54 protein-coding genes, 1 tRNA gene, 1 pseudogene and 1 riboswitch (2 of these 57 running past the window's edge) are annotated in these 56,274 nt (G+C 63.7%); of the genes and pseudogenes, 31 read left to right on the top strand and 25 right to left on the bottom strand.

Features of this window, described 5'->3' with window-relative positions:
- The 3 genes in view from cobM to ACVILI_RS22955 are tightly spaced (each overlapping or abutting the next) and all read right to left on the bottom strand, a layout consistent with a single transcriptional unit that may run on beyond the window.
- On the bottom strand, nt 1–255 hold the start of the coding sequence (cobM, locus tag ACVILI_RS22965; RefSeq protein WP_038647521.1) for a precorrin-4 C(11)-methyltransferase. 510 nt of this gene lie to the left of the window's left edge; only the first 255 of its 765 coding nucleotides appear in the window; its start codon is at nt 253–255; the stop codon falls past the left edge of the window.
- The gene (locus ACVILI_RS22960; RefSeq protein ID WP_019858957.1) at nt 252–638 is read right to left on the bottom strand and encodes a cobalamin biosynthesis protein; all 387 of its coding nucleotides are present in this window, start codon (nt 636–638) and stop codon (nt 252–254) included. The genes cobM and ACVILI_RS22960 overlap by 4 nt, the downstream gene beginning before the upstream one ends.
- Nucleotides 635–1,870, bottom strand: coding sequence for a bifunctional cobalt-precorrin-7 (C(5))-methyltransferase/cobalt-precorrin-6B (C(15))-methyltransferase (locus ACVILI_RS22955; RefSeq protein ID WP_038647519.1), 1,236 nt, complete (start codon nt 1,868–1,870; stop codon nt 635–637). The genes ACVILI_RS22960 and ACVILI_RS22955 overlap by 4 nt, the downstream gene beginning before the upstream one ends.
- 1 nt (nt 1,871) lies before the next feature.
- On the opposite strand from ACVILI_RS22955, the gene ACVILI_RS22950 reads away from it, so the two are divergent.
- Nucleotides 1,872–2,633 (top strand): cobalt-precorrin-6A reductase, encoded by a 762-nt coding sequence (locus ACVILI_RS22950; RefSeq protein WP_038652893.1) that lies wholly within the window; start codon nt 1,872–1,874, stop codon nt 2,631–2,633.
- Here the strand turns inward: ACVILI_RS22950 and ACVILI_RS22945 are convergent.
- The 8 genes and pseudogenes from ACVILI_RS22945 to ACVILI_RS22910 form a co-directional block, all read right to left on the bottom strand.
- A complete protein-coding gene (locus ACVILI_RS22945; protein WP_038647518.1) occupies nt 2,597–3,361 on the bottom strand; it encodes a precorrin-3B C(17)-methyltransferase in 765 nt (254 codons plus the stop codon). The genes ACVILI_RS22950 and ACVILI_RS22945 overlap by 37 nt on opposite strands.
- Nucleotides 3,358–4,116, bottom strand: coding sequence for a precorrin-2 C(20)-methyltransferase (locus ACVILI_RS22940; protein WP_038647516.1), 759 nt, complete (start codon nt 4,114–4,116; stop codon nt 3,358–3,360). Before ACVILI_RS22940 ends, ACVILI_RS22945 begins: the two co-directional genes overlap by 4 nt.
- A complete protein-coding gene (locus ACVILI_RS22935) occupies nt 4,113–4,745 on the bottom strand; it encodes a precorrin-8X methylmutase (protein ID WP_038647514.1) in 633 nt (210 codons plus the stop codon). The genes ACVILI_RS22940 and ACVILI_RS22935 overlap by 4 nt, the downstream gene beginning before the upstream one ends.
- A gap of 2 nt (nt 4,746–4,747) precedes the next feature.
- Nucleotides 4,748–6,106: a precorrin-3B synthase gene (gene cobG / locus ACVILI_RS22930; protein ID WP_038647512.1), complete on the bottom strand. Its 1,359-nt coding sequence runs from the start codon at nt 6,104–6,106 to the stop codon at nt 4,748–4,750.
- A pseudogene (gene cobN / locus ACVILI_RS22925) lies at nt 6,103–9,625 on the bottom strand (cobaltochelatase subunit CobN). Before cobN ends, cobG begins: the two are co-directional and overlap by 4 nt.
- Before the next feature lie 18 nt (nt 9,626–9,643).
- A complete protein-coding gene (cobW, locus tag ACVILI_RS22920) occupies nt 9,644–10,681 on the bottom strand; it encodes a cobalamin biosynthesis protein CobW (protein WP_038647508.1) in 1,038 nt (345 codons plus the stop codon).
- Nucleotides 10,682–10,683: 2 nt separating this feature from the next.
- Nucleotides 10,684–11,112 carry a DUF1636 family protein gene (locus ACVILI_RS22915; RefSeq protein WP_038647506.1) on the bottom strand — a complete coding sequence of 143 codons (429 nt, stop codon included), beginning with the start codon at nt 11,110–11,112 and terminating at the stop codon, nt 10,684–10,686.
- 39 nt (nt 11,113–11,151) lie between these two features.
- A riboswitch (cobalamin riboswitch) is annotated at nt 11,152–11,356 on the bottom strand.
- 29 nt (nt 11,357–11,385) lie between these two features.
- Nucleotides 11,386–12,585, bottom strand: coding sequence for a winged helix-turn-helix domain-containing protein (locus tag ACVILI_RS22910; protein ID WP_038647504.1), 1,200 nt, complete (start codon nt 12,583–12,585; stop codon nt 11,386–11,388).
- A 332-nt stretch (nt 12,586–12,917) separates the two neighbouring features.
- Between ACVILI_RS22910 and ACVILI_RS22905 the strand changes: the two genes are divergently transcribed.
- The 17 genes from ACVILI_RS22905 to ACVILI_RS22825 all read left to right on the top strand — a co-directional run bounded on the left by ACVILI_RS22905 (nt 12,918) and on the right by ACVILI_RS22825 (nt 31,296).
- On the top strand, nt 12,918–13,283 hold the full coding sequence (locus ACVILI_RS22905) for an NADH-quinone oxidoreductase subunit A (protein WP_010910112.1): 366 nt from the start codon (nt 12,918–12,920) through the stop codon (nt 13,281–13,283).
- Nucleotides 13,274–13,855 carry a NuoB/complex I 20 kDa subunit family protein gene (locus tag ACVILI_RS22900; RefSeq protein ID WP_015317338.1) on the top strand — a complete coding sequence of 194 codons (582 nt, stop codon included), beginning with the start codon at nt 13,274–13,276 and terminating at the stop codon, nt 13,853–13,855. Before ACVILI_RS22905 ends, ACVILI_RS22900 begins: the two co-directional genes overlap by 10 nt.
- Nucleotides 13,856–13,859: 4 nt before the next feature.
- Nucleotides 13,860–14,465, top strand: a complete 606-nt coding sequence (locus ACVILI_RS22895) for an NADH-quinone oxidoreductase subunit C (RefSeq protein ID WP_019858942.1) — start codon at nt 13,860–13,862, stop codon at nt 14,463–14,465.
- 9 nt (nt 14,466–14,474) lie between these two features.
- On the top strand, nt 14,475–15,665 hold the full coding sequence (locus ACVILI_RS22890) for an NADH-quinone oxidoreductase subunit D (protein ID WP_019858941.1): 1,191 nt from the start codon (nt 14,475–14,477) through the stop codon (nt 15,663–15,665).
- Entirely contained in the window at nt 15,666–16,940 is a 1,275-nt protein-coding gene (locus ACVILI_RS22885) for an NADH-quinone oxidoreductase subunit E (RefSeq protein WP_038647500.1), read from the top strand.
- Nucleotides 16,941–16,950: 10 nt separating this feature from the next.
- Entirely contained in the window at nt 16,951–18,255 is a 1,305-nt protein-coding gene (nuoF, locus tag ACVILI_RS22880) for an NADH-quinone oxidoreductase subunit NuoF (RefSeq protein ID WP_019858939.1), read from the top strand.
- 61 nt (nt 18,256–18,316) lie between these two features.
- Nucleotides 18,317–19,012 carry an NADH-ubiquinone dehydrogenase gene (locus ACVILI_RS22875; protein WP_038647499.1) on the top strand — a complete coding sequence of 232 codons (696 nt, stop codon included), beginning with the start codon at nt 18,317–18,319 and terminating at the stop codon, nt 19,010–19,012.
- Nucleotides 19,013–19,085: 73 nt separating this feature from the next.
- Nucleotides 19,086–21,167, top strand: coding sequence for an NADH-quinone oxidoreductase subunit NuoG (gene nuoG, locus ACVILI_RS22870; protein WP_038647497.1), 2,082 nt, complete (start codon nt 19,086–19,088; stop codon nt 21,165–21,167).
- A 2-nt stretch (nt 21,168–21,169) separates the two neighbouring features.
- Nucleotides 21,170–22,213 carry an NADH-quinone oxidoreductase subunit NuoH gene (nuoH, locus tag ACVILI_RS22865; RefSeq protein WP_038647495.1) on the top strand — a complete coding sequence of 348 codons (1,044 nt, stop codon included), beginning with the start codon at nt 21,170–21,172 and terminating at the stop codon, nt 22,211–22,213.
- The gene (nuoI, locus tag ACVILI_RS22860; protein ID WP_027046992.1) at nt 22,213–22,704 is read left to right on the top strand and encodes an NADH-quinone oxidoreductase subunit NuoI; all 492 of its coding nucleotides are present in this window, start codon (nt 22,213–22,215) and stop codon (nt 22,702–22,704) included. Before nuoH ends, nuoI begins: the two co-directional genes overlap by 1 nt.
- Nucleotides 22,705–22,830: 126 nt before the next feature.
- Nucleotides 22,831–23,451 (top strand): NADH-quinone oxidoreductase subunit J, encoded by a 621-nt coding sequence (locus tag ACVILI_RS22855; RefSeq protein WP_019858932.1) that lies wholly within the window; start codon nt 22,831–22,833, stop codon nt 23,449–23,451.
- Between the two features lies 1 nt (nt 23,452).
- Complete coding sequence (nuoK, locus tag ACVILI_RS22850; RefSeq protein WP_019858930.1) at nt 23,453–23,761, top strand: NADH-quinone oxidoreductase subunit NuoK; 309 nt, start codon at nt 23,453–23,455, stop codon at nt 23,759–23,761.
- 10 nt (nt 23,762–23,771) lie between these two features.
- Nucleotides 23,772–25,745: an NADH-quinone oxidoreductase subunit L gene (gene nuoL, locus ACVILI_RS22845; protein ID WP_038647492.1), complete on the top strand. Its 1,974-nt coding sequence runs from the start codon at nt 23,772–23,774 to the stop codon at nt 25,743–25,745.
- A complete protein-coding gene (locus tag ACVILI_RS22840; protein WP_038647490.1) occupies nt 25,745–27,250 on the top strand; it encodes an NADH-quinone oxidoreductase subunit M in 1,506 nt (501 codons plus the stop codon). Before nuoL ends, ACVILI_RS22840 begins: the two co-directional genes overlap by 1 nt.
- A 19-nt stretch (nt 27,251–27,269) precedes the next feature.
- Entirely contained in the window at nt 27,270–28,706 is a 1,437-nt protein-coding gene (gene nuoN / locus ACVILI_RS22835) for an NADH-quinone oxidoreductase subunit NuoN (RefSeq protein WP_038647488.1), read from the top strand.
- A 4-nt stretch (nt 28,707–28,710) separates the two neighbouring features.
- Nucleotides 28,711–29,532, top strand: coding sequence for a biotin--[acetyl-CoA-carboxylase] ligase (locus ACVILI_RS22830; RefSeq protein WP_240564654.1), 822 nt, complete (start codon nt 28,711–28,713; stop codon nt 29,530–29,532).
- A 93-nt stretch (nt 29,533–29,625) separates the two neighbouring features.
- Nucleotides 29,626–31,296 (top strand): ribonuclease J, encoded by a 1,671-nt coding sequence (locus ACVILI_RS22825; RefSeq protein WP_240564637.1) that lies wholly within the window; start codon nt 29,626–29,628, stop codon nt 31,294–31,296.
- Between the two features lie 21 nt (nt 31,297–31,317).
- Here ACVILI_RS22825 and ACVILI_RS22820 read toward each other — a convergent pair whose 3' ends face one another.
- Nucleotides 31,318–32,112, bottom strand: coding sequence for an MBL fold metallo-hydrolase (locus ACVILI_RS22820; RefSeq protein WP_457102621.1), 795 nt, complete (start codon nt 32,110–32,112; stop codon nt 31,318–31,320).
- A gap of 228 nt (nt 32,113–32,340) precedes the next feature.
- Here ACVILI_RS22820 and mce point away from each other — a divergent pair, with 228 nt between their 5' ends.
- From mce to ACVILI_RS22790, 6 genes are all read left to right on the top strand, one after another.
- Complete coding sequence (gene mce / locus ACVILI_RS22815; RefSeq protein WP_019858923.1) at nt 32,341–32,745, top strand: methylmalonyl-CoA epimerase; 405 nt, start codon at nt 32,341–32,343, stop codon at nt 32,743–32,745.
- Nucleotides 32,742–33,026 carry a DUF1467 family protein gene (locus ACVILI_RS22810; RefSeq protein ID WP_010910093.1) on the top strand — a complete coding sequence of 95 codons (285 nt, stop codon included), beginning with the start codon at nt 32,742–32,744 and terminating at the stop codon, nt 33,024–33,026. The genes mce and ACVILI_RS22810 overlap by 4 nt, the downstream gene beginning before the upstream one ends.
- 654 nt (nt 33,027–33,680) lie before the next feature.
- A complete protein-coding gene (gene proS / locus ACVILI_RS22805; protein ID WP_038647480.1) occupies nt 33,681–35,009 on the top strand; it encodes a proline--tRNA ligase in 1,329 nt (442 codons plus the stop codon).
- Entirely contained in the window at nt 35,006–36,292 is a 1,287-nt protein-coding gene (locus ACVILI_RS22800) for a lipoprotein-releasing ABC transporter permease subunit (protein WP_019858920.1), read from the top strand. The genes proS and ACVILI_RS22800 overlap by 4 nt, the downstream gene beginning before the upstream one ends.
- On the top strand, nt 36,244–36,972 hold the full coding sequence (locus ACVILI_RS22795) for an ABC transporter ATP-binding protein (RefSeq protein ID WP_196232823.1): 729 nt from the start codon (nt 36,244–36,246) through the stop codon (nt 36,970–36,972). The genes ACVILI_RS22800 and ACVILI_RS22795 overlap by 49 nt, the downstream gene beginning before the upstream one ends.
- A 463-nt stretch (nt 36,973–37,435) precedes the next feature.
- Nucleotides 37,436–38,686 (top strand): site-2 protease family protein, encoded by a 1,251-nt coding sequence (locus ACVILI_RS22790; RefSeq protein WP_240564638.1) that lies wholly within the window; start codon nt 37,436–37,438, stop codon nt 38,684–38,686.
- A gap of 11 nt (nt 38,687–38,697) precedes the next feature.
- On the opposite strand, the gene lipB is transcribed toward ACVILI_RS22790, so the two are convergent.
- Nucleotides 38,698–39,441 (bottom strand): lipoyl(octanoyl) transferase LipB, encoded by a 744-nt coding sequence (gene lipB, locus ACVILI_RS22785; RefSeq protein ID WP_038647476.1) that lies wholly within the window; start codon nt 39,439–39,441, stop codon nt 38,698–38,700.
- A gap of 235 nt (nt 39,442–39,676) precedes the next feature.
- On the opposite strand from lipB, the gene ACVILI_RS22780 reads away from it, so the two are divergent.
- Nucleotides 39,677–39,761: transfer RNA gene (locus tag ACVILI_RS22780), tRNA-Leu, on the top strand.
- 86 nt (nt 39,762–39,847) lie between these two features.
- Here the strand turns inward: ACVILI_RS22780 and ACVILI_RS22775 are convergent.
- From ACVILI_RS22775 to ACVILI_RS22750, 6 genes are all read right to left on the bottom strand, one after another.
- Entirely contained in the window at nt 39,848–41,173 is a 1,326-nt protein-coding gene (locus ACVILI_RS22775; RefSeq protein WP_038647474.1) for a sensor histidine kinase, read from the bottom strand.
- Nucleotides 41,170–41,937, bottom strand: coding sequence for a response regulator (locus ACVILI_RS22770; protein ID WP_019858780.1), 768 nt, complete (start codon nt 41,935–41,937; stop codon nt 41,170–41,172). The genes ACVILI_RS22775 and ACVILI_RS22770 overlap by 4 nt, the downstream gene beginning before the upstream one ends.
- 17 nt (nt 41,938–41,954) lie before the next feature.
- On the bottom strand, nt 41,955–42,626 hold the full coding sequence (locus ACVILI_RS22765; protein ID WP_457102620.1) for a MipA/OmpV family protein: 672 nt from the start codon (nt 42,624–42,626) through the stop codon (nt 41,955–41,957).
- A gap of 57 nt (nt 42,627–42,683) precedes the next feature.
- Nucleotides 42,684–44,312, bottom strand: a complete 1,629-nt coding sequence (locus tag ACVILI_RS22760) for an IS1634 family transposase (RefSeq protein WP_038655116.1) — start codon at nt 44,310–44,312, stop codon at nt 42,684–42,686.
- A gap of 140 nt (nt 44,313–44,452) precedes the next feature.
- Entirely contained in the window at nt 44,453–44,713 is a 261-nt protein-coding gene (locus ACVILI_RS22755) for a hypothetical protein (RefSeq protein ID WP_457102619.1), read from the bottom strand.
- Nucleotides 44,714–44,867: 154 nt separating this feature from the next.
- Complete coding sequence (locus tag ACVILI_RS22750) at nt 44,868–45,830, bottom strand: AraC family transcriptional regulator (protein WP_038647470.1); 963 nt, start codon at nt 45,828–45,830, stop codon at nt 44,868–44,870.
- A 212-nt stretch (nt 45,831–46,042) separates the two neighbouring features.
- On the opposite strand from ACVILI_RS22750, the gene ACVILI_RS22745 reads away from it, so the two are divergent.
- The 4 genes from ACVILI_RS22745 to ACVILI_RS22730 all read left to right on the top strand — a co-directional run bounded on the left by ACVILI_RS22745 (nt 46,043) and on the right by ACVILI_RS22730 (nt 48,566).
- Nucleotides 46,043–46,813: an alpha/beta fold hydrolase gene (locus tag ACVILI_RS22745; protein WP_019858777.1), complete on the top strand. Its 771-nt coding sequence runs from the start codon at nt 46,043–46,045 to the stop codon at nt 46,811–46,813.
- Between the two features lie 148 nt (nt 46,814–46,961).
- Nucleotides 46,962–47,822 carry an alpha/beta fold hydrolase gene (locus tag ACVILI_RS22740; RefSeq protein ID WP_038647468.1) on the top strand — a complete coding sequence of 287 codons (861 nt, stop codon included), beginning with the start codon at nt 46,962–46,964 and terminating at the stop codon, nt 47,820–47,822.
- Between the two features lie 68 nt (nt 47,823–47,890).
- Entirely contained in the window at nt 47,891–48,385 is a 495-nt protein-coding gene (locus ACVILI_RS22735) for a DUF302 domain-containing protein (RefSeq protein WP_038647466.1), read from the top strand.
- The gene (locus ACVILI_RS22730; RefSeq protein WP_441935795.1) at nt 48,306–48,566 is read left to right on the top strand and encodes a glycine cleavage T C-terminal barrel domain-containing protein; all 261 of its coding nucleotides are present in this window, start codon (nt 48,306–48,308) and stop codon (nt 48,564–48,566) included. Before ACVILI_RS22735 ends, ACVILI_RS22730 begins: the two co-directional genes overlap by 80 nt.
- A gap of 29 nt (nt 48,567–48,595) precedes the next feature.
- On the opposite strand, the gene sucD is transcribed toward ACVILI_RS22730, so the two are convergent.
- The 5 genes from sucD to ACVILI_RS22705 form a co-directional block, all read right to left on the bottom strand.
- A complete protein-coding gene (gene sucD, locus ACVILI_RS22725) occupies nt 48,596–49,495 on the bottom strand; it encodes a succinate--CoA ligase subunit alpha (RefSeq protein WP_019858772.1) in 900 nt (299 codons plus the stop codon).
- A gap of 14 nt (nt 49,496–49,509) precedes the next feature.
- On the bottom strand, nt 49,510–50,694 hold the full coding sequence (locus ACVILI_RS22720; protein ID WP_038647464.1) for a malate--CoA ligase subunit beta: 1,185 nt from the start codon (nt 50,692–50,694) through the stop codon (nt 49,510–49,512).
- 18 nt (nt 50,695–50,712) lie between these two features.
- A complete protein-coding gene (locus ACVILI_RS22715; RefSeq protein WP_038647462.1) occupies nt 50,713–51,669 on the bottom strand; it encodes an HpcH/HpaI aldolase/citrate lyase family protein in 957 nt (318 codons plus the stop codon).
- A gap of 13 nt (nt 51,670–51,682) precedes the next feature.
- Complete coding sequence (locus ACVILI_RS22710) at nt 51,683–52,873, bottom strand: aminotransferase class V-fold PLP-dependent enzyme (protein ID WP_240564639.1); 1,191 nt, start codon at nt 52,871–52,873, stop codon at nt 51,683–51,685.
- 123 nt (nt 52,874–52,996) lie between these two features.
- The gene (locus ACVILI_RS22705) at nt 52,997–53,617 is read right to left on the bottom strand and encodes a response regulator transcription factor (protein ID WP_019858768.1); all 621 of its coding nucleotides are present in this window, start codon (nt 53,615–53,617) and stop codon (nt 52,997–52,999) included.
- 424 nt (nt 53,618–54,041) lie between these two features.
- On the opposite strand from ACVILI_RS22705, the gene mgtE reads away from it, so the two are divergent.
- Nucleotides 54,042–55,454: a magnesium transporter gene (gene mgtE / locus ACVILI_RS22700; protein WP_240564640.1), complete on the top strand. Its 1,413-nt coding sequence runs from the start codon at nt 54,042–54,044 to the stop codon at nt 55,452–55,454.
- A gap of 133 nt (nt 55,455–55,587) precedes the next feature.
- Nucleotides 55,588–55,974, top strand: a complete 387-nt coding sequence (locus ACVILI_RS22695) for a MerR family transcriptional regulator (RefSeq protein WP_006203215.1) — start codon at nt 55,588–55,590, stop codon at nt 55,972–55,974.
- Nucleotides 55,975–55,980: 6 nt separating this feature from the next.
- On the opposite strand, the gene ACVILI_RS22690 is transcribed toward ACVILI_RS22695, so the two are convergent.
- Nucleotides 55,981–56,274: the 3' portion of a methyltransferase family protein gene (locus ACVILI_RS22690; RefSeq protein ID WP_019858766.1), read on the bottom strand. Its footprint extends 183 nt past the window's final position; only the last 294 of its 477 coding nucleotides appear in the window; its start codon lies off the right edge, out of view; it ends in the stop codon at nt 55,981–55,983.

Genomic DNA, 56,274 nt, shown 5'->3' with positions numbered 1-56,274 from the left:
CGACAGGTCGCCGGAATGCAGGCGGGCGACGTCGTGGCCTGCCTTGTGGGCCTCGACATAGGCCGCCTCGATCTCGTCGAGCGACATCGGCGCGGTGTCGATCAGCTTTGTTCCCGGCGCGCAATGCTGCAGCAATTCTGGCGCGACGATCGAGCCGGCATGCAGGCAGACCGGGCAGCTTGCCAGCAGCCTGGCGCCGCGCAGCGTGATGAGGTCGGCGGCACCCGGACCGGCGCCGATGAAATGAACGGTCATGGCGCGTCTCCGCTGATGGCGATGGCGCAGGTGACCGGGCCAAGCATGATGCGATGGCCAAGCAGTTTTGCGCCGGCGCCGGCCACGGCAAGGGCGGATGCCTCGGAAACCGAGGGCGTGCCGGCGACTTCTTGCGACAGGTCGGAGTGGCTCAGCGTTTCCTCCGAGACGCCCCGAAGAGCCGCGTCATCGACGATGATGACCGGAAGGTTCAACGCGCGGCCGGCGGCGGCAATAGCTGCTTCATCCTTCTTAAGTGCGGCGGTGGCCAGTGCGGAAAGCGCCGTCATGGCCAGCCCATGCGCTTCCAGAGCGGTTTCAATCGCGGCAAGCACGTCTTCAACGCCAACGCCTTTTCGGCTGCCGATGCCCGCTACCATCATGGCTTCACCCAACTCCATTGGGTGACCGGCATGGCCGGCCGCCAGGCCTGCATCGAGCCGACCGGCGAGGCACGCGATATGTTTATCCGGATGAGGTCACCACCAAGCTTTGTGTGCTGCGCGAGAAGCAGGGCTTCCATCTCCAGCGTGACTGCATTGGCGACGAGCCGGCCGCCGGAACGCAGCGCCTTGGTGGCAGCGTTCAACACGCCGGTATCGCTGCCGCCGCCGCCGATGAAGATCGCGTCCGGCGTGTCCAGCCTGGCCAGCGCCTTGGGTGCGCTGCCTTCCACCACGACAAGGCCGGGAACGCCACAGGCGGCGGCGTTGCGGTGGATGCGGGCGGCGCGGCCCGGATCGGCTTCGATGGCGATCGTGCGCATCAAGGGGTGGGCGAGCATCCATTCGATGCCGATGGAGCCCGAGCCGGCGCCGATGTCCCACAGCAATTCGCCGCGCCTCGGCGCCAGTGACGACAGGGTGACGGCGCGGATTTCGCGTTTGGTGATCTGGCCGTCATGGTCGAACAGATGATCGGCAAGACCAACCGTGAGTGGCAGGATGCGGGCTTGCGGATCCGAATCAATTTCTATGGCCAGCACATTGAGCGGATTGATGTTTTCGAGGTCGAAGGCATCGGCACGAGTTGAGCGCTGGTTCTCCCTTGGACCGCCCAGAGCTTCCAGAACCGTCAAGCGCGAGGCGCCGAAATCGAGCTCGGTGAGCAAGCGGGCAATCGCAGCTGGCATTTCGGCATCCGACGTCAGCGCCAGGATGCGTGCTTCGGGCTGCAGCAGTGGCCGGATCAGGTCGAGCGGCCGGCCATGCAGCGAGACGATCTCGATATGCTGCAGCGCCCAGCCAAGGCGGGCGGCGGCCAGCGAAACGGCCGACGGCGCGGGGATGACATGCATCTCCCGGGGCTTGACCTTGCGGGCGAGGGTGGCGCCGACGCCGTGAAAAAAAGGATCACCGGAGGCGAGCACACAGACGTTCCTGCCGGCAAGCGCCAGCACATCGGCCATGCCGGCATCGAAAGGAACCGGCCAGGGCCGCGGCTCGCCCTTGGTGAAGGACGCGACCAGCGCCAGATGCCGCTTGCCGCCGAAGATGATCTCGGCCTTGGCAATCCGCTGCTTGGCCTCGTCGCCGAGACCCGCTAAACCGTCCTCGCCGATGCCGATCACCGTCAGCCATTTCGGCCTGGCGCGGCGCGAACTTTCAGCAGGCATGATGACCCACCGCATTCTGATCCTCGGCGGCACCACGGAAGCCCGGCAACTGGCCGGCAAACTGGCGGTACGCGCTTCGGTCACGCTGTCTCTGGCCGGCCGCACCGAAAGCCCGGTCGCGCAAGGCGTGCCCGTGCGAAGCGGAGGCTTTGGCGGCGCCGAGGGGCTGGCGGCCTATCTCAGGGAGGCCGGCACCGACCTGATGATCGACGCCACGCATCCTTACGCGGCGCGAATCTCCGCCAATGCCGCGCAAGCGGCGCGGCTGACCGGCGTGCCGATCCTTGCTTTGCGCCGTCCGGGCTGGGAGCCGGTCGATGGCGACCGCTGGACTGAGGTCGATACAACAAGCGACGCCGCGCAAACGGCTGGTCCGGCGCCGCGGCGCGTCTTCCTGGCGCTTGGCCGGCAAGAGGTTGCCGCTTTCGAAGCAGCCCCCCAGCATCACTACCTCATTCGCAGCGTCGATCCCGTCGAGCCGAAGCTGGCCGTGCCGGATGTGAGCTATCTGCTGGCTCGCGGACCGTTTGGCGAGGCGGAAGAACGCGCGCTGCTCGAAGAGCACCGCATCGAAGTCGTCGTGTCCAAGAACAGCGGCGGCGCCGCCACTTACGGCAAGATTGCCGCGGCGCGGGCGCTTGGCATCGACGTGGTCATGGTCCGCAGGCCTGATCTGCCGGACGTGCCTTCGGCTGAAACCGTCGATGAGCTCGCCGCAATGGTCGATCATTTTGTCGAGCCTGCTGCAGAACGAGGCGTGTAGACCAGCGCCGGTTTGTCGCCGCGCTTTATGATGCGGGTTTCCGGCGAGCCGATGATGATGCAGGTCGCCATGTCGGCCTTTTGCGCGTCGACGTCAGCCAGCAGATAAACTTCGATGCGCTCGTCCGGACGGCCGGCGGCGCGGCCGAAAATGACAGGCGTGGTGCCGGGCAGGATCGCGGTCAGGCATTCGAAGGCGCGGCCGAGCTGCCAGGGGCGCGCCTTGCTGATCGGGTTGTAGAGCGCAATGACGAAGCCAGCGCCGGCAGCTGCCAGAAGGCGCAGTTCGATCAGCTCCCAGGGTTTCAGATTGTCGGAAAGCGAGATGGCGCAGAAATCATGGCCGAGCGGCGCGCCGATGCGGGCGGCAACGGCAAGCATGGCCGTGATGCCGGGCACGACGGCGACATCGACCGCGCGCCATTCGGCCGGCCCGGCCTCGATCGCCTCGCAGACGGCGGCCGCCATGGCGAAGACTCCGGGATCGCCGCCGGAAACCACGGCGACGTCATGGCCCTCGGCGGCCTTGATCAAGGCATCCTTGGAGCGGGCGAGTTCCTCGCGGTTGTCGGACGCGACACGGGTCTGGTCGGGGCGCAGATGCAGCCGGTCGAGATAGGGTTTGTAGCCATAGAAGAATTTCGCCTCGGCCACGGCACGGCTGGCTTCCGGGGTGACCTGGTCGGTATTGCCAGGCCCGAGGCCGATGACAGTGAGACGGCCGCTCATGCCTGCGCTCCCAGCGCGCCGGGCCGGCCTGACCAGCCGGCGACCAGTACAATGGCGAAGTAGGGGGCCTTGTCGTCCTGTTTGTCGGCGAGCTTCATCGAGACGCTGCCGGCCATGGTGCAGCGCTCGACATAGACGGCGCGCGTCAGCTTGCCGGCGGCCTCCAGCGCCCGCCTGATCTTGGGCAGATTGCGGCCGACCTTCATGATGACGGCGGCATCGGTGTCGGCCAGCCGGCGCGTCAGTTCGAACTCGCTCATCGTGCCGGGCAGCACGGTCAGCACATCGTCGCCCTGGACGATCGGCACACCGGTCTGCGACCAGCAGCCGGACATTGCGGTGACGCCGGGGATGACCTCGGTCGGGAAACGATGGGCGAGGCGCACATGCAGATGCATGTAGGAGCCGTAGAACAGCGGGTCGCCCTCGGACAGGACGGCAACCATCCTGCCGGCTTCGAGATGTTCGGCGACCTTTTGCGCCGACTCCTCGTAGAAACCGGTAATCTGCGAGCGGTAGTCGTCGTGATCCTTGTCGATCTCCGTGGTGACCGGATAGAGCAGCGGCAATTCCAGCATGTCCGGCCGAAAGCGCGCCTCGACGATGGCGCGCGCGTTGCTGTTGTTGCCGCGCTTGGCGAAATAGGCGACGACATCGGCCTCGGCCAAGGCCCGCGCGGCCTTCAGAGTCAACAGTTCGGGGTCGCCGGGACCTGTGCCCACGCCGACAAGGCGGCCTTTTGCAAGCGCGTTCACAGGCCCGGCCTCGCCAGGGAATTGAGCGCGGCGGCGGTCATGGCGCTGCCGCCGAGCCTGCCGCGCACGATGGCATAGGGCACGCCATAGGAATTCTCGGCCAGCGCATCCTTCGATTCGGCCGCACCGACGAAGCCGACCGGCATGCCGATGATGGCCGCCGGCTTCGGTGCGCCGTCGCGCAATTTTTCCAGGAGGTAGAAGAGTGCGGTCGGCGCATTGCCGATGGCGACGACCGAACCGGCCATGCGTTCGCCCCACAGGTCGATGGCGGCGGCCGAGCGGGTGTTGCCGATCTCCCTGGCGATGTCGTGCGTGCGCGAGTCGCGCAGCGTGCAGATCACCTCGTTGCCGGCCGGTAGCCTGGCGCGGGTGACGCCATGGGAGACCATCTCCGCGTCGCAGAAGATCGGCGCGCCGGCGGCAAGAGCCTTGCGCGCGGCGGAGACGAAGTCGGGCGAAAAGACGAAATGGCTTGATGCTTCGACCTGGCCGCAGGCATGGATCATGCGGGTCGCCACATCGGCCTCGGCGTCGGAAAAGCGCGACAGGTCGGCCTCGGCACGGATAATGGCGAAGGAGCGCTCGTAGATCGCTGTGCCGTCGTGGATGTAGTCGTAGGCGGCCATGCTCATTTCCGTTTTTTAGTTTGGGCCTGTCGGTAAGTCTCGGCGATTGCCGCCGGCCCGAGCCTTGTCAGGCAGGCGGCGGCGGTCTCGCCCTGGAATCGTGCGCTGCGGATCAGCGCAGCGACGCGACTGAAGCCGCGCGCGGCGTCATAGCCCGGCCTGTAGCCGGCAGGAAGAGCCTTTGCCGTCGCGTTCACGACAAGTCCGGCTCCATTTTCGCCGCCGACGATTGTGAGCGCCGCCGGGCCGGGATGCGCGCAGCCCTTGGCGCAGCCGGAAATGTGCAGGGTGAAGTCAAGGATGTCGGCGTTTTCCGTGGCGATCGTCTCGGCGATGTCGCGGGTGGCGATGCGGCCGGAGGCGCAAGCCGGCGTGCCGGGGCAGGCGGCGATGAGGGTGCGCGGGTCGGCGGCGGAGGTGACGAAGCCGAGGGTGGCGGCGATAGTCTGGAGGGGTTGGTTGGTGTCCGTCGGCTGGCCAAGGAAGAGCAGAGCGCGGCCTGGGGCGAGGCGGATTTCGGTGGTGCCGAGGGTCACGGCGCTTTGCGCAAGGTCGATGATTTTATCCGCCGGCATGCTGCCGTAGGGGAGGGCAATGCCGAGGGTGAAAGTGTCGCCGGCTAAGGGAAAAGGGCCGATAGGTTTGCGCGAGGCGCCCCCCTCTGTCCTGCCGGACGCCTCGCGCAAACCTGTCAAGGATAGCCAACCTGCTAGAGACACCAACTGCCGCTCCGACAAGTCCCGCGCATGCGCCTCACGGCCTTTTTCAGCGACCATCCTGAGTGCAGCCACGGCTATGTCTCTGGCGGCATCCGCATCGACCGTTGCCAGCACCTTCGCGTTTTGGCCATCGCCGGCAACCGATACGCTCCAAACGATGCCGTTGTCGGCCCGTACCGCCTTCAGCCGCACATCGGTCGTCACCGCATCCATCGTCAGTTGCCCGCCGCCATCCACCACGACAGACACCTTCGGCCCGAGCCTTGGCGTCAGCCCGGCCTCGTCAACCGCCACCCTGACCCGCTCAGCCAGTGGTCGTGGATCGGCAACCTCCTGCGGATCGATGCCCGCCAGCGGCCCCGTCTCGATCGGCACGCCGGTGCGCACCGCAATGCCCAGCGCGTCGACCTCCGCCGTCAGCAGCGCAGCGCTATCCGCCGTCAACCCGCGAATCTGCAGGCTGCCGCGCGCTGTCACTTCCATGATGCCGTTGCCATGCCGCAGGGCGGATTCGGCCAGACCGATCAACAGCTTCGGCGAAAACGCTCCAGCAACCGGGTTGAGCCGCACCAGCAGTCCATCGCCGGTCTGCATCGGCGCCGACAGGGCCGGGCAGGCGCCGCGACGTGAGAAGGCGTTCATGCCGCCACTCCCAGCGCCTCGGCCTCTGCAATCAGCGCGGCGAGATCGTCGTCGATGGAATTGCGCAAGGGATGCCAGAGGCCGCGCCGGCGCGCCGACAGGAAACGCTCGGCAATGACTTTCGCCGCCGCCGGGTTTTCCCGAAGGATAAAGGCGCGAACATCCGCGTTGCCGACATAGGCGTCGTGCACGGCCTCGATCAGCGCGCCCGATATGGCATGCGTGGTTTCGGCGAAGCCGACCAGCCGGTCGACCGTCTCGGCGAATTCAGAGGCGCCGCGTGGGCCGTGCCGCATCTGGCCTGAGATGAAGCGGGCATTGACAGCGCGGGCGCGCACCACGCGCGATACGGCCTCACTGATCGAGCGCGGCTTCGGCATTTGCGGGTCCGTCGTATCGAGCACGATGACGTCGGCATTCCGGCCAAGCGCCGCAAGCGCGGCTGAAAAGCCGCCGATGAAGGCGACGTCGGCGGAGCCTTCGAGAATGTCGCGGCCGGGGTCGTCGCCGGTGTGGACCAGAAGATCGGCCTCGGCGATGCGGGTTTCGAAGGCGCCGGGCGCGGAGACGCCTTCGCCGCCTTCGCCGCCATAGGCGTGCGAGGTGGCGTCGAGATAGGCACGGCCGATCTCTTCACGCGCGCCCCAGTCGCCGCTCGACAGGAGATTCTCGACGCCGGCGCCATAGGTGCCGGGTGAGGTGCCGAAAATGCGCGGGCTGATCTTGCCATCGGCGCGGGTCCGGGCCGCGAGCGGGTTTTCCGAATCTTCTTCATCGCGGGCGGCAACGGCGTTGGCGGCGGCGTCGATCAACGCGATCTGGGTCGGGAACATGTCGCGGAACAGGCCCGATATGCGCCAGGTGACGTCGACGCGCGGGCGGCCGAGCGTCGCCGGCGGCAGCACTTCGATGCCGGTGATGCGGCCGGTGGCGGCATCCCATTGCGGCCGGCAGCCCATCAGCGCCAGGCCTTGCGCGATCTCCTCGCCGCCGGTGCGCAATGAGGCCGAGCCCCAGAGATCGATGACCAGCGAACGCGGCCAGTCGCCATGCGATTGCAGATAGCCGCGCACGACTCCTTCCGCCGCCGCCTTGCCCAGATCATAGGCGGTCGGCGTCGGCATGGTGCGTGGATCCGACGTGAACAAATTGCGGCCGGTGGGCAGCACGTCGGAACGTCCGCGCGCCGGCGCGCCGGCCGGGCCGGCCTTGACGTGGCGGCCATCGAGCGCGGCAAGCAGCGCCGACCTTTCAGCCTCGGCACTTTGGCGGCGCATAGCGTCGGGCTCGTCGTCAGCCGCGCGGCCATAGATATGCAGGCCATCCTTGATGGCGAAATCCTTGAGGTCACAGAGCCAGGCATCGATGCGGCGCAGCGCTTCGTCGGGCGCGTCGGTCCTGGCGACACCGGCTTCGGCGGCGAGGCCAGTTTTCTGCGCGGTGTCGACGATCAGTTTTGCCAGGCGGTCGCGGCGGCGGCGGTCGAGGCCGTCGGCCTGGGCGTATTCATCGACTAGGCGCTCGAGTTTGTGCTGATCTTCGTCAAGTCCCGCACCGGCCAGCGGCGGTGGCAGATGACCGAGGGTGACGGCGGCGATGCGCCGCTTGGCTTGTGCTGCCTCGCCGGGATTGGAGACGATGAAGGGATAGATGACGGGCATGGCGCCGGTGACGATCTCGGGGAAGCAGGCCTTCGACAGCGCGACAGTCTTGCCCGGCAGCCATTCCAGCGTGCCGTGGGCGCCGACATGGATCAGGGCGTGGACGCCGAGAGATTTGCGCAGCCAGAGGCCGAAGGCGAGCAGGGCGTGGCGTGGCGGGAGTGTCGGGTCGTGGTAGTCGGCGCGGCGGTCGGCCGAGCGGCCGCGGTCGGGGGCGAGGGCGACGGTGATGTTGCCGAAGGTCGTGGCGCGGAAGGGGAAGTGCAGCGAGGTCGGCGCTTGAACACCCCCCTCTGTCCTGCCGGACATCTCCCCCGCAGGGGGGGAGATTACGCTGTCATCTCTGCCCTCGCCAATCTCCGACGTTGCAAGAGTGGCCTTAGCGCTGAAACTGCCAATCTCCCCCCTTGCGGGGGAGATATCCGGCAGGACAGAGGGGGGTGCCTCGCGCAAACCTGTCTTGTCTTCCGCTTTCCCCCACGCCGCCTCAACAGCAGTCATTGCCTCGACAGGCAGGTCTCGTGAAAGGTCGAGATACTCATCCAATCCCAACCCACCATCGCCCCGCTCCAGCAAATCCAGCAATTCCCGAGGCGATTGCGGGATCCCTTCAACCCCGTAGCCCTGTTCCTTCAGGTCATGCAGCATCGCCAGCACGCTCGACGGCACGTCGAGGCCGACGGCATAGCCGGTACGGCCAGGCGCGCTGGGATAGTCCCGGGATCAGGATGGCGAGCTTGCGCGTCGCGCGGGGCGTCTCCTGCAGGCGAATGAAGGCTGCCACGCGGTCAGCGACCTGCGCGACGCGATCCGGTTCCGACCGGTTGGCGAAGGCGCGGTGGCCAAGCGCGGGATCGACATCGCTTTCACCCTTGAAGGAAATCGCGCCGGCGAGGATGCGGCCGTCCAGTTCTGGCAGCACGACATGCATGGCGAGGTCGGCGGGCGCCAGGCCACGCTGGTTATTCTCCCAGATGTCGCGGCGGGTGGTGGCGACGATGACCTGGAAAACGGGCACGCCGGCGCGGTCGAACAGGGTTTCAACGCCGGGTTCGGCGCCGGAAGCGAAGGCGGTCGCGGCGATGATGGCAACGGGTCTGAGCTTGGCGATGGCGGTTTCCGCGAAGGCCAGGGATGTCGGGTCTTTGAGGCCGGAGACGAAGATGGGGACAGGCGTCATGCCGCGCTGCCGCAGCGCGTCGAAAAGGGCGTCGATGGGTGCGACGTCGGCGGCCAGCAGCATCGAGCGGTAGAAGAGAATGGGCACGACCTTTCCCTCTCCCTCAAGGGCGAGGGGGACGACGCCGCGGCCTGGCTCGTAGTAGCCGGCCTTCGGCACCGCCACCGGCTCAACAACGGCCGCGTCCTGCCCAGCCAGCCTGGCCAGCCGCTGCACCAGCGCGCCCATATTGGCCGGGCCGCCCTCGCGGAAATAGCCGAGCAGGGCGTCCAATTCCCAGCGCGGCAGCGTCGAGGCTTCGATCAGCCTGATATCCTCGTCATGGCTTTCACCGGGCAGCAGCGCCAGTTTTATGCCGCGTTCCCGAGCGGTCGAGGCCAGCTGGTCGCAGCCGTAGCGCCACCAGTCGTAGCCGCCGAGGATGCGTACCAGGATGATCTTGGCGTGGCGGGCGACGCTGTCGACCCAGAGGTCGACGGACATAGGGTGGCGCAGGTCGCGAAGCGCCGCCAGCCGCATCGAGGGCAAACGGCCGGCATCCGCCTTCCAGGCGGCCGCCAGTCCGGCGAGGTCGCTGTCGGTGAAGGACAGGCCCACGATATCCGCCGGCGTCTGCCGCAGATCGACCGGCTCGGCGAGATCGTCGAGCGAGGCGGAGGTCGTGGTGAGGATATGCATCGCGGCCCGTGTCTGAAATCAGCCGGCGAGTATACGCTCGATTGCCGGGCGGTTCAGCCCCTTGAGGCCGATGACGACCAGGCGCGAACGGCGGTCGTCCTCGGCGGTCCAGGCGCGGTCATAGTAATGATTGACGCGCGGGCCGACGGCCTGCAGCAAGAGCCGCATCGGCTTGCCGCCGACCTCGACGAAGCCTTTCACGCGCAGCACGTTTTCCTGTTCGGCGGCGGCGGCGACGCGTTGTGCCAGCTCATCCGGATTGGCGATCGAGGGAATGTCGACGATGAAGGTGTCGAAGTCGTCATGCTCGTGGTCGAAGGCGCCGTCATGATGGGATTTGCGGTTCTCGATGTCGTCCTCGACGGCGAGACCGAGCCCGAGCAGCACGGAGGGATCGACCTTGCCATGCGAGGTCGGCACGATCTTCACGGCACGGGCGGAGTGTTCGCCGATGATGGCGTTGGCGCGGGCCGAACCGGCGGCGTCCATAAGATCGCTTTTCGACAGGATGATCAGGTCGGCGCAGGCGATCTGGTCCTCGAACAGTTCCTCGACCGGGTCGTCATGGTCGAGGCTATCATCTTGCGCGCGCTGCGCCTGCAAGGCGTCCATGTCGTTGGCGACCCGGCCTTCGGCCAGTGCGGGACCGTCGACCACGGCGATGACGCCATCGACGGTGACGCGGCTCTTCACCGTCGGCCACTGGAATGCCTGGACCAGCGGCTTGGGCAGGGCCAGGCCCGAGGTCTCGATCAGGATGTGATCGACCTTGGGGTTGAGCGACAGGATCTGGTCGAGCGCCGGCACGAAATCGTCGGCCACGGTGCAGCAGATGCAGCCATTGGCCAGTTCGACGATGTTTTCCTCCGGGCAGGTGTCGATGCCGCAGCCCTTCAGAATCTCGCCGTCGATGCCGATGTCGCCGAACTCGTTGACGATGATGGCAATGCGCTTGCCGCTGGCGTTTTCCAGGAGATGGCGGACCAGCGTCGTCTTGCCGGCACCAAGGAAGCCGGTGACGACGGTGCAGGGGACGCGGGTGACGGAAGCGCTCATGATCAATCCTTCAGCAGGTTGAGGGGAGGAATGCGGGCAACGAGGCCGCGCTTGAGGGAATCGGGCCGACCGCGCCATGGAATGAGGCCGTCGGTCGAGGCGGCGAAGATTTTGGCGCCGGTGACGAGGTCGGCGCCGCTGGTCGCGGTCAGGTCGCCGAAGACATAGCTCCAGCAGCCGTCGCGCAGGATCGCGGCGCTCAGCCGGCGCTTGCAATTGCCGAGGCACTCGACCGTGCGGATGCGGATGTCATCGCCTGCAGCGGCTTGGCGCGTGTCTTCGGCTAGCAGTTCGCCGGCGCGGGGATGGGCGTCGGAGCCGGTCTCGTCGCGGCAGGAGGCGCAGACGATGACGGTGACGCCGGCCAAGGCATCGCCGTCGGCGGACGAATTGTCCGCTGTGCCAGCCGAAAAACTGCTGTTCTGGTCCAAAAACCGGGCTCCTTGCCCGGAAACCCGCCGGGCGATCGGATTCTTTTGTCGCAGACGGCAGGTCTCCTGGCTCGCGGGTCATCGCCTTGGGTGCCGCCTTCCCGGGAACGTCCCAGTGGCTTTCGGCCTTGGCTCTTCGCTTACAGTTGCGGGGACAGCCGCGGATTTGAGATCGAAATCCCGCACCGCATTCCCTCTTAGCCCCTGCCGTTGCGGGCAAGGGACCGTCTGGAGCGGATTTAGGCTTTTGCAGGCAGCGGTGTCAACGCGCGGCTACGACATGGCGATGTCGGCGAGCGCCGGACCCAGATCGCCGGCGGGTGTCACTTCGATGCGTTGAAGGCCAAGCCAGCCCTGCATCTGCTGCAGTTCCTCGAAGAGTTGCGCGGCGGTTTCAGGTGGCGCGCCGGGTTCGGCGTAGGCGGCGTGGGTGCGCAGGACGCTGGCCGGCCGGTCAGCCTTGAGGTCGACGCGGGCGACGATCCGGTCGCCGAGCAGGAAGGGCAGGACGTAATAGCCGTATTGGCGCTTCTCAGCCGGCGTGTAGATCTCGATGCGGTAGTGGAAATCGAACAGCCGCTCCGAGCGCGAGCGCTCGAAGACGACCGGGTCGAACGGCGCCAACAGTGCGCGGGCCTCGATTTTCCGGGGCAGGCGGGCGTCCTTATGAAGGTAGGCCGGCTTGTCCCAGCCCTCGACACGCACCGGCAGCAATTCGCCCAGCTCGACCAGTTCCTCCAGCCGGCCTTTCATGTCGGCCGGCGATAGCCGAAAGTAGTCGCGCAGGTCGCCTGATGTCGCCACGCCATGGGCGCGGGCGGAAATGCGCAGCAATTCGCGGTGCGCGTCCTCGGCTGGCGGCACGGGCAGGTCGAGGATCGCCTGCGGCAGCACGCGCTCGGGCAAATCATAGTAGCGCTCGAAGCCGCGGCGGTGCGCCGTGGTGATGCGCCCGGCCCAGAACAGCCATTCGAAGGCATGCTTGGCATGGCTCCAGCCCCACCAGCCGCCCGAACCTTTCTGACCTTCCAGCGCCGAAGCGGCGATCGGGCCGCGCGCGGCGACCTCGCGGTAGATCTCTTCTATATAGGCGGCGTGCTCGCGGCCCCATTTGGCCAGGCCCAGATACATCTCGTCGCCCTGCTCGGCGCGCTGCATGCGCCAGCGCATCAGCGGGTAAGTCTCGACCGGCAGGAAGGAAGCCTCATGCGCCCAGTATTCGAAGACGGTGCGCTTGCGCGTCACGGCGGCATTGTCGAGCAAGGTCAAGGGATAGGGGCCAAGGCGGGAATAAAGCGGCATATAATGCGCGCGCACCACCGCGCTGACGGAATCGATCTGCAGCAGGCCGGTGCGGGAGAGCACGCGGGCGAAGTGGCGGCGGTCGGGTGTGCCATTTGGGCGGGGATCGAGAAACCCCTGTGCGGCGAGCGCGATGCGCCGGGCTATGGCAAGCGAGATTTTTTCCTTCATGCAGGTATCACTCTGGGCGCTTCTGCTGTGGGTCTGACGGGTGATTCCAGCCCATGCTAGCAGGGTTTTAGCGGCAACCCTGTCAGGAGAGAAAAGTGGAGTAAAAAACGAAGGAAATCAAACAGGAGCGGATCGGACCAGTTTCTCCGGATATGCCGTCCAGGTCGGCGTTTTGAACAAGGTTTGACTTGCTTCGCTGGAAGTGCTGCGCTAACCCTCGCCGCGTTGCAGCATAGGCCCCTTAAAACGGTTCAGCGGTTAATCTGTCACGCTTCCGCATTAAGGTCCGGTGCTGTAATCAAAGTGGATTGGCGCCAACGGAAAGCCGCTGCATGAACGCACTTCTCAGTTCGTACCTGCCCATCGTCCTGTTCATCGGCGTGGCGCTGGTCGTCGGCCTGGCGCTGCTGGCCGCACCGTTCCTTGTGGCCTACCGCAATCCCGATCCCGAAAAGCTTTCCGCCTACGAGTGCGGTTTCAACTCGTTCGACGATGCCCGCATGAAATTCGACATCCGCTTCTACCTGGTGTCGATCCTGTTCATCATCTTCGACCTGGAAGTGGCCTTCCTTTTTCCCTGGGCGGTGTCCTTCTCGAAGATCGGCATGCTGGGTTTCTGGTCGATGATGGTGTTTTTGGCAGTGCTGACCATCGGCTTTGCCTATGAATGGAAAAAAGGAGCGCTGGAATGGGATTGAACGACAGTTCAGGCACCCTCGTCGCGCCGAAGCCGAAGGGCATCATCGATCCCAACACCGGCCGGCCGGTGGGGGAGGACGATCCCTTCTTCCTCGAAATCAACAATGAGCTTGCCGACAAGGGTTTTCTGGTCACCTCGACCGAGGCGCTGATCACCTGGGCGCGCTCGGGCTCGCTGATGTTCATGACCTTCGGTCTGGCATGCTGCGCCGTCGAGATGATCCACACCTCGATGCCGCGCTACGACTCGGAGCGCTTCGGCGTCGCGCCGCGTGCGTCACCGCGCCAGTCCGACATCATGATCGTCGCCGGCACGCTGACCAACAAGATGGCGCCGGCGCTGCGCAAGGTCTACGACCAGATGCCGGAGCCGCGCTACGTCATCTCGATGGGCTCCTGCGCCAATGGCGGCGGCTACTACCACTATTCCTATTCGGTGGTACGCGGCTGCGACCGCGTCGTGCCGGTCGACATCTATGTGCCCGGCTGCCCGCCGAGCGCCGAAGCTTTGCTCTACGGCATTCTTCTCCTGCAGAAGAAAATCCGCCGCACCGGCACGATCGAACGGTAAATCCATGGCCGCATCCCTTAGCGAACTGTCGACCTATCTCGGCGAAAGGCTGATCGGTCGCGTCAATGGCGCTGACATTGCCTATGGCGAGCTCACCATTCATGTCGAGCCGCGCGACCTCATCGAAGTCGTGACTTTCCTGCGCGACGATGCGCGCTGCCAGTTCATCTCGATCATCGATGTCTGCGGCGCCGACTATCCGTCGCGGGCCAAGCGCTTCGACGTCGTCTATCACCTGCTGTCGCCGAAACAGAATGTGCGCATTCGCGTCAAGGTGCAGGCCGACGAGGAGACGATGGTGCCGTCGATCACCGGGGTTTTCCCCGGCGCCGACTGGTTCGAGCGCGAGACCTACGATCTCTATGGCGTGCTGTTCTCGGGCCATCCCGACCTGCGCCGCCTGCTGACCGACTACGGTTTCGAAGGCCATCCGCTGCGCAAGGATTTCCCGCTGACAGGCTTCGTCGAAGTGCGCTACGACGACGAAGCCAAGCGCGTCATCTACGAGCCGGTCGAGCTCAAGCAGGAATTCCGCAATTTTGATTTTCTTTCCCCTTGGGAAGGCACCGACTACGTGCTGCCCGGGGACGAAAAAGCCAAGACGAATTGAGGCGCCAGAATGGCTGAGACCTCCGTCCGCAATTTCAACATCAATTTCGGCCCGCAACATCCTGCGGCGCACGGCGTTTTGCGCCTCGTGCTTGAGCTCGACGGCGAAGTCGTCGATCGCGTCGATCCGCATATCGGGCTGCTGCATCGCGGCACCGAAAAGCTGATCGAGGCAAAAACCTATCTGCAGGCTGTGCCTTATCTCGACCGGCTCGACTATTGCGCGCCGATGAATCAGGAACATGCCTTCGCACTGGCCGCCGAGCGCCTGCTCGGCATCGAAGTGCCGAGGCGCGGCCAGCTGATCCGCGTGCTCTATTGCGAGATCGGCCGCATCATGTCGCACATCCTCAATGTGACGACGCAGGCGATGGACGTCGGCGCGCTGACGCCGCCGCTGTGGGGTTTCGTCGAGCGCGAAAAGCTGATGGTGTTTTATGAGCGCGCCTCCGGCTCGCGCATGCATGCCGCCTATTTCCGGCCCGGCGGCGTCCATCAGGACCTGCCGCGCCAGCTGGTCGAGGACATCGGCAAGTGGATCGACCCGTTCCTGAAGTCGATCGATGATCTCGACAAGCTGCTGACCGGCAACCGCATCTTCAAGCAGCGCAATGTCGATATCGGCATCGTTTCGCTGGCCGATGCCTGGGCCTGGGGCTTTTCCGGCGTCATGGTGCGCGGTTCGGGCGCGGCCTGGGACCTGCGCAAGTCGCAGCCCTATGAATGCTATTCGGAAATGGATTTCGACATTCCGATCGGCAAGAACGGCGACTGCTACGACCGTTACCTCGTGCGCATGGAAGAAATGCGCCAGTCGGCCAGGATCATGCGCCAGTGCGTCGATCTTCTGCTCGGCAAGGAAAGCACCGGCCCGGTGTCGAACCTCGACGGCAAGGTCGTGCCGCCCAAGCGCGCGGCGATGAAGCGTTCGATGGAAGCGCTGATCCACCACTTCAAGCTCTACACCGAGGGCTATCGCGTGCCGGCCGGCGAGGTCTATGCGGCCGTCGAGGCGCCGAAGGGCGAATTCGGCGTCTATCTCGTCTCCGACGGCACCAACAAGCCGTATCGCTGCAAGCTGCGCGCGCCCGGTTTCGCGCATCTGCAAGCCATGGATTTCCTGTGTCGCGGCCACATGCTGGCCGACGTCACCGCCGTTCTTGGCTCCCTCGACATCGTGTTTGGTGAGGTCGATCGCTAAATGTCAGTCCGCCGTCTCGCAGAAGCCAGCGTCCAGCCAGCATCCTTCGCCTTCAACCGGGCGAACGCGGCAGCGGCGAAGCAATGGATCAAGAAGTACCCGAAGGGCCGCGAGCAGTCGGCGATCATTCCGCTGCTGATGCTGGCGCAAGAACAGGAAGGTTGGGTCACCAAGGCGGCGATCGAGACGATTTCGGACATGCTCGGCATGCCCAGGATTCGCGGGCTCGAGGTCGCGACCTTCTACACGCAGTACCAGCTCAATCCGGTCGGCACCCGCGCGCACATCCAGGTCTGCGGCACCACGCCCTGCATGCTGCGCGGCTCGGAAGCGCTGATGGATGTCTGCCGCTCGAAAATCCATCACGACCAGTTCCACACCAACGACAAGGGCACCTTGTCGTGGGAAGAAGTCGAGTGCCTCGGCGCCTGTGTCAACGCGCCGATGGTGATGATCTTCAAGGATACGTTCGAGGATCTGACGCCGGAACGCCTGGCCGAAATCATCGATCTCTACGATGCGGGCAAGGGCGCCTCGGTGGTGCCGGGACCGCAGAATGGCCGCACCGGCTCGGAGCCGGCCTCTGGTCTCACGACGCTGAAAAGCGAAAAGGCGATCCTCAAGTCGACCCGCGACCGGGAAGCCAGGGAGGCAGCGAAGGCCGCCAAGGCGGCACCCGACGCGATCATTGCCGCACCCGTTCCGGCACCCGCTCCCGTCGCCCCGTCCAACGCCAGCAAGCCGAAGACCGACGCGCCTGAAACCAGCCCGGCGTTGAAGACACCCTCAAAGACCAAGGTGGCGCCGGCGGCGGAGAAGGCGGCGAGTGTTTCGGCGCCGCTGCATTCGGCCGCCAACGCCAACAAGGCAGCGCCTGAAGTCGAGAAGGTCTCCAAGCAGCGCAATGGGCCGAAGGCCAAGGCCGAACCGGCCTCTGCCTTCAAGGCGCCGGAAGCCAAGGCGCCGGCGGCAAAGCCCGCAAAACCGTCGCTGGAGGACAAGAACCGTCCGGCCGGTATCGACAGGCCGGCCGCGGTCGACGATCTCAAGCTGATCTCCGGCGTCGGCCCGAAGATCGAGGGCGTCCTGCATACGCTGGGCATCTTCACCTTCGCGCAGGTCGCTTCCTGGAAGAAGGCCGAGCGCGAGTGGGTGGACGGCTATCTCTCCTTCCACGGCCGCATCGAGCGCGACGACTGGGTCAAGCAGGCCAAGGCGCTCGCCAAGGGCGGCGTCGCCGAATACATCCGCGTCTTCGGCAAGAAGCCGGTCTGAGGGACGAAAAATGCTTCAGGATAAAGACCGCATCTTCACCAACATCTACGGCCTGTTCGACAAGTCGCTGGCCGGCGCCATGGCGCGTGGCGCCTGGGACAACACGCCCGGCATCGTCGCCAAGGGGCGCGAATGGATCGTCAATGAGATGAAGGCGTCCGGCCTGCGCGGCCGTGGCGGCGCCGGCTTCCCGACGGGCCTCAAATGGTCGTTCATGCCCAAGCAGAGCGATGGCAGGCCTAGCTACCTCGTCATCAACGCCGACGAATCCGAGCCCGGCACCTGCAAGGACCGCGACATCCTGCGCAACGATCCGCACACGCTGGTCGAAGGGGCGCTGCTCGCCGGCTTCGCCATGGGCGCGATTGCCGCCTACATCTATGTGCGCGGCGAGTTCATCCGCGAGCGCGAGGCGCTGCAGCGCGCCATCGACGAGGCCTATGAGGCCAAGCTGATCGGCAAGAACAACACGTCCGGCTACGATTTCGACGTCTACATGCATCACGGCGCCGGCGCCTATATCTGCGGCGAAGAGACGGCGCTGCTGGAAAGCCTGGAAGGCAAGAAGGGTCAGCCCAGGCTGAAGCCGCCATTCCCGGCCAATGTCGGCCTTTATGGCTGCCCGACCACCGTCAACAACGTCGAATCGATCGCGGTGGCGCCGACCATCCTGCGCCGTGGTGCAGCCTGGTTCTCGTCCTTCGGCCGGCCCAACAATGTCGGCACCAAGCTGTTCTGTGTCTCCGGCCACGTCAACAATCCGTGCACCGTCGAAGAGGCGATGTCGATCCCGTTCCGCGAGTTGATCGAGACGCATTGCGGCGGCATCCGCGGCGGCTGGGACAATCTGCTCGCGGTCATCCCGGGCGGCGCCTCGGTGCCGCTGGTTCCGGCCGAGCAGATCATCGACACGCCGATGGATTTCGATGCGCTGCGCGACCTCAAATCCGGCCTCGGTACGGCGGCCGTCATCGTCATGGACAAGTCGACCGATGTCGTGAAGGCGATCGCGCGGCTATCCTACTTCTACAAGCATGAGAGCTGCGGCCAGTGCACGCCGTGCCGCGAAGGCACCGGCTGGATGTGGCGGGTGATGGAGCGGCTGGTGCGCGGCGAGGCGCAGAAGCGCGAGATCGACATGCTGCTCGACGTCACCAAGCAGGTCGAGGGCCACACGATCTGCGCGCTGGGCGATGCGGCGGCATGGCCGATCCAGGGCCTGATGCGGCATTTCCGCGGCGAGGTGGAGCGGCGCATCGACGAGTTTTCGCGCAACGCGCATCGGGCCGAACCGGTGATGGTGGCGGCGGAATAGAAGATTTTTGAATGCTGGAATAACGGGGCGGGGCGAACGAAGAAACGACCAGGAGAACTCTATGGCGCCGTATTCGACACCCTACCCATTGATGCCTAATTTGGACCAGATCGAGAAGATGAACCAGGACCTGACCAGGATGATGCCGAAGGAGATGGCCAGCGCCGTCAACCTTTTCGTGCACCCTGTCGCTGGTGCGGCGGCAATGTCGGCGCTTGGCATCGGGCTTGCAAATCATGCGTTCGGCGTCTGGCTGGGGGCACTCACAGGAGCCGCCGAGGCATCACAGCGCCTGATGCAGCCGCTGATCGAGGATTTCGAGGCGCGCGTCGAGCAATTCGAGGACGCGAGCTCGTCGTCCATCAAGGCGCGGGCGACGGCCAAAACCATGATTGCCGAGGCGCAGTCCTTCGCGCAGGAAGTCACCGACATCGCCGCCAAGGAAGCCGCCACCACGGTGCCTGCGGTAAATGTCGCTCCTGCAACGAGCGAGGCCGCCGACGTTCTGCTGCCCGAGGATTTCAGGCAGCCCAAGGCTATGGACAAGCCGGCGAAATCGTCCGACCTCAAGGCGATATCGGGCATCGGTCCGAAGCTGGAAAAGGTGCTGAACGGGCTCGGCATCTGGACCTATGCCCAGATCGCCGCCTGGTCGCCGCAAGAGATCGCCTGGGTCGACGACTATCTGTCGTTCAATGGCCGTATCGGCCGTGACGAGTGGACTGCGCAGGCGGCTGTGCTGGCCGCGAAGAAGTGAATGAAATGCCGGGCGCTGCGTCTGACGCGCCCGGGAAATGAGATTGCGGGAAATCCGCAGGGGTTTGAAGCGAATGGCAAAGCTCAAGGTCGACGGGAAAGAGATCACTGTACCCGACCACTACACGCTGCTGCAGGCGGCGGAAGACGCGGGCGCGGAAGTGCCGCGCTTCTGCTTCCATGAGCGGCTGTCGATCGCCGGCAATTGCCGCATGTGCCTGATCGAGGTGAAGGGCGGGCCGCCCAAGCCGCAGGCCTCCTGCGCCATGGGCGTGCGCGATTTGCGCCCCGGCCCCAATGGCGAGCCGCCGGAAATCTTCACCAACACGCCGATGGTCAAGAAGGCCCGCGAAGGCGTGATGGAGTTCCTGCTGATCAACCATCCGCTGGATTGCCCGATCTGCGACCAGGGCGGCGAATGCGACCTGCAGGACCAGGCGATGGCCTTCGGCGTCGATTCCTCGCGCTATCATGAGAACAAGCGCGCGGTCGAAGACAAGTATATCGGCCCGCTGGTCAAGACAGTGATGAACCGCTGCATCCATTGCACGCGCTGCGTCCGCTTCACCACCGAAGTCGCCGGCATTTCCGAACTCGGCCTGATCGGCCGCGGCGAGGACGCCGAGATCACCACTTATCTCGAACAGGCGATGACCTCGGAACTGCAGGGCAATGTCATCGATCTGTGCCCGGTCGGCGCGCTGACCTCCAAGCCCTTCGCCTTCCAGGCGCGGCCGTGGGAACTGACCAAGACCGAATCCATCGACGTGATGGACGCCGTCGGCTCGGCGATCCGCATCGACAGCCGTGGCCGCGAAGTGATGCGCATCCTGCCGCGCGTCAACGAGCAGGTGAACGAGGAGTGGATTTCCGACAAGACCCGCTTCATCTGGGACGGGTTGCGCACGCAGCGCCTCGACCGTCCCTATGTGCGCAAGGACGGCAGGCTGGTTGCGGCAAGCTGGGCCGAAGCGTTCGCGACGATCAAGGACGCGGTGTCGAAGACCACGCCCGAGAAGATTGGCGCCATCGCTGGCGATCTCGCGGCGGTCGAGGAAATCTACGCGCTGAAGCTGCTGATTGCTTCGCTCGGCTCTAAGAATGTCGACTGCCGCCAGGATGGCGCCGCACTCGATCCGGCGCTCGGCCGTGCCAGCTACATTTTCAACCCGACCATCGAAGGCATCGAGCAGGCCGATGCGGTGCTGATCATCGGCGCCAATCCGCGATTCGAGGCCTCGGTGCTCAACGCCCGCATCCGCAAGCGCTGGCGGGTCGGCAATCTGCCGGTCGGCGTCATCGGCGATGTCGGCGACACACGCTACGAGTATGAATTGCTCGGTGCCGGGCCGGATTCGCTGAAGGATCTGGCCGACGGCAATGGCACGTTCTTCCAGACGCTGAAGAAGGCGACGCATCCGCTGATCATTATCGGCCAGGGCGCGTTGGCGCGCGCCGACGGCGCGGCCGTGCTCGGCCAGGCGGCGAAGCTCGCCGCTGCTGTCAATGCCGCTCGCGCCGACTGGAACGGCTTTGCCGTGCTGCACAATGCGGCGGCCAGGGTCGGCGGCCTCGATCTCGGCTTTGTGCCGGGCGAGGGTGGCAAGGATGTCGCCGGTATGCTCGGCGAAACGGACGTGCTGTTTCTGCTCGGCGCCGACGAGATCGATATGGGCAAGACCGGCGGCGCCTTCGTCGTCTATATCGGCACCCATGGCGACCACGGCGCGCATCGCGCCAATGTCATCCTGCCGGCGGCTGCCTACACGGAAAAGTCAGGCACCTACGTCAACACCGAAGGGCGCGTGCAGCAGACCAACCGCGCCGGTTTCGCGCCTGGCGATGCGCGCGAGGACTGGGCGATTCTGCGGGCCCTGTCCGACGTGCTGGGCAAGAAGCTGCCGTTCGATTCACTGCCGCAACTGCGCGCCAAGCTCTATGGCGAGTATCCGCATCTGGCCCGCATCGATCAGGTCGCGGCCGGCAATGCCGAGGACATTGCCGGCGTGGCGAAGCTCGGCGGGCGACTGAACAAGGGCACCTTCACCTCGCCGGTCAAGGATTTCTACCTGACCAACCCGATCGCGCGGGCATCGGCCGTGATGGCGGAATGCTCGGCACTGGCCAAGAGCGGCTTCAAGCAGGCGGCGGAATAAGCATGGACACCTTCTTCTCCTTCTACGTGCTGCCGGCGCTGCTGATCCTTCTAAAGTCAGTCGTGCTGATCGTGGTGCTGCTGATCTTCGTGGCCTACATCCTCTACGCCGACCGCAAGATCTGGGCGGCGGTGCAGTTGCGCCGTGGCCCGAACGTCGTCGGCCCCTGGGGCACGCTGCAGGCCTTCGCCGACCTGTTGAAATTCGTCTTCAAGGAACCGGTCATCCCGTCCGGCGCCAACAAGGGCGTGTTCCTTCTGGCGCCGCTGGTATCGGCGGTGCTTGCGATTTCGGCCTGGGCGGTCATTCCAGTCAACCAGGGTTGGGCGATCGCCAACGTCAATGTCGGCATCCTCTATGTCTTCGCCATCTCCTCGCTCGAGGTCTACGGCGTGATCATGGGCGGCTGGGCGTCGAACTCGAAATATCCGTTCCTCGGCGCGCTGCGTTCGGCCGCGCAGATGGTCTCCTACGAAGTCTCGATCGGCTTCGTCATCGTCACCGTGCTGCTCACCGCCGGCTCGCTCAACCTCAGCGATATCGTGATGTCGCAGCAGGGTGGGCTTGGCACCAGACTCGGCCTGCCCAACTCCTTCCTCGACTGGAACTGGCTGGCGCTGTTCCCGATGTTCATCATCTTCTTCATCTCGGCGCTGGCCGAGACGAACCGCCCGCCTTTCGACCTGGTCGAGGCCGAATCGGAACTGGTCGCCGGCCATATGGTCGAATATTCGTCGACGCCGTTCCTGCTGTTCTTCCTCGGCGAGTATGTCGCCATCGTCCTGATGTGCGCGCTGGCGACCATCCTGTTCCTCGGCGGTTGGCTGCCGCCCTTCGACTTCGCGCCCTTCACCTGGGTGCCCGGCGTCATCTGGTTCGTGCTGAAGGTGTGCTTCGTGTTCTTCGGTATCTCGATGGTGAAGGCCTTCGTGCCGCGCTACCGCTACGACCAACTGATGCGGCTGGGCTGGAAAGTGTTCCTGCCGATCTCGCTGTTCATGGTTGTCGCCACCGCAGCCTTCCTCAAGATCACGGGGTTTGCGTGATGTCCGCTTTGTCCCAGGCCGCAAAATCGCTGCTTCTGCAGGATTTCGTCAGCGCCTTCTTCCTGTCGATGCGCCAGTTCTTCGCGCCGAAGGAGACGATCAACTATCCGCACGAGAAGGGGCCGACCAGCCCGCGCTTCCGGGGCGAGCACGCGCTGCGCCGCTATCCCAATGGCGAGGAACGCTGCATCGCCTGCAAATTGTGCGAGGCGATCTGCCCGGCGCAGGCCATCACCATCGAGGCCGGCCCGCGCCGCAATGACGGCACGCGCCGCACGGTGCGCTACGACATCGATATGGTGAAGTGCATCTATTGCGGCTTCTGCCAGGAAGCCTGCCCGGTCGATGCCATCGTCGAGGGGCCGAATTTCGAATTCGCGACTGAAACGCGCGAGGAGCTCTACTACGACAAGGACAAGCTGCTGGCCAATGGCGACCGGTGGGAGCGCGAACTGGCGCGCAACATCTCATTGGATGCGCCGTACCGCTGATATTTGACGCATGGACGAGGCGAGGGGCCTCGTCTAAGGACACAACGAAACTTGCCGACCGGAGGCGGTCGCAAAAATCAAACACGACGAATGTCCTGTTTGGGATAGGAACCCGGGGGAACCCCAATGCTGAGTGGACTAGAGGCGGCCTTTTTCTACCTCTTCGCCTTTGTCGCCGTGGCGTCGGCGTTCATGGTCATTTCATCGCGCAACCCCGTGCATTCGGTGCTGTTCCTGATCCTGACCTTCTTCAACGCCGCCGGCCTGTTCATGCTGACCGGCGCCGAGTTCCTGGCGATGATCCTGCTCGTCGTCTATGTCGGCGCGGTCATGGTGCTGTTCCTGTTCGTCGTCATGATGCTCGACGTCGACTTCGCTGAAATGAAAGAGGGCGCGCTGCAATACGCGCCGATCGGCGCGCTGGTCGGGCTGATCCTGGCGGCGGAGCTGATCGTCGTGCTCGGCGGCTACACATTCGCGCCGAAGCTGGCCGCGACAGTGTCCAAACCGATCCCCGATCTCGCCACGCGCTCGAACACGGCCGCGCTCGGCGACATCCTCTATACCGACTACCTCTACTACTTCCAGATTTCGGGCCTCATCCTGCTGGTTGCCATGATCGGCGCCATCGTGCTGACGCTGCGTCACAAGGAAGGGATCAAGCGGCAGTCGATCGCAGCCCAGGTCGGCCGCACGCCGGCCACCGGCATGGAAATCCGCAAGGTCAAGTCGGGCGAAGGAGTCTGAGATGGTCGTCGGCATCGCACATTATCTGACCGTATCGGCGATCCTGTTCACGCTCGGCGTGTTCGGCATCTTCCTGAACCGCAAGAACGTCATCGTCATCCTGATGTCGGTCGAGCTGATCCTGCTTGCGGTCAACATCAACTTCGTCGCCTTTTCGGCGGCGCTCGGCGATCTGGTCGGCCAGGTGTTCGCGCTGTTCGTGCTGACGGTCGCGGCGGCTGAAGCCGCCATCGGACTTGCCATTCTCGTCGTCTTCTTCCGCAACCGCGGCTCGATCGCGGTCGAAGACGTGAACATGATGAAGGGTTGACGGAACCACCATGTATCAGGCCATCGTCTTCCTTCCACTGCTCGGCTTCCTGATCGTCGGCCTGTTCGGCACGTCGCTCGGCGCCAAGGCGTCCGAATACATCACCTCCGGCTTCCTGGTGATCTCCGCGGTGCTGTCGTGGGTCGCCTTCTTCAGCGTCGGCTTCGGCCATGGCGAAGTGTTCACCGTGCCGGTGCTGCACTGGATCCAGTCCGGCGGGCTGGACGTGTCCTGGGCACTGCGCATCGACACGCTGACGGTGGTGATGCTGGTGGTGGTCAACACCGTTTCGGCGCTGGTCCATATCTATTCGATCGGCTACATGCACCACGATCCGAACCGGCCGCGCTTCTTCGCCTATCTGTCGCTGTTCACCTTCGCCATGCTGATGTTGGTGACGGCCGACAACCTCGTGCAGATGTTCTTCGGCTGGGAAGGGGTCGGTCTCGCCTCCTACCTGCTGATCGGTTTCTGGTACAAGAAGCCGTCGGCCAACGCCGCGGCCATCAAGGCCTTCGTCGTCAACCGCGTCGGCGATTTCGGTTTCGCGCTCGGCATTTTCGGTGTGTTCGTGCTGTTCGGCTCGGTCAATCTCGGCACCATCTTCGCCAATGCGGCGACGTTCGTTCCGGCCGAAGGCGCGCCGCAAGGTGCTGCCGTGCTGACCTTCCTCGGCCATGCGCTGGACAAGCAGGCGGCGATGACCGTCGTCTGCCTGCTGCTGTTCATGGGCGCCATGGGCAAGTCGGCGCAGGTGCCGCTGCACACCTGGCTGCCGGACGCCATGGAAGGCCCGACGCCGGTCTCGGCTCTCATCCATGCCGCCACCATGGTGACCGCCGGCGTGTTCATGCTGGCGCGGCTGTCGCCGCTGTTCGAACTGTCGCATTCGGCGCTGACCGTGGTGACCTTCATCGGCGCCTTCACCGCCTTCTTCGCGGCGACCGTCGGTCTCGTTCAGAACGACATCAAGCGCGTCATCGCCTATTCGACCTGCTCGCAGCTCGGCTACATGTTCGTGGCGCTCGGCGTCGGCGCCTATGGCGCGGCGATCTTCCACCTGTTCACGCACGCCTTCTTCAAGGCGCTGCTGTTCCTCGGCTCGGGCTCGGTCATCCATGCCGTCTCCGACGAGCAGGACATGCGCAAGATGGGCGGTCTGCGCAAGCTGATCCCGACCACCTACTGGATGATGGTGATCGGGACGCTGGCGCTGACCGGCGTCGGCATTCCGGTGACCGTCATCGGCACCGCCGGTTTCTTCTCCAAGGACGCCATCATCGAGAGCGCCTTTGCCAGCCACAATTCGGTTGCCGGCCTCGCCTTCGTGCTTTTGGTCATCGCCGCCTGCTTCACCTCCTTCTACTCCTGGCGGCTGATCTTCATGACCTTCCACGGCCAGCCGCGGGCGAGCCATGAGGTGATGCACCACGTGCATGAATCGCCGCCGGTGATGCTGGTGCCGCTGTTCATCCTGGCTGCGGGTGCACTGTTTGCCGGCATCATCTTCCACAATTCCTTCATCGGCGAAGGCTATGCCGAGTTCTGGAAGGCGTCGCTGTTCACGCTGCCGGACAATCACATCCTGCACGAAATCCACGAACTGCCGCTGTGGGTCGAACTGTCGCCCTTCATCGCCATGCTGATCGGCTTCGCGGTGGCCTGGAAGTTCTACATCCGCTCACCGGAATTGCCCCGAAGCGTCGCCGCCAACCATCGCTTGCTCTACGCCTTCCTGCTCAACAAGTGGTATTTCGACGAGCTGTACGACTTCCTGTTCGTGCGGCCCGCCAAGCGCCTTGGCCATTTCCTGTGGAAGACCGGTGACGGCACCGTCATCGACGGGCTCGGGCCGGATGGCATTTCGGCGCGGGTCGTCGATGTCACCAACCGCGTCGTCAAGCTGCAGACCGGCTACCTCTATCACTATGCCTTCGCCATGCTGATCGGCGTTGCCGCACTCGTCACCTGGATGATGCTCTGATGACCGCCTGGCCAATCCTCTCGCTGGTCACCTTCCTGCCGCTGGTTGGTGTGCTGCTTATCCTGTTCATCAAGGATGACAGCGAAAATGCGCGCCGCAACATCCGCGCCATCGCGCTGTTGACGACGACATTCACCTTCATCATCTCGGTGTTCATCTGGACCGGCTTCGACAATTCTCAGTCAGGCTTCCAGTTCGTCGAGAAGGCCGCCTGGCTCGACTCCGGCATTTCCTACCATATGGGTGTCGACGGCATTTCCATGCTGTTCGTCATCCTGACGACGTTCCTGATGCCGCTCTGTATCCTGGCCTCGTGGGAAGCGATCGAGAAGCGCGTCAAGGCCTACATGATCGCCTTCCTGTTGCTCGAAACGCTGATGATCGGCGTGTTCTGCGCGCTGGATATCGTGCTGTTCTACGTCTTTTTCGAAGCCGGCCTGATCCCGATGTTCATCATCATCGGCGTCTGGGGCGGCAAGCGGCGCGTCTACGCCTCGTTCAAGTTCTTCCTCTACACGCTCGCCGGTTCGGTGCTGATGCTGCTCGCCATCATGGCGATGTTCTATCAGTCGGGCACGACCGACATTCCGACGCTTCTGACGCACAGCTTCCCTGCCAATATGCAGACCTGGCTATGGCTCGCCTTCTTCGCCTCCTTCGCGGTGAAGATGCCGATGTGGCCGGTGCACACCTGGCTGCCCGACGCGCACGTCGAGGCGCCGACGGCGGGCTCGGTGATCCTGGCCGCAATTCTGCTTAAGATGGGTGGGTACGGCTTCCTGCGCTTCTCGCTGCCGATGTTCCCGCTGGCGTCGGAAATGTTCGCGCCGCTGGTGTTCACGCTGTCGGTCGTCGCCATCATCTACACCTCGCTGGTGGCGCTGATGCAGGACGACATGAAGAAGCTGATCGCCTATTCCTCGGTCGCCCATATGGGCTTCGTCACCATGGGCATCTTCGCCATGAACCAGGAAGGCCTGCAGGGCGCCATCTTCCAGATGCTCAGCCACGGCCTGGTCTCGGGCGCGCTGTTCCTGTGCGTCGGCGTCATCTATGACCGCATGCACACGCGTGAGATCGCTGCCTATGGCGGGCTGGTCAACAACATGCCGAAATACGCCACCGTGTTCATGGTCTTCACCATGGCCAATGTCGGCCTGCCCGGCACCAGTGGTTTCGTCGGCGAGTTCCTGACCATGCTCGGCGTGTTCCGGGTCAACACCTGGGTGGCGTTCTTCGCCGCCACGGGCGTCATCCTGTCGGCGGCCTACGCGCTCTGGCTCTACCGCCGGGTGATCTTCGGCGCGCTGACCAAGGACAGTCTGAAGGGGCTGCTCGACCTGTCGTTGCGCGAGAAGGTGATCATCTACCCGCTGGTCGCGCTGGTCATCTTCTTCGGCGTCTATCCCGCTCCCGTCTTCGACGCGACGGCCCAGTCGGTCAAGTCGCTCGTCACCAATGTCACCGCATCCATCGGCGCCGCGCAAACCGCGGCGGCGAACTGACCCAGGGGTTTTGCGAACCATGACGCCGGACCTTCTCTCCAGCCTGTCGCTCTCGACGCCCGAGCTGATCCTTGCCATCGGCGCGCTCGCGCTGCTGATGGTCGGCGCCTATTCGCGCGCCAACACCGCCAATACGGTGACCGGCCTTGCCGTTGCCGTGCTGGTGGTCGCCGGCGTCTGGCTGGTCTTTTCCACGGGGCAGGGCAGCGCCTATGGCAACGCATTCATCCAGGATCCCTTCTCCCGCTTCATGAAGGTGCTGGCGCTGGTCGGCTCGGCGGTGACGCTCGTCATGTCGATGCGCTTTGCCAAGGCGGAGCGTTTCGACAAGTTCGAATATCCGGTGCTGATCCTGCTATGCACGCTCGGCATGATGCTGATGATCTCGGCCAACGGCATGATGGGGCTCTATCTCGGCCTCGAGCTGCAGTCGTTGGCGATCTACGTACTGGCGGCGATCAACCGCGACAATCTGCGTTCGACAGAGGCCGGCCTGAAATACTTCGTCCTCGGCGCGCTGTCGTCGGGCATGCTGCTCTACGGCATCAGCCTGGTCTATGGCTACACCGGCAACACCGGCTTCCAGGAAATCGCCTCGGCGCTCGGCAGTGGCCCGCGCCAACTCGGTCTCGTTTTCGGCCTGGTCTTCGTGCTTGCCGGCCTTGCCTTCAAGATCTCGGCGGTGCCGTTCCATATGTGGACGCCCGACGTCTATGAAGGCGCACCGACGCCGGTGACGGCGTTCCTGGCGGCGGCCCCCAAGATGGCGGCGATGGCGCTGATCGTGCGCGTCACCATGGGCGCGTTTAAGCCGATCGCCGCCGATTGGCAGCAGATCATCGTCTTCATCTCGATCGCCTCGATGGCGCTCGGCGCCTTTGCCGCGATCGGCCAGACCAATATCAAGCGCCTGATGGCCTATTCCTCGATCGGTCACATGGGCTACGCGCTGGTCGGCCTTGCCGCCAACAGCCAGGCCGGCGTGCGTGGCGTTGCCATTTACATGCTGATCTATCTGGTGATGACGCTCGGCACCTTCGCCTTCATCCTCGCCATGCGGCGCAAGGAAGGCAATGTCGAACAGATCAGCGACCTGGCCGGGCTGTCATCGACCAACCCGATCATGGCCACTATCCTCACCATCCTGATGTTCTCGCTGGCCGGCATTCCGCCGCTCGCCGGCTTCTGGGGGAAGTGGTACGTCTTCCTCGCCGCCATCAACGCCAACCTCTACGCGCTGGCGATCATCGGCGTGCTGGCCTCGGTGGTGGGCGCCTATTACTATCTGCGCATCATCAAGATCATGTGGTTCGACGAACCGGTCGGCGGCTTCGTGCCGATGGCCAGTGAATTGCGTGTCGTGCTCGGCGTCTGTGGCGCCTTCGTGCTGTTCTATGTGCTGATCGGCGGACCGATCGGCACCTATGCCGAAGCCGCCGCCAAGACATTTTTCTGACGGGATGGCATTTCGGCTGGCCCCAACCTCGGCGTCGGAAGGGTTCCGGCTCGAGGCCCATGACAGCGTCGGCTCCACCAACACGGTGGCGCTGGACCACGCCCGGGCAGGTGACCCGGGCAGGCTGTGGGTTGTTTCCAAGAAGCAGGAAAGCGGGCGTGGCCGGCGCGGCCGCGCGTGGGTGTCGCCCGATGGCAACCTGGCGGCGACCTTGCTCGTCATCACCGGTGGTGAACTACGGCTGGCCGCGACGCTGGGTTTCGTCGCGGGCCTTTCGCTTGCCGATGCACTCGACGCCGCGGTGCCGAAGGGCCGCATCGCCGTAGGACTCGATGGCGCAAGCCAGGGACAAAACCGTTTCGAGCTGAAATGGCCGAACGATGTGCTTGCTTCGGGCGCGAAGCTCGCCGGCATCTTGCTGGAGTCGGCGATACTGGAGGGCGGCCGTTTCGCGGTGGCGGTCGGCATCGGCGTCAATGTGGTGGCGCACCCCAGGGATTTGCCTTATCCCGCGACATCGCTGCAAGCTCTCGGCGCGACATGCGATGCCGAAACGCTGTTCCTGGCGCTGTCGGATGCATGGAGCGAAAACGCCCGGCTGTGGGATGAAGGCCGCGGCCTTGCCGCCGTCAGGCGGCGCTGGCTGGCGCGCGCGGCGGGGCTCGGCGGCGAGGTAGCCGTCAGAATTGACGGTAATGTGGTGCGTGGGGTGTTCGAGACCATTGACGAGGACTGCCGTTTCGTGATCCGCGACGATGAGGGGTCGGTGCTGACGATCGCGGCTGGCGACGTGCATTTCGGCGCAGTGGCATCCGCTCGGGTATAGTTTGTTTCTGCGCAATTCCGGACGGAAAACCGTTAGACACTTTTCCTGGAATTGCTTTAACGGCTTGGCCTGAGGGCCAGGAAGGGAAAAATCATGGCGAAAGCGGAAAACGCCGAACTCGTCTTCGTGCCGCTTGGCGGCGTCGGCGAGATCGGCATGAACTTCGCCCTCTACGGCTACGGCCCGCCGAGCGTGCGCGAATGGATCGTCATCGATGTCGGCGTCACCTTTCCCGACGCGGCGCATCCGGGCGTCGACCTGATCCTGCCCGACACGCGCTTCATCGAGGAGAACCTCGCCAATCTGCGCGGCATCATCATCACCCACGCGCATGAGGACCATTATGGCGCGCTGCTCGACATCTGGCCGAGGCTGAAGGCCCCCGTGTGGATGACGCCGTTCAGTGCCGGGCTGCTGGAAGCCAAGCGGCAGGGCGAGCAGGGGGCGCCGAAGATTCCGCTGACGATCTACCGGGCCGGGGAGAAATTCACCGTCGGTCCGTTCGAGATCGAAGCCATTCCGGTGGCGCACTCCATCCCCGAGCCGATGTCGCTGGCCATCACCACGCCAGCCGGCACGGTCATCCACACCGGCGACTGGAAGATCGATCCGGAACCGACGATCGGGCCGAAGACCGACGAGGCGCGCTTCCGTGCCTATGGCGACAAGGGCGTGCTGGCGCTGATCTGCGATTCGACCAATGCGCTGCGGGAAGGGGAATCGCCGTCGGAAGTGGCGGTTGGCGAGGGGCTCAAGGGCGTCATCCAGAGTGCCGTCGGCCGTGTCGCCGTCACAACCTTCTCCTCCAATGTCGGGCGTATCGTCTCCATCGCCAAGGCGGCGCGCGATGCCGGCCGCCAGTGCCTCGTGCTCGGCCGCTCGTTGAAGCGCGTTATTGACGTTGCCGACGAGCTTGGCTATATGGACGGCCTGCCGGAATTCATTGCCGAGGAGGATTTCGGCTTCATCCCGCGCGAAAACCTGGTCATCATCTGCACCGGCAGCCAGGGCGAGCCGCTGGCAGCACTTGCGAAACTGTCGCGCGACGAGATGAAATCGGTGTCGCTGACGGCGGGCGACACGGTGGTGTTCTCCTCACGCACCATCCCCGGCAATGAGAAGGCGATCCTCGAGATCAAGAACCGCCTGATCGACCTCGGCATCAAGATCATCGAGGACGGCGACGCGCTGGTGCACGTCTCCGGCCATCCCCGGCGCAGCGAGTTGCGCAAGATGTATGAGTGGGTGCGCCCAAAGATCGGCGTTCCCGTGCATGGCGAGGCGGCGCATCTTGTGGCGCAGGGCTCGCTGATGTCGACCTCCGGCATCGGCCAGGTGGCGCAGGTGCGCGACGGCGACATGCTGCGGCTCGCTCCCGGCCCCGCCACCATCATCGACCAGGTGCCGTTCGGTCGCATCTACAAGGACGGCAATCTGATCGGCACCGACCAGGCGATGGGCATTCGCGACCGGCGCAAACTGTCCTTTGCCGGCCATGTCGCGGTCAATGTCGTGCTCGACGACAAATACGAGCTCGCCGGCGATCCCGATCTGGTCGCCATCGGGGTCGCCGAGGCCGACGCCAGCGGCGAGACGCTGGAGGATTTGATGATCGATGCGGCCGTTGGTGCGGTCGATTCGATTCCCCGCCAGCGGCGCAAGGACCTCGACCTGGTACAGGAAGCGGTGCGGCGCGCGGTGCGCGGCGCCGCCAACGAAGCCTGGGGCAAGAAGCCGCTGGTGACGGTGTTCGTCACCAGATGAGGGTAGCGCTGGTTCGCGGCTCTAGACGTTCAGCTGATAGCTGACCGGGAGCCAGCGAAAAGAGCCGTTCACCGCTTCGATGTAGCCCAGGCCTGGAAACGGCATGTGATGGCCGGCGACCAGCAGGCGCTGGTCCGCCGCCATCTTCAGCAAACGCTTGCGGGTCTCGATCGCCCGTTCCTTGTCATCATCGAAATCCGCATGCCATTCCGGATGCTGGATGGACACGACATAGTGCAGGAACGCATCCGACCAGATCAGCAATCGCTGGCCGCCGCTTTCGACGAGAAATGCCAGCAGGCCGGGGGAATGGCCTGACGCGTCGATGGCGGTAATGCCCGGCAGCACCTCATCTCCAGGCGCTATGAACGTTGCCCGGTCGGCCAGCCCGGTGCAAATCCGCCGGAACAGATCACGGTTGGCCAACCTGGCCGCGCGCACCGCTGTTGCCTCGGTCCAGAAAGCGAATTCAGCCGCGCCGAACACATAGCGTGCCTGGCTGAAAACAGGTCTACCGTTGCTGACAAGCCCACCGATGTGGTCCGGGTGGCCGTGGGTGATGACCACCACGTCGATATCGTCAGGATCAAGCCCAAGGTCCTGCAAGCCCTCCAGGAGTGAACTGCCCTCATCGCCGCATCCGGTGTCGAACAGGATCCTTTCGGATCCGGTGTCGATCAGCGTCGGGATGAAGCAGTGCTCGAATCGATCCCGGTCGATGAAGTTCGAGACCGCGAGTTGCTGCACCGCGGTTGGCGGCTGTCCGGCCGCGAAGGCTGCTGCAAGATTGTCTCTGATATCGACAGCGTCGAGCAAGGCGGCAATCTTGAATGAGCCGAGATCGAAGGTGAAAACGCGGGCGCGGGCAGGGCGGATGTAAGACATTGCCGTTTGTACTTTGCGGTTGTGGGCCGGAATAGCCTCGATCGTGATTCGGCCGAATGTTCACCAAAGTGCGACAGTGCGCGCCTCGTGAATGGCTGTTGATCTCAGCCGATTTGACGTATGACGCCAGCCAGTGGACAGAAGAGAGATAGCTCCCACATGCTCGGACGGCTGAACCATGTCGCGCTTGCGGTGCCGGATCTGGCTGCCGCCGTTGCCGCCTACCGCAACACGCTTGGCGCCGAAGTGACGGAGCCGCAGGCTTTGCCGGAGCATGGCGTCACGGTGGTGTTCGTCAATGTCGGCAACACCAAGATCGAATTGCTGGAACCGCTGGGCGAGGGCTCGCCGATCGCCACGTTCCTGGCGAAGAACCCGTCAGGCGGCATGCATCATCTCTGCTACGAGGTCGACGACATCCTGGCCGCGCGGGACCAGCTCAAGGCCGCAGGCGCGCGCGTTTTGGGCGACGGCAATCCGAAAACCGGCGCGCATGGCAAGCCGGTGCTGTTCCTGCATCCGAAGGATTTCTTCGGCACGCTGATCGAACTGGAGCAATCATGAGCTGGGTTTCGTTCACCGCCCTGTTTTTCGCGACCTGGTGGGTGGTGCTGTTCGCCGTACTGCCGTTTAGCGTCAGGACGCAGGACGACGATCATGACGTGACACTGGGCACGGTTCCAAGCGCGCCGCGCGGGCCGCACATGCTGCGCGCGGTGATCCGCACCACCATCGCCACGGCGATCCTCATGGGCATTTTCTATGGGCTGACGCACGGGCTGGGCTACAGCCTCAACGACATCCCGCATATCGTGCCGGATTTCGGCCAGACCCCGGCGAAATAGATCGCCCGGCGAGAGTGCGACGACGACGTCGATGCGCCGCGGATGAGGGTCGAGACGCTGCCATGCTTCACGGCTGACCGCTTGCTGACGTTAGGTCATGTGTTCTGACAGCACGCCACGCTAACCAGATGATTGCACAAAAAAAATGCAAGGCACGAGGCCTTGCAATTAAACGCGTCCGATCTGTTTCCGGTTTCCGGCGGCAGCGAGTAACCGCGCCTAGATCGCATCCTCCCAAGACTTTGACCGCGTAGGAGAGCAGATTTTTCTCCGCCCTCTCGGTTATCGCGGCACACTAGCCTAAGCCGAATGAAAATGTCACGAAGAATTTTGCCTCGAAACAGGCATTCTCGTGCTGCGCTGCACAATAGTATGGCATGCTTTGCTTGGGAAACGACCAGCAAGGCTCGGCGGAGCCTTTGCGGCATGTTCTGGATTGACGCGCGCAAAGAATTGGCGGCCAAAACCGAAGAGGTTCGGCATGCCCGATGCCGGCACGTCCTGGTCCGGAAACCGGAGGATTCCGGGCCGTGGCGCGCTAATGTGCCGCCATGCCCGGGTTTCCATTCCGTCATGAAATGGCTATGAAGCCGGGGCAAGCAAGCCTGCGTCGCGCCGATTCTGGCGTGGCCGTTCTCATTCACGGACCAGTCCATGCGTTTGTCGCGCTATTTCCTGCCTATCCTCAAAGAAAATCCGCGCGAGGCCGAGATCGTCTCGCATCGGCTGATGCTGCGTGCCGGCATGATCCGCCAGCAGGGGCAGGGCAGTTTTTCCTGGTTGCCACTTGGCAAGCGGGTGTTGGACAAGGTCTGCCAGATCATCCGCGAGGAGCAGAACCGCGCCGGCGCGCTGGAAATCCTGATGCCGACCATCCAGTCGGCCGATCTGTGGCGCGAAAGCGGCCGCTACAACGACTATGGCAAGGAGATGCTGCGCATCAAGGATCGCCAGGACCGCGACATGCTCTACGGCCCGACCAACGAGGAAATGGTCACAGAGATCTTCCGCGCCTATGTGAAGTCCTACAAGGATTTGCCGCTCAACCTCTACCACATCCAGTGGAAGTTCCGCGACGAGGTGCGGCCACGCTTCGGCGTCATGCGCTCGCGCGAGTTCCTGATGAAGGACGCCTATTCCTTCGACCTCGACTTCGATGGCGCGAGGGCTGCCTACAACAGGATGTTCGTCTCCTACCTCAGGACGTTTACGCGCATGGGCCTGCAGGCGATTCCGATGCGCGCCGACACCGGGCCGATCGGCGGCGACCTCAGCCACGAATTCATCATCCTGGCCGATACCGGCGAAAGCCAGGTTTTCTGCCATCGCGACTATCTTTCGCTTGCCGTGCCGGGCGCCGAAACCGACTTCGCCAATGACGGCGAGATATCAGATATCGTCAAGACATGGACGACGCCCTACGCCGCCACCGACGAGATGCATGACGAAGCAGCTTGGGAAAGGGTGCCCGAGAGCGACAAGGTTTCGGCGCGCGGCATCGAGGTTGGTCACATCTTCCATTTCGGCGAGAAGTATTCCAAGCCGATGGGCGCCAAGGTGACCGGACCGGACGGCAAGGACCATTTCGCCTCCGGCGGTTCCTACGGCATCGGCCCGTCGCGCCTGGTCGCGGCGATCATCGAAGCCAGCCATGACGAGAACGGCATCATCTGGCCCGACGCCGTGGCGCCGTTCGACATCGGCCTGATCAACATGAAGGTGGGCGACGCCGATTGCGACCGTGTCAGCGAAGAGCTGAATGCCGCCTTCACCGCCGCCGGCAAGGACGTGCTCTATGACGACACCGACCAGCGGCCGGGCGGCAAGTTCGCCACCGCCGACCTGATCGGTCTACCCTGGCAAGTGATCGTCGGACCGCGCGGCGTGGCCGCCGGCGAGGTCGAGATCAAGAATCGCAGGACCGGCGAGCGCGAAACGCTGCCGATCGCTGATGCGAAAAAACGCTTCGGTGTCGCCGCATGAGCGAGGCGGCGGCGGCAAGATCAGCGGGCGCCGGCCCGTTCTCCTTCTTTGAGCGCACGGTTGCCTGGCGCTATTTGCGCTCGCGGCGCAAGGAGACGGTGATCTCGGTCATCGCCTCGATCTCCTTCCTCGGCATCATGCTGGGGGTGGCGACGCTGATCGTCGTCATGGCTGTGATGAACGGGTTCCGCGCCGAGCTTTTGACGCGCATCCTTGGCGTCAACGGCCATCTGATCGTGCAGCCGCTCGACTCGCCGCTTGAGGACTACGCCCAGGTTGCCGGCCGCATCAACGGCGTGCCCGGCGTCAAATACGCCATTCCGCTGATCGACGGCCAGGTGCTGGCGCAAGGCAATGTCGGCGGCGGCACGGGCGCACTGGTGCGCGGTATCAGGGGCGAAGATCTCGGCAAGATCGCCATCGTCGCCAACAACATCAAGCAGGGTTCGCTCGCCGGTTTCGATTCGGGCGAGGGCGTCGCCATCGGCAAGCGCATGGCCGAGAATCTCGGCCTGACGCTGGGCGACACCATCACGCTCATCTCGCCCGATGGCGACGTAACGCCGATCGGCACGACGCCGCGCATGAAAGGCTACAAGATCGCGGCGATCTTCGAAGTCGGCATGTCGGAATATGACACGTCCATCGTCTACATGCCGTTCTCCGAAGCGCAGCTCTATTTCAACATGGATGGCCGTGCGCAGACGATCGAGATCTATGTCGACAATCCCGACAATGTCGACGCGCTGAAACCGAAGGTGGAAGAGGCGGCGCAGCGGCCGATCGACATGGTCGACTGGCGCCAGCGCAACGAGACCTTCTTTTCCGCCCTGCAGGTCGAGCGCAACGTCATGTTCATGATCCTGACGCTGATCGTGCTGGTGGCGGCGCTCAACATCATTTCGGGACTGATCATGCTGGTGAAGGACAAGGGGCACGACATCGCCATCCTGCGCACCATGGGCGCCTCGCGCGGCGCCATCCTGCGCATCTTCCTGATGACGGGGGCGGCGATCGGCGTCACCGGTACGCTCGCCGGCGTGCTGCTCGGCGTCGTCATCTGCACCAACATCGAATCGATCCGCCAGTTCTTCTCCTGGATGACCGGCAAGGTGCTGTTCAACCCGGAGCTCTATTTCCTCAGCCAGCTGCCGGCGAAGATGGATCCGCGCGAGACGACCTATGTCATCATCATGGCGCTTGGGCTGTCCTTCCTGGCAACGGTGTTTCCGGCATGGCGGGCCGCCCGCCTCGATCCGGTCGAAGCCTTGAGGTACGAGTAGTGGCCGAGGTCATTATCGAGCTGAAGAGCGTCGAGCGGCACTATGTCCAGGGGCCGCGCAAGCTCACCATTTTGAACGGCGCCGATTTCTCGCTGAAGCGCGGCGAGATGGTGGCGCTGGTGGCGCCATCCGGCACCGGCAAGTCGACGCTGCTGCATACGGCCGGCCTGCTGGAACGCCCCGACGCAGGCGACGTGATCCTGGCCGGCCGGGCCTGCGGGCGGCTCTCCGACGACGAACGCACGTCAATCCGCCGCAACGATGTCGGCTTCGTCTACCAGTTCCACCATCTGCTGCCGGAGTTTTCCGCGCTGGAAAACATCATGATGCCGCAGCTGATCAAGGGCCTGCCGCGCAAGGAAGCGGCCGAGCGCGCCGCGCAACTGCTCGACTATATGCAGATCGGCAAGCGCGCCTCGCACCGGCCGTCCGAACTCTCCGGCGGCGAGCAGCAGCGCGTCGCCATTGCCCGCGCCGTCGCCAATGCTCCGCTGGTGCTGCTGGCCGACGAGCCGACCGGTAATCTCGACCCGGTCACCGCCTCCTATGTCTTCGAGGCGCTGGGCGCGCTGGTCAAGCAATCGGGCCTGGCGGCGCTGATCGCCACCCACAATCACGAGCTGGCATCGCGCATGGACCGGCGCGTCACGCTCGCCGACGGCAAGGTCGTGCCGCTTTAGGCTGTGCCGATATCAGGCGAATTGACCGAATATCGACACATCCGCGAAGATGGGTTTGGCCGAATCTTCATATGGCTTTCTAGACCTCGCCGAGGGCCTGTCGCCATTCACTATCGTGACCTGTTGATAGGCGTCTCGCCATCAACCTTTCCTTAACCCTGCCGATCTGATCGCCCGGAGATTCTTGCCGGGACCGGATTCTGCGCGTTGACATTGAAACAAAATTAGAACAAATTGCGAACATATCAACAACAGGAGAGAGTTATGACCGATCTGGTTCAGGATGTCATCTCACTGGTTTGCATGAGCACTTTCCTCATTTCCATGGCGATCTGGATCGGCGCCATGTGATCTGGCGGCTCTCGCCGCCGTCGTTCCTGGCGGATGAAGTCCGCTTCCCCGTTAAGCCTTTCTTGCCGCCGCGGCGCTAGGGTGCGCCTCTCAGGCAGGGAGCAACATTCAGGTGTCGCCCATCGTCACTGCCATTCTGGTGGCCAGCAATCTCGGGCTGATCTTTCTCTTGATGACCGTGCCGCTTGGTTCGCGCACGGTCAGGGTCAGCCGCGTGATTGCGATGGACCGCCAGCGACTCTGGCAGGCGCTATGGCCGCTTGGCAGCGATGCCGGCTGGTCCGGCGAGATCCTGTCGGCCGAGCCGCTGGACGGGGAGGGTGTGTCCCGCATCATGCTGTCGTGGGAAGGCCGCGACGGCAAGCCGATCGAGCGCAGGGCGCGGTTTGACGATGTCGTCGAGGGCAGCCGCTTCTCGATGCGCGTGCTTGAGGATACGGCGCTCGATGCCTCGTTCTGGAAAGACTATCGCGAAACCGCCGAGCTCGTCTCCGAAGGCAGCGGCACGCGGGTAACGCTCGGCCGGACGGATCGTTACCGCGGTGTTGCCTTTCTGGTGTTCCGTTATTTCGCCATGCGCCGCGAACTGTCCAAGCTGCAGCGTTGGGCGATGACCGGGCAGTACCGCAAGGGCGGTTGGTTCGAGCATCCGCTGAGCCAGGTCGGCTTTGCCGTGCTGTCGGCATTGATCTTGTGGCCGTTCTTCGGCCTTCACCTCGGGGGGCTGGCGCTGGCCGCCATCCTGACGTCGGTCGTTGCCCTGCACGAGCTTGGCCACATGGCGGCATTCCGGCTGATGGACCACCGCAAGGCGCGGATGATCTTCATCCCGCTGCTCGGCGGCATCGCCATTGGCGGCCGGCCCTACAACAGCCGTTTCGAAGTGGCCTTCGTGGCGCTGATGGGGGCGGGTTTTTCTGCCTTCCTGGTGCCGATCGTCATCGCCGCCAGTGCGCTGGCCGGCAGCGAGGGGCATAAGGGCGCGGCCACGCTGCTGGCGGCGCTGGCAGGCTGTGCGGCCCTGTTCAACATCGCCAATCTGGTGCCGGTGTGGAAGTTCGATGGCGGCCAGGTGCTGCGCCAGATCTGCCCGGGGCCGGTCGCGCTGGCGCTGGCCTCGTTCTTCCTGCTCTCGGCATTTTTGGCGGTGGGCTGGCGGGCCGGCTTTTCCTCCGGCTTTCTGCTGGCGACGGGAGCGGTCTTTTCAATCCTAAGCCTGCTGACGATGGGCAGCGGGGTGAAGCCGCGTTACGAGCTGAAGCCTATCCGTACCGTCGACCGCTTCGCCATCGCCGGCGCACTGCTGGCGGTGTTCGTCATCCATGGCTGCGGCGTTCTGTGGGCGTCGGCGCAATTGCTTTGAGCTGGAAAGGATCAACCCGTCTTGCGGGCAGCCTCGGCCGACAAGGCCGCCACGGGACCAAAAACATCCTCGAAGGCTGATTTCAGCGCCAGATCCAGATCGGCCATGCCGACGGGCAGGCCGAGGTCGACGAGGCTGGTGACGCCATGGTCCTGGACGCCGCAGGGAACGATGCCGCCGAAATGCTCAAGCTCCGGTTCGACATTGATGGCGATGCCGTGAAAGCTCACCCAGCGCCGCAGCCGGATACCGATCGCGGCGATCTTATCCTCCGCCGGCGAGCCGTCCGGCAGGGCAGGGCGATCAGGCCGCACCACCCACACGCCTACCCGGTCCTCGCGGCGTTCGCCGCGCACGTTGAAGGCGGCGAGCGTGCCGATGATCCATTGTTCGAGCGCGGCGACGAAAGCGCGCACATCCTCGCGCCGCCGTTTCAGGTCGAGCATGACATAGGCGACCCGCTGGCCCGGCCCATGATAGGTGTATTCGCCGCCACGTCCGGCGGCAAAGACGGGAAAGCGATCAGGCTCGATCAGGTCCTCGATGCGGGCGCTGGTGCCGGCAGTGTAGAGCGGGGGATGCTCGACCAGCCAGACCATTTCGCCGGCGGCCCCGCTGCGGATCGCCTCGGCCCGCGCTTCCATGAAGGCCAGTGCCTCGGGGTAGGCGGTAAGGCCGGGCTCGATGCGCCACTCCACCGGTGCCGAACCGGGGAGCGGCAGGAACGACGTGGCGATCTGGCTGCGTTCTGTCATGGTTCTTCGTTTTTGTTCATGCATGCCGCGATCCCAAAACCGCCTCGCGCTTTCGGGCAACATGCATCCGCCTCCCATATGGCGATATCGGACGCAAACGTCCAGTTCCGCATGCTCATTCCGATCCTGTGGACCGATATGCCAATCGGTTGAGATTATTGCGCATCGCGCACTTGTTTCGCCGGAAACGATTTGCTACACGCCGCGAGCCGGTCGGTTCCGGCTCCTACCACGTGCGGTCGTGGCGGAATTGGTAGACGCGCAGCGTTGAGGTCGCTGTGGGGCAACCCGTGGAAGTTCGAGTCTTCTCGACCGCACCAAATTTCCTGAAGCAAGCCTTCGGACGCCTTGCAATAACCTCCGGCAATCTGGCGATCATCAGACCCTGAGCACGGTGCCGGCCGCTCTATAAGGGCCGGACCTCGGGTCCATTCGGCAGATCGACGGTCACGACAAGGCCGCTTGGCTGGTTGTCGTGCAACTCGATCTTGCCGCCGTGACCCTGGATGATATCTGCCACGATCGAGAGGCCGAGACCGAAACCGTGTTTCGACGCAACGCCGCGCGACATATCCTCCTTGAAGAAGGGTTCGAAAACGCGCGAGCGCGCCGTCATCGAAATTCCCGGCCCATCGTCGCCCACCGCGATACGCGCCGCCGAGTCGGTCTGCGTCAAGGCGACGGTGACGTTGCCGGCAAATTTGACCCCGTTGTCGCATAAATTGGTGATGGCGCGCGCCAGCGCATTGGGTTTGCACCAGCCCAGAAGCCTGTCCGGTCCGCAATAGGAAACCGAAAACCCGACATCGGAGAATTCGGCACAGACGGTCTGCAGCACGCTGGCAATGTCGGCCCGCTGCAGCTTTTCGGTCGAGACGTCGTTGCGCAGATAGGTCAGGGTCTCGTCGATCAGATCCTCGATGTGCCGGACGTCGGACAATATGGCGGCTCGAACGGGGCCGTCATCCATGCGCTCGGCGCGAAGGCGCAGCCGCGTCAACGGCGTGCGCAGATCATGACTGACGCTGCGCAGCATGCGGGTGCGGTTCTCGATCATGGTGCGGATACGCGTTCTCATCCTGTTCAGCGCGCGCGCCAGGCCGACCATTTCGATGGAGCCGCGTTCGGCGAAAAGTTCGTTGCCATTCTCGATCTCGGCTTCCCCCACTGCGTTCGAGATGCGCTTCAATGGCTCCGTCACGGCCCAGACCGCAAATAGCCAGATCAACACAGGCAGGGCGACGAAAGCCATGAACCTGTAGAACGAGACACGGACGAAGCCTGATGTCAGCCAGGAATCGGGCATGCCGAAATGCGCCAGGACGCTCTGCTGGTCCAGGTCGATGACAAACGCATATTGGCGGCCGATCCTTATCCAGCGCCCAGGGATCGAGCCGCTCTCGATCTGAAGAAGCCATCCGGTGCTTCGCCATTGCAGATAGGAATCTGGAATAGTGCTGATCTGCTCCCTGGGCAGGATCTTGAAATCAAAGCCGGCGCGTGTCGCCGCAGCCAGAACAGCGCCGCGGGCTTCGGTTGGCGTTTCGCGCAACAAGGCAGCGACAACGCCAGCCCGCCTGGCGCTGTCTTCCACCACGGGAAGGTCGACATTCGCTATCAAACCCTCGACGACCGATCCGACGGACATGATCGCGATCACCGCCATGAAAATAATTGCCGCGAACTGCCCACGCACCGACTGGGGCAGGAAGCGGCGGACCAAGCGCCTCACGCTTCCTCCACCGTGGCGGTGAAGATGTAGCCACCCAGCCGGACAGTCTTGAGGAGAACGGGATCGCGCGCATCCTTTTCGATCTTCTGGCGAATCCGGCTGACATGGACATCGACGCTTCGCTCGATCGGGCCGGCAAGCCCGGCATGGGTGACGCTGAGAAGCTCCTCGCGCGACAGAACCCGGCCTGCATTGCGGCAGAACGCCAGCAAAAGATCGAATTCATGCGTCGTGGTCGCAACCCGCGCATTGCTGGGATCATGCAATTGCCGGCGAACGGGATCGAGGCGCCAGCCGTTGAAGCGAAGCACCCTTGTGCGGTCCCGTTCGTCGGGAGCGTAAGCCGTGCGGCGCAGCAACGCCCTTATCCTTGCGGTCAGTTCGCGCGCGCTGAACGGTTTGGTCACGTAATCGTCGGCGCCGATCTCCAGTCCGAAGATGCGGTCGATTTCCTCGCCAAGCGCCGTCAGCATCAGGATCGGAACGTTCGTTTGCGCGCGAAGCCGGCGGCATATGCTGAGGCCGTTCTCGCCAGGCAGCATGATATCGAGCACGATGAGATCGAATTTCTGGTTGCGAAGCGCGGCGTTCATGCGGACGCCGTTGCCGGCGATTTCGACGATCATGCCGTTTTCCGTCAGCGTCTCGCCCAGCATGCGGGCGATCTCGATGTCGTCTTCGACAATGAGGATCTGCGGGCCTTGCCTCGGCGATTTGAACTCGGCGTTCAGATCGATCCGGCTGGAGCTTACCGCGGCCTGCATTGCATTATGTGTGGGCATCAAAACCGATATCCGACGAGAAGCATCCCCGAGGGCTGGACCTTGTCGACGACAACAGGGCTGTCGGCAGCGTCCCCCATGAGAATGCCCACCCCCGCCTTGCCACGCACCATCCAGTTGTGATTGAGCGTATATGTGGCGGAAATCGAAAAATCGGCGCGCTTCAACCCGGCGCGGGCATCATACTGGGTCAATCCCGAGCGAGCCGATTGCTCCGGCGTGACGCCGAAATAGGCCTGCATGTATTTTTCGTCAGCGAAGACGACCGATGCGCCGGCGCCGACCATCCATGACTGGGACAGAGGCTGGGTCACCTCGATGCCAAGCGTGCCCTGCATGCCGTCGCTGCCGCCGATGGTCTTGTCCAATTGCGCGTAGATTTTCGCCGGGCCGAACTTCACCGCCGCCTTGGCCCCGACGACCGCGCCCATGTCGACATCCCCCAGGCCGCGCAGACGATCGGCATCGTCCTCCTTGCGGCCCATGTCATAGCCAAGCCGCGCACTGAGTTCGAACGGCCCGTGTTCATAGACGGCGATGTTGGCGCCCGTCGGATCTACCCTCACCGTGTCGAGAAATGTCGCCGATACGAAAGGGACCGGCATGACCTTGAACTCGTTGCTGCCCTCATATTTGGCCCGACTTAAACACCGCCTGTGAGAATATGTCATTAAGTCAGCATGTTAGGCGCGCGCCGGCGCGTGTTACCACTACATTTTGGGGGGATCTCAGGCGAGTTGTTCGTCGAGGTTGTGTGGCAGAGCGATGCCAGCTGCCTTGAAGACGTTGCCCACTTGGCCGGTGACGTGAGTTCTGGTTGTGACGATGCGACCATCCTTTTCGATGGTGGCTTCCTGGAGGCGATCGAGATCGCGTAGGAGCGGCTGCCATTCGGGCGTCAGGCCTTTGGCCCGGCAGAGGCGGCGCAGTTCCTTGCTGAGCACGAGCGCCAGGAACGAGCAGAACACATGCCCGCGGATGGCGGCATCGGATTGGTGGAAGATCGGCCGGGTATTGAAGGTTGCCTTGGCGGCGCGGAACAGGCTCTCGACCTCGAGCAAATCGCGATACCGCAGCACGGCCTGGAGCGGGGTCACCTTCGCGTTGGTCCGCACCACGGTGATACCGTCGTAGCGGGCTTCCTCGGCAAGCTTGCCGACATCGATCTTGAAGTTCTTGCCGCCGGCCTTGAGGTAACGCCGGTAGGCCGAGTTGCCGACCAGTGCCTTGTCGCCCTTCTTGAGCTGTGCCTCGAGGCCGGCGATGATCGCCTGGCGGTCGGCCTTGTCCTTCTCGGCCTCGGCGTCATTGCGGCTGACGATGTAGCGGTCTTTACCGAACTTGACCTCTTTGACCCACAACTGAGTTTCACCGCGCTGGCGCTCGAGAACGAGCGGAACCATCGGCGCCGTGTCATTGAGCACGACGTTGTGGATCACGCTGCTCGAGCGTTCGCGGGCCCCCAGAATGTATTCCATGCCCAGCTTTTCGAGCGCGGCGATGGTATCGGCGCTGATCATGCCGCGATCGGCGACAACGCAGGCGCGTGTGACGCCGAAGCGCGTTCGCAGCCGATCGACCACCGGCAACAGGACGGTCACGTCAGCGGTGTTGCCAGGCACCATCTCGGTGCAGATCGGCCGGCCCTCGCCATCAACGACCAGCGCCAGGATCATTTGCGCCAGATCGGGGCGGAAGTCCTTGGAATGCCCGCGCTTGCCCAGCGTCTCGCCGCCCGCGCCGTAGAAGGATAACGAGGTTGTGTCCATGAACACAAGGCTGAGGTCGGTGAACAGGTCCTGCCGGCGCGCGAAGAGCTTTTCCTCGATCACGTCTTTCACGCAGCGCGCCACCAGCGCGCCTTGCGCCTTTTCGCCGCGTTCCTCGCCCAGCCACGCCATGGCCCGGTAAAAGTGATGGAGCGCCAGACCCTCGGCGCCCTCGATACCATAATCGGCCATCCAGTTCGCGCAGTCGCGGTCCGAGCCCGACACGAACAGCCGATGCAACGTGCCAATGAACACCGCCCGTTCCACCGCAAAGCCGAACTGGCGCCCTTCCAGCACCTCTTCCAGCACATCGCCAATCCCGAGCCGCTGCCACAGCCGCCCGAACAACAGCGGACCGCCAATGCGGCGAGAGGCAATCCGCCCCGCGTCAATGTCGGACAGGATGAGGCTGCGTTCGCCATGGCGCGCAATCGAGGCCGCCAATCTGTCAAGTTCGCCGCTGGCAACCAGCGCATCCTTGCGGCCCAGTGCCTTTATCGTGCGCTGGCGAACGGTTTTGCCGTCGCGGACACTTTCCACGAGGTAGAGATAGCGATGGCCGCGCGCGACTCTCTCAACGACAAACATGCCAGCGTTGTTAGTAAATAAATGCCGTCAAATCCAGACAAAACAGAGCAAACAGCACAAATGTTGTTACCACACATTTTCGCGCCCGAAATTCAAGGCAAATGAATTCAATGGCTTAACGGACAGTGTTCGCTATCCGTTCACGTCCAACTGTTCAAGTTGGGTTTGGGAACGATGATGGCGCCGCCGCCCAGGACGACATGCCAGCCGGCCAGTTGCTGTTCGAAGCGCCCGAAACGCGAAGGATCGGGCGGCGGGGTCACATCCCCGGTATCGTCGGCATCGGTGTCAACTGCAATGGCGTCCGCCGCCTGCACGATCTCAGAATGCGTTGAAAACACGATTGCCATCGCCGCGAGAGAGGCCCGGCCGGCGAAGGTCCCAGAAACCAATTTGAACATGCATGCTCCAGAGCAGGGAGGCAGTAAGAGCCCCCGATGCTCCGGACTATTTCAGGTGAAAATGGCTGCATGGGTGAAGTGATGTTAAGTTTTGTTGCGCAATCTTGGCCTGATCTTGGCTCGTGTAGAAGCGCGCCACCACAAGCGCGGGAGGTCAATCGACGACTTCTGCTTCCAGAACGTCCTCTTGCCTCCTGCCACCGTCAGAGCGGCGAGCTGCTCGATAACGGCCAGGCGAAAGGCCGTGATGTCGATGGAATAGCTTCGAAAACGCGGCCGCGGTCTCATAGCCGACACGGGCCGCAATCCGTGCAATCCCCTCGTCGCTCGTTTCGAGCAGAAATGCGGCCTCCGACATCCGGCGTGAGATCAGATAGCGGTACATGGACTCGCCGACGAGCTTGGTGAAGCGAGCCGAAAACGCCGAACGACCAAGTCCCACGCTTTGCCCGAGCTCGCCAAGCGTCCAGGGTCGATCCGGTCGTTCGTGGATCAACTGAAGTGCCGGTCCGATGTGCGGGTCCGCCATCGCCCCCAGCCAACCGCCTTCCCCGGGGTCGAGCGACTTGATCCAGCTTCGCAGCACCTCGACGAAGAGCACTTCTGTCAGTCGTGAGAGTGCAACGCCTTGGCCCGGACGTGCGTGCGCCGCCTCGCTCACCATGCGTTGCAGAATCGCATCGAGCCATCCGCCGTCTTCCGTCGGCTTCAGGAGAAGCAGGGGCGGAAGCAATTCCAACACGCTGCCGCGCGAGGGCCGCGCCACGGTGAAATTGCCACAGATCATCGTCGCGAGCGGCTGCTCGCCGCCTCCGTGACGAATGAGGCCAAGACGCCCAGCCAGTCGATCGATGTCGAGAATCGGTAACGGCTCTGTCCGACGATCCGAGTAGATCACATGGGGCTCGCCGCGCGTGACGACAACAAAGTCGCCCTCGGTCATTTGAAGTTCTCGTCCATTTTCGAGCGCGAGGGTAGCCGAGCCACGGCTGAGATAATGGAACAGGGCGTATGGGCGCGCTGGCAGTGCCAGATTCCAGGGATGGCCGAGCTCGAAGTGGAACAGCAAGGTTCCGCCAAGGCGAACGCGGTCGAGCACTTCAGCGAGGATGTCCATCTTCCGATGTTAATACGACGGATGGTCGGACACAATATTCGGACGATTGAGGCCTAACGTCCAAGTGCTCCACGTATTAGTTGATCGCAAGTCGAGCCAACAGGTCGCGCCGCAACCATCACCCGAGCGGCAGATGGGAGAACCGCGACTGTTGCCGGCACGCCTGCCTTTCCTCGGACCCGCGTCGTCCGTTATCTCAACAGGAGCAACCAATGCGAAATCTTCTACTCTCAGTCGCTACCGTCCTCATGGCCGGAGCAACAGTCGCCGCCCCCGCCCAATCAGCTCAACTGCCCAAGGGGGCGGCCCACAATATCGTGCTCGTCCATGGCGCTTTCGTCGACCAGACGAGTTGGAAGCCGGTCGCCGATATCCTCACGAAGAAGGGCTACAATGTAACGCTCGTCGAAAACCCGCTCACCTCCCTCGCGGCGGACGTCGATGCCACCAAACAGGCGCTTGCGAAACAGAACGGCAAGACCGTCCTCGTTGGCCACTCCTGGGGCGGTGTGGTCATCACGCAGGCAGGTGACGATCCCAACGTCTCGGCGCTCGTCTACGTCTCCGCATTCGCGCCCGACGTGGGAGAATCTCTGGCGGGCTTATCCAAGAGCGGTCCGGCAACCGAAGGCGCCGCGGCGATTCATCCCGACGAAAAGGGCAACCTCTACATCGATCCCAAAGTGTTTCCCTCTGCAGTCGCGGCTGACCTTCCCGCGGAGATCGCCGAATCCTTGGCAAACCATCAGCTCCCGTTGAACCACACGGCGTTCGAGGCTCCCGTCGATAAGGCGGCCTGGCACGACAAGCCGACATTCTATGTGATCAGCACGAAGGACAAGGTCATCGCACCCGAGGTCCAGAAGCTGTTCGCCGAAAGGATGAAGGCCCAGACGACGGATGTCGCCGGCAGCCATGCATCCCTGGTCGTCCACGCGAAGGAAGTCGCCGCGGTGATTGAAAAGGCCGCGCTCGTGAAGTGACGATTGTGCTCCCGGCGCCTTCGTGCCGGGAGCACCATGCGTGCTCGGCGGACTACGGAATGCCTTGGTCCGCGAGCGGCTCAAACCTAGCCAAAACCGCACCAGCTACTCCCACTCGATTATCTGTGCCAAGCATCCGGAGGATGACATGACTGAGTTCGACACCTCGAGCCAGGACGCCGCAACGCTAGAAACAGCGCCCACCCGTTACATCGAAGGCGGCGGAATCCGCTTCGCCTATCGCCGCCTCGGCCCATCGACCGGAACTGCGCTTGTCCTCCTGCAGCATTTCTCGGGCAACATCGACGCGTGGGACCCCGCCGTCGTGAATGTCCTGGCCACCGATCGACCGGTGATCGCTTTCGATAACGCCGGGGTCGGCCGCTCGACAGGCCAAACGCCCGACAATATCGCGGCGATGGCCCAAGACGCGGTCGCTTTTATCAAACTGCTCGGCCTCTCCGAAGTCGACCTTCTTGGCTTTTCCCTCGGCGGCTGTGTCGCCCAGCAGATCGCTGCCGAGCACGGACGGCTGGTGCGCAAGCTCATCCTCGTCGGCACGGCTCCGAGAGGCGGAGAAGAGCATCTGTTGACGGTTCTCCAGGACGCGTTTTCCCAAACCGACGCGCCGGACGTCCGCCTGCCACTATTCTTCACGAAGTCGTCCGCCAGCCAGTCGGCCGGCCTGGCTTTCCTGAAGCGGGCGAAGGCGCGTAAGGAGGATCGGGACACCGACAACGGCGGCGCGGTGACGGATCCGCAGGCCAAGGCGCTTATTACCTGGTGCGCCACACCTGATCCCGAGCACGCCATTCTGCGCGCCATCCGCCAGCCCGCCCTTGTGGTCAGCGGCAGCCACGACACCATGCTGCCGGCGGACAACGCCTATGCAATGTTCAAGGCTCTAAGCAACGCCCAGCTGGTCCTCTATCCCGATTCCGGCCACGGCGCCCTGTTTCAGCACCACGAATTGTTCGTCAGCCACGTCCGGACCTTCCTGGAAGCGTAATCGGCCGCTGCATAATCCCGGCGCGATCGGTCGCACCTTTATTCTTGAGAGCTGTTACGGAGAAAGAAATGACAATCGCAAAGGTCGAGGTTGAGCGTTTCAGCCTGACGTGTTCCAAACCATTCGACGCCGTTGTGGCCGCGCTCAAGTCAGCGGTCGGGCAACCTGACATTGTCGAATTTTTCAAGGCGACGGGGGCTGCAAATTCCTTCTCGGATTTGGAGCGCGTTGTGCAAAGCGGCCTGGGCCGCACAGGTCTCATGCTTTTCGCGGAATTCGACTTGGGCGCCATTCTGCGCCGCGAAACTGGAACCGAGACTCCCAAGAGCATGCGGTTCCTGGTGGGCAATCCACTCATCATGAAAGAAATGGTCAAGCACGTTCCCGATGCTGGATCTTACGCTCCAGTCACAATCCTTGTTGATGAACGTCCCGATGGCGTGCACGTCTCCTACGACAAAATGGAGAGTTGTCTGCTCCCTTATGGTAGTTTGGAGGCTCTTGCCGTCGCTCGCGATCTTGATGCGAAAATCACAACCTTGCTACGCGAATGCGCAAACTAAGCTCATGGTGACGCTTCCGGCGGCAGATTACTCCCACGCGTTTGGCCATGACATGGCGTTGGCGCTGCTGCCGCTGGGGCTTGGCACGCCCGGCACGGCGCTGGAGGTTTCAATTCTCGGCGGGCGGTGCCTGGCAAGGGTGATCGCCGACTCTCCGGGAGGCTCGCGCGGGCTTATGTGAGAGCCCCCCAGCGTGGAGAGGCGCGGAAATCACGCCGCCTTCTTCATCCGCGCCAGTGTATCCGCAACCACCTCGCCAAACGACGACGGCGTCGGAACGATGATCACGCCTGCCTCCTTCAGGATCTCGACCTTCTCCTGCGCCGACTCGCCGAAGGCCGAGATGATGGCGCCGGCGTGGCCCATGCGGCGGCCTTTCGGGGCGGAGAGGCCGGCAATGTAGGCGATCAGCGGCTTGCGCATGTTGTCACGCGCCCAGATCGCGGCTTCCGCCTCCTGCGGTCCGCCGATCTCGCCGATCATCACCACGGCGTCGGTCTCGTCGTCCTGCTCGAACAGTTTCAGCATGTCCTTGAAGGAGGAGCCGTTGATCGGGTCGCCGCCGATGCCGACGCTGGTCGACACGCCGATGCCGAGCGCCTTCATCTGCGAGGCTGCCTCGTAGCCGAGCGTGCCGGAGCGGCCGACAATGCCGACGCGGCCGGGCAGGTAGATGTTGCCGGGCATGATGCCCATCAGCGCCTGTCCCGGCGTGATCATGCCGGCGCAGTTCGGGCCGATCAGCCGCATGCGGTCCTCGAAGCGGTAGCGGCGCATATAGCGCTTGACCTGCATCATGTCCTGCGAGGGGATGCCGTCGGTGATGCAGACGCAGAGTTTGATGCCGGCGTCCGCGGCTTCCATGATCGAATCGGCGGCGAAGGGCGGCGGCACGAAGACGATGCTTGCCTCCGCGCGGGTCTCGCGCACGGCGCCCTTGACCGTGTTAAAGACGGGCAGGCCGAGATGCGTCTGGCCGCCCTTGCCGGGGGTGACGCCGCCGACCAGCTTGGTGCCGTAGCGTTTCATGTCCTCGGCATGGAAGCTGCCGATCTTGCCGGTGAAACCCTGGACGATGACGCGGGTGCTGCGGTTGAGCAGGATTGCCATTTTCTCGACCTCCCTCAGGCTGCTTTTTTCTTGGCGGCCGCGCGCCAGGCGGCGACGGCTTTTTCGGCGGCTTCTGCCAGCGTGTCGGCGACGATCACCGCCTCACCGGAATCGGCCAGGATGCGGCGGCCTTCCTCGGCTTTGGTGCCGGAGAGCCGCACCACCAGCGGCACGGTGACGCCGACCTCGCGGATCGCCTTGATAACGCCCTCGGCGACCCAGTCGCAGCGGTTGATGCCGGCGAAGATGTTGACCAGGATGGTCTCGACATTCTTGTCGCCGAGCACGGCGCGGAAGGATTTCGCCACCCGCTCGGGCGAGGCGCCGCCGCCAATGTCGAGGAAGTTGGCCGGCTCGCCGCCGGCGATCTTGATCATGTCCATCGTCGCCATGGCCAGGCCCGCGCCATTGATGATGCAGCCGATATTGCCGTCGAGGCCGACATAGGAGAGGCCGCGGTCGCTGGCGAAAGTTTCGCGCGGGTCTTCCTGGCTCTTGTCGCGCAGTTCGGAGATTTCAGGCCGCCGGAACAGCGCGTTCTCGTCGAACGACATCTTGGCGTCGAGCGCGATCAGATTGCCGTCGCGCGTCACCACCAGCGGATTGATCTCCAGCATCGAGGCGTCGTAGTCGCGGAACACCTGGTAGCAGCTGAAGATGGTTTCGGTCGCCTTGCCGATCAGATTGTGATCGAGGCCGAGCCCGAAGGCGATCTCGCGTGCCTGAAAGCGCTGCATGCCGACGCCGGGGTCGACCGATGTGCGCAGGATGGAATTGGGTTCTTTCTCGACAATATCCTCGATCTCCATGCCGCCGGCTGCCGAGGCCACGATCATGACGCGCTCTTCCTTGCGGTCGAGCACGAAGCCGACATAGAGCTCCTGGGCGATGTCGACGGCTTCCTCGAGATAGAGCCGGGAGATCAGCTTGCCACGCGGTCCGGTCTGATGGGTCACCAGCTTGCGCCCGAGCATGGCTTCGGCGGCGCTCGAGATCTCCTCGTCATTGGCGCACAATTTTATGCCGCCGGCCTTGCCGCGCGCGCCGGAATGAATCTGCGCCTTCAAGACCCATTTGCCGCCGCCGATCTCGCGCGCCCTGTAGGTCGCCTGTTCGGGGCTGTAGGCCAGCCCGCCGCGCGGCACATGCACGCCGTGCCGGGCGAGCAGTTCCTTGGCCTGGTATTCGTGGATGTCCATTTTGTCCTCCCTGAACAGTCAATGCGTGGCGGTTTGGCCGGCGCGTTCGATGGCCTCGTTGACCACCAGAACGTTCCTCGCCATGCGTTCCGACGCGGCGTCGATCATCTTGCCGTCGAGGGCGGCGGCTCCCTTGCCCTCAGCCTCGGCTTCCTTGAGCACCTCAAGAATGCGCCTGGCGCGCGTGACCTCTTTTTCGGGCGGGGAGAAGACGTCGTTGGCGAGCGCGATCTGCGAGGGATGGATCGCCCATTTGCCTTCGATGCCCAGCGTCGCAGCGCGCCTGGCGCCGGCGATGTAACCTTCCGGATCGGAGAAATCGCCGAACGGCCCGTCAATGGCGCGCAGGCCATAGGCGCGGCAGGCAACCGTCATGCGCGACAGCGCGAAATGCCACTGGTCGCCGGGATAGTCGGGGTTGAGGCCGCCAATGTTGACGGTGCGCGCCTTGCAGCTCGCCGCATAGTCGGCGACGCCGAAATGCATCGCTTCCAGCCGGCCTGGCGTCGCGGCGATCGCCTCGACATTGGCCATGCCGAGCGCGGTCTCGATCAGCGCTTCGAGGCCGACCCGGGTCTTGTAACCCTTGGCCATCTCGATCTGGTTGACCATGGCTTCGACCATATAGAGGTCGGCCGGCACGCCGACCTTCGGCACCAGGATCGTGTCGAGCCGGTCGCCGGCCTGTTCCATGACGTCGACCACGTCGCGGTACATGTAGTGGGTGTCCAGCCCGTTGATGCGCACCGAGACGGTCTTGCCCTTGGCGCGCCAGTCGATGTCGTTGAGTGCCTGGATGATGTTCTTGCGGGCGCGTTCCTTGTCGGGCGGGGCGACCGCATCCTCGATGTCGAGGAAGACGAAGTCGGCGGCGCTGTTGGCCGCCTTGTCGATCATTTCCGGGCTGGAGCCGGGAACCGCCAGCTCGCTGCGCTGCAGCCGCAACTTTTTCAAATGGTTGATGGTGTGGCTCATGGTCGGGTTCCTCTCACGCCGCTTCGGCGACAGATATCTCGGCTGAGGCACGGAAATGCTGGATGGCGGCGCCGACGCCCGAGCCCGGCGCCAGCCGTACGCCGCAATCGAGCAGCGCCATTTCGGCCGCCGAAAGCGAGGAGAGCACCATCACCTCGTTCAGCCAGCCGAGATGTCCGATGCGGAAGACCTTGCCCATCACCTTGTTGAGGCCGCCGCCGAGCGATGTCTGGTAGGTGCGGTAGGCGCGCTTGACGATGTCGGCGCTGTCGATGCCTTCCGGCACCAGAATGGCGCTGACTGTATCGGAGTGCCATTTCGGCGCCTTGGCGCAAAGTTTCAGGCCCCAGGCATCGACCGCCTTGCGCACGCCTTCGGCGAGGCGGTGATGGCGGGCGAAGATGTTGTCCAGCCCTTCCTCGGCGATCAGGTCGAGCGAGGCGCGCAGGCCGCGCAACAGCTGCGTCGCCGGCGTGTAGGGGAAATAGCCGGCATCGTTGGCGCGGATCATGTCCTCGAAGGAGAAGAAGCAGCGCCGATGGGTGGCGGTCCGTGAAGCGACAAGCGCCTTCTTGCTGACGGAGAGGAATCCGAGGCCGGCGGGCAGCATGAAACCTTTCTGCGAGCCGCTGACGGCGCAGTCGACGCCCCATTCGTCCTGGCGGAAATCGATCGAGCCGATCGACGACACGCCGTCGACGAAGAGCAGGGCAGGGTGGTTGGCATCGTCGAGCGCGGCGCGGCAGCCGGCGACATCGCTGGTCACGCCGGTCGCCGTCTCGTTCTGCGTGCAGAAGACGGCCTTGATGCGGTGCGCCTTGTCCGCTTTCAGCCGCTCGGCATAGAGTTCGAGCGGCACGCCGGTGCCCCATTCGCAGTCGATGACATCGACCTCGAGGCCGAGGCGCTCGGCCATGTCGACCCACAGATGCGAGAACTGGCCGAAGCGCGACATCAGCACGCGGTCGCCGGGGCTGAGCACATTGGTCATCGCCGCTTCCCAGGCGCCGGTGCCCGAGGACGGGTAGATGAAGACGCGGCCGGTCTCGTTCTTGAAGACTTTTTTGATGTCCTCGAACAGCGGCAGAGTGAGATCGGGGAAGGACGCGGCGCGCATATCCTCCATCGGCAGGTTCATCGCCTGCCGGACCTGTTCGGGGATGTTGGTCGGTCCGGGAATGAAAAGATGGGTGAAACCGGCCATGGTGCGAACTCCTCCTGATCCAGCAAAGCGGTGGGGGGAGTTTCGTTTCGACGGCTAAAGCCAACAACACCTTGGCGGGTAAGATCTCGCCGCGCGCGGGTGGGGAAAGCCTACCCTGTTGGCCTACCCGAAAGGCTGCTTCTGGGTACGCCTCTCGCGCGCATAGAGCGCGACGGCCATCGCCCGGTTGCGGACGTCGAGCTTGTCGTAGAGATTCTTCAGGTGGTACTTCACCGTGTTCTCGGAAATGCCGGTGCGCGTGGCGATTTGCAGATTGGTCCAGCCGTCGGAAAGCACCGCCAGCAGCTCGCGCTCACGCACCGTGAGCTGCGCAAGCGGCGTGTCGTTGACCTTGTTGATGTCGATATAGGGGATGCAGATGCGGCCATGCGCGACCGCCAGGATCGTGTCGAAGATGATGGCCGGATCGTCGAACTGGAAACAGTAGCCCTGCGCTCCCAGCCGCACGCATTGCTTCAGGATGCCGATGTCATGGTCATTGGAAAAGACGGTGATGCGCACGTCGAGCTTGCGGCTCTGGACCTCGGCCAGCACATCCGCGCCGTCCATGTCGGCGAGCTTCCAGCCGATGATTGCGACGTCGAACCCGCCCGTCGTCGCCAGATCCAGGAATTGCCTGCCGCTCTGAACGCTGCTCAGCAATTCGAAACGGCCGTCGCATTCGAGCATTTCACGCAGCGCCGATATGACGAATGGGTTGCGCTCGGCGACGACAATGCGCATGCGCCGGTCGCCAATTGCCTTGCTCGTTTTCCCGGGCTTGCTGTTCAAGGGCCGTCTTTGTCCTGGGCTGGTCGTGCCGCAACTCAAAGGCCAGGCTTCAGGCCTGGACCCGTGTCATGACAATTCTGCCCCAATCGCGCCGGGGTGCTCTTTCCCCAGCGACATCGGCTGTCGCGCCGTCTGAAGCCGGGATTGGCTGGTTGCTGACGGGAAAGGCATTGCCAGGTCAGGCATCGGCGATATGCTCACCGGGTGGCGTGGAGCGCGCGTTTCGTTTGATATTCCGTGCCTTAGAGCGATAAGTTCTCAAACCGAATCGCGTCTGCGGGCGAGATGCATCGGATTTCCGTGAAACCGGTTTCCGCTTTAAGCTGCGATGCTCTAGACCTGAGACACAATTTTTCCGGGATGGCGGGAGGCGCTGGTGGAGGACAAGCAGACGATCTCCGCCAAGGCGGCTGACGACGCCCACGCCGATATCTATGGCGAGGACGGTGCGGTCCTTTCATCCTTCCTTGCGCAGATCGGCGCCGCGATCGCCGACCGCGATACGCCGACCCTCAAGCATGAAGTCGACCATCTGCACCAGTCGGAACTGGGCGACCTGATCGAGGCGCTGCATCCCGAACAGCGGCGAGCCCTGGTCGAACTGCTAGGCGCCGATTTCGACTTCTCCGCGCTGACCGAGGTCGATGAAGCGATCCGCATGGAGATCGTCGATCATCTGCCCAATGCGCAGATCGCGCAGGCGGTGCAGGAACTCGATTCCGACGACGCGGTCTACATTCTCGAAGACCTTGAAAAGGAAGACCAGGACGAGATCCTGTCGCGACTGCCGTTCACCGAACGGATCAGGCTGCGCCGCTCGCTCGATTATCCGGAAGAGACCGCCGGGCGGCGCATGCAGACGGAGTTCGTCGCGGTGCCGCCGTTCTGGACCATCGGCCAGACCATCGACTACATGCGCGAGGACAAGAACCTTCCCGACCGCTTCAGCCAGATCTTCGTCATCGACCCGACCTTCAAGCTTGTCGGCGCCATCGATCTCGACCAGATCCTGCGCACCAAGCGCGCTGTCAAGGTCGAGGATGTCATGCATGAGACGCGGCACGCCATTCCGGCGACCATGGATCAGGAAGAGGCGGCGCGGGAATTCGAGCAGTACGATCTTTTGTCGGCCGCCGTCGTCGACGAGAACGAGCGGCTGGTCGGCGTGCTGACCATCGACGATGTCGTCGACGTCATCCAGCAGGAAGCCGAGGAGGATCTGCTGCGCATGGGCGGCGTCGGCGACGAGGAACTCTCCGACACGGTGTTTGCAACCTCGCGCTCGCGCGTTCCCTGGTTGCTGGTCAACCTTGTCACCGCATTTCTGGCGGCATCGGTGATCGGCCTGTTCGACCACACGATCGAGCGGATCGTGGCGCTCGCCGTGCTGATGCCGATCGTGGCCGGCATGGGCGGCAATGCCGGTTCGCAGACCATGACCGTCACCGTGCGGGCGCTGGCGACGAAGGATCTCGATATCTACAATGCCGCCCGCATCATCCGCCGCGAAATGGGTGTGGGCTTCATCAACGGCATCGTCTTTGCCGTTTTGATCGGCATCGTCGCGGCGCTGTGGTTTCGCGATCCCAATCTGGGCGGGATCATCGGCGCGGCGATGATCATCAACATGTTCGCGGCCGCCCTTGCCGGCATCCTGATCCCGCTCATGCTCGACCGGTTCAAGATCGATCCGGCCGTGGCGTCGGCGGTTTTCGTCACCACCGTCACCGACTGCGTCGGCTTTTTCGCCTTCCTCGGCCTTGCAAGCTGGTGGTTCGGCGTCAGGTAGCCTCAATTGACTTTTACGTAAATGCCGTGCGAGGCTCGCGAGGGGGCCATGTCGATTCCGGCGGGCAAGGGTTTGGTTCGGGACGGGAGGCAGCGCCGCGTGGCGTTGCCCGGGGTTCGGGCATGGAGCGACAATGCGGGAATATTATTCAATCACCGAACTGACCCGCGAATTCGACGTGTCGACGCGGACGCTGCGTTTCTATGAAGACGAGGGGCTGGTGCAACCGGTGCGGCGGGGTCGCACGCGGCTGTTTCGCCCGTCCGACCGCCATCTCATCCGGCAGATCATGCGCGGAAAGCGGCTCGGTTTCTCGATCAACGAGATCCGCGAAATCATCCAGATGTACAAGGAGCCGCCGGGCGAGGTCGGACAGCTGAAGCTGATGATCAAGCGCATCGAGGAAAAGCGTGAGGATCTGCGCCAGAAGCGCCGCGACCTCGAGGAGACGCTGGCCGAGCTCGACCAGGCCGAGGAATCCTGCGTCGAGCGGCTGGTGGAGCTCGGCGTCAATACGTAACGCCGCTCAGATCCAGCGCCGCACCCTTTTGGCGTAATCCCGGTATTTCTTGCCGAACTTCGCCGCCAGCATCTTTTCCTCACGCTCGATGGCGACCTTCTGCGTGGCGAAGGCGGCGATGAACGCCAGCGGCAGGAACCAGACGATCCCCGTGACAAAGGCGACGCCGATCAAAAGCAGCGTGTTGGCCAGATACATCGGGTTGCGGGTAATGCCGAATGGACCTGTGGTGACGAGGTGGTCCGGCACCGCATTGGGGTTGAGCGTCGTCCTGGCCCGGACCATGGTGCGGATGGCGGT

It is taken from the genome of Mesorhizobium sp. USDA 4775 (assembly GCF_054062655.1).
The sequence above is the reverse complement of the archived record's forward strand: the minus strand, read 5'-3'. Positions and strand labels throughout refer to the sequence as shown.

Coding starts and splice junctions, on each gene's coding strand:
- ACVILI_RS22960 (WP_019858957.1), bottom strand. CDS start 638: ATGATGGTAGCGGGCATCGGCAGCCGAAAAGGCGTTGGCGTTGAAGAC.
- ACVILI_RS22955 (WP_038647519.1), bottom strand. CDS start 1,870: ATGCCTGCTGAAAGTTCGCGCCGCGCCAGGCCGAAATGGCTGACGGTG.
- ACVILI_RS22950 (WP_038652893.1), top strand. CDS start 1,872: ATGACCCACCGCATTCTGATCCTCGGCGGCACCACGGAAGCCCGGCAA.
- ACVILI_RS22945 (WP_038647518.1), bottom strand. CDS start 3,361: ATGAGCGGCCGTCTCACTGTCATCGGCCTCGGGCCTGGCAATACCGAC.
- ACVILI_RS22935 (WP_038647514.1), bottom strand. CDS start 4,745: ATGGCCGCCTACGACTACATCCACGACGGCACAGCGATCTACGAGCGC.
- cobG (WP_038647512.1), bottom strand. CDS start 6,106: ATGAACGCCTTCTCACGTCGCGGCGCCTGCCCGGCCCTGTCGGCGCCG.
- cobW (WP_038647508.1), bottom strand. CDS start 10,681: ATGAGCGCTTCCGTCACCCGCGTCCCCTGCACCGTCGTCACCGGCTTC.
- ACVILI_RS22910 (WP_038647504.1), bottom strand. CDS start 12,585: ATGAAGGAAAAAATCTCGCTTGCCATAGCCCGGCGCATCGCGCTCGCC.
- ACVILI_RS22905 (WP_010910112.1), top strand. CDS start 12,918: ATGAACGCACTTCTCAGTTCGTACCTGCCCATCGTCCTGTTCATCGGC.
- ACVILI_RS22900 (WP_015317338.1), top strand. CDS start 13,274: ATGGGATTGAACGACAGTTCAGGCACCCTCGTCGCGCCGAAGCCGAAG.
- ACVILI_RS22895 (WP_019858942.1), top strand. CDS start 13,860: ATGGCCGCATCCCTTAGCGAACTGTCGACCTATCTCGGCGAAAGGCTG.
- ACVILI_RS22890 (WP_019858941.1), top strand. CDS start 14,475: ATGGCTGAGACCTCCGTCCGCAATTTCAACATCAATTTCGGCCCGCAA.
- ACVILI_RS22885 (WP_038647500.1), top strand. CDS start 15,666: ATGTCAGTCCGCCGTCTCGCAGAAGCCAGCGTCCAGCCAGCATCCTTC.
- nuoF (WP_019858939.1), top strand. CDS start 16,951: ATGCTTCAGGATAAAGACCGCATCTTCACCAACATCTACGGCCTGTTC.
- ACVILI_RS22875 (WP_038647499.1), top strand. CDS start 18,317: ATGGCGCCGTATTCGACACCCTACCCATTGATGCCTAATTTGGACCAG.
- nuoG (WP_038647497.1), top strand. CDS start 19,086: ATGGCAAAGCTCAAGGTCGACGGGAAAGAGATCACTGTACCCGACCAC.
- nuoH (WP_038647495.1), top strand. CDS start 21,170: ATGGACACCTTCTTCTCCTTCTACGTGCTGCCGGCGCTGCTGATCCTT.
- nuoI (WP_027046992.1), top strand. CDS start 22,213: ATGTCCGCTTTGTCCCAGGCCGCAAAATCGCTGCTTCTGCAGGATTTC.
- ACVILI_RS22855 (WP_019858932.1), top strand. CDS start 22,831: ATGCTGAGTGGACTAGAGGCGGCCTTTTTCTACCTCTTCGCCTTTGTC.
- nuoK (WP_019858930.1), top strand. CDS start 23,453: ATGGTCGTCGGCATCGCACATTATCTGACCGTATCGGCGATCCTGTTC.
- nuoL (WP_038647492.1), top strand. CDS start 23,772: ATGTATCAGGCCATCGTCTTCCTTCCACTGCTCGGCTTCCTGATCGTC.
- ACVILI_RS22840 (WP_038647490.1), top strand. CDS start 25,745: ATGACCGCCTGGCCAATCCTCTCGCTGGTCACCTTCCTGCCGCTGGTT.
- nuoN (WP_038647488.1), top strand. CDS start 27,270: ATGACGCCGGACCTTCTCTCCAGCCTGTCGCTCTCGACGCCCGAGCTG.
- ACVILI_RS22830 (WP_240564654.1), top strand. CDS start 28,711: ATGGCATTTCGGCTGGCCCCAACCTCGGCGTCGGAAGGGTTCCGGCTC.
- ACVILI_RS22825 (WP_240564637.1), top strand. CDS start 29,626: ATGGCGAAAGCGGAAAACGCCGAACTCGTCTTCGTGCCGCTTGGCGGC.
- mce (WP_019858923.1), top strand. CDS start 32,341: ATGCTCGGACGGCTGAACCATGTCGCGCTTGCGGTGCCGGATCTGGCT.
- ACVILI_RS22810 (WP_010910093.1), top strand. CDS start 32,742: ATGAGCTGGGTTTCGTTCACCGCCCTGTTTTTCGCGACCTGGTGGGTG.
- proS (WP_038647480.1), top strand. CDS start 33,681: ATGCGTTTGTCGCGCTATTTCCTGCCTATCCTCAAAGAAAATCCGCGC.
- ACVILI_RS22800 (WP_019858920.1), top strand. CDS start 35,006: ATGAGCGAGGCGGCGGCGGCAAGATCAGCGGGCGCCGGCCCGTTCTCC.
- ACVILI_RS22795 (WP_196232823.1), top strand. CDS start 36,244: ATGGCGGGCCGCCCGCCTCGATCCGGTCGAAGCCTTGAGGTACGAGTA.
- lipB (WP_038647476.1), bottom strand. CDS start 39,441: ATGACAGAACGCAGCCAGATCGCCACGTCGTTCCTGCCGCTCCCCGGT.
- ACVILI_RS22770 (WP_019858780.1), bottom strand. CDS start 41,937: ATGCAGGCCGCGGTAAGCTCCAGCCGGATCGATCTGAACGCCGAGTTC.
- ACVILI_RS22765 (WP_457102620.1), bottom strand. CDS start 42,626: ATGACATATTCTCACAGGCGGTGTTTAAGTCGGGCCAAATATGAGGGC.
- ACVILI_RS22760 (WP_038655116.1), bottom strand. CDS start 44,312: ATGTTTGTCGTTGAGAGAGTCGCGCGCGGCCATCGCTATCTCTACCTC.
- ACVILI_RS22755 (WP_457102619.1), bottom strand. CDS start 44,713: ATGTTCAAATTGGTTTCTGGGACCTTCGCCGGCCGGGCCTCTCTCGCG.
- ACVILI_RS22750 (WP_038647470.1), bottom strand. CDS start 45,830: ATGGACATCCTCGCTGAAGTGCTCGACCGCGTTCGCCTTGGCGGAACC.
- ACVILI_RS22745 (WP_019858777.1), top strand. CDS start 46,043: ATGCGAAATCTTCTACTCTCAGTCGCTACCGTCCTCATGGCCGGAGCA.
- ACVILI_RS22740 (WP_038647468.1), top strand. CDS start 46,962: ATGACTGAGTTCGACACCTCGAGCCAGGACGCCGCAACGCTAGAAACA.
- ACVILI_RS22735 (WP_038647466.1), top strand. CDS start 47,891: ATGACAATCGCAAAGGTCGAGGTTGAGCGTTTCAGCCTGACGTGTTCC.
- ACVILI_RS22730 (WP_441935795.1), top strand. CDS start 48,306: ATGGTAGTTTGGAGGCTCTTGCCGTCGCTCGCGATCTTGATGCGAAAA.
- sucD (WP_019858772.1), bottom strand. CDS start 49,495: ATGGCAATCCTGCTCAACCGCAGCACCCGCGTCATCGTCCAGGGTTTC.
- ACVILI_RS22720 (WP_038647464.1), bottom strand. CDS start 50,694: ATGGACATCCACGAATACCAGGCCAAGGAACTGCTCGCCCGGCACGGC.
- ACVILI_RS22715 (WP_038647462.1), bottom strand. CDS start 51,669: ATGAGCCACACCATCAACCATTTGAAAAAGTTGCGGCTGCAGCGCAGC.
- ACVILI_RS22710 (WP_240564639.1), bottom strand. CDS start 52,873: ATGGCCGGTTTCACCCATCTTTTCATTCCCGGACCGACCAACATCCCC.
- ACVILI_RS22705 (WP_019858768.1), bottom strand. CDS start 53,617: ATGCGCATTGTCGTCGCCGAGCGCAACCCATTCGTCATATCGGCGCTG.
- ACVILI_RS22695 (WP_006203215.1), top strand. CDS start 55,588: ATGCGGGAATATTATTCAATCACCGAACTGACCCGCGAATTCGACGTG.